This window comes from Ammoniphilus oxalaticus, from assembly GCF_003609605.1.
Classification (GTDB): Bacteria; Bacillota; Bacilli; order Aneurinibacillales; family RAOX-1; genus Ammoniphilus; species Ammoniphilus oxalaticus.
Window position 1 is genome coordinate 1 of the sequence record NZ_MCHY01000001.1, and the last position, 57,671, is coordinate 57,671.

52 protein-coding genes, 6 tRNA genes, 2 riboswitches and 1 other annotated feature are annotated in these 57,671 nt (G+C 44.0%); of the genes, 44 read left to right on the forward strand and 14 right to left on the reverse strand.

From position 1 onward, the window contains the following. Nucleotides 1-81 precede the first annotated feature (81 nt). From BEP19_RS00010 to BEP19_RS00040, 7 genes are all read left to right on the forward strand, one after another. A tRNA-Asn gene (locus BEP19_RS00010) sits at nt 82-156 on the forward strand. 8 nt (nt 157-164) lie between these two features. Next, nucleotides 165-255 (forward strand) — tRNA-Ser (locus BEP19_RS00015). Between the two features lie 29 nt (nt 256-284). Continuing rightward, a tRNA-Met gene (locus BEP19_RS00020) sits at nt 285-361 on the forward strand. Nucleotides 362-365: 4 nt separating this feature from the next. Further along, a tRNA-Met gene (locus BEP19_RS00025) sits at nt 366-441 on the forward strand. A 4-nt stretch (nt 442-445) separates the two neighbouring features. Next, nucleotides 446-519 (forward strand) — tRNA-Trp (locus BEP19_RS00030). 54 nt (nt 520-573) lie between these two features. After that, nucleotides 574-662, forward strand: a tRNA-Ser gene (locus BEP19_RS00035). Between the two features lie 175 nt (nt 663-837). Next, the gene (locus BEP19_RS00040) at nt 838-3,225 is read left to right on the forward strand and encodes a DNA translocase FtsK (RefSeq protein WP_245983156.1); all 2,388 of its coding nucleotides are present in this window, start codon (nt 838-840) and stop codon (nt 3,223-3,225) included. Between the two features lie 41 nt (nt 3,226-3,266). Here BEP19_RS00040 and BEP19_RS00045 read toward each other — a convergent pair whose 3' ends face one another. Beyond that, on the reverse strand, nt 3,267-3,731 hold the full coding sequence (locus BEP19_RS00045; RefSeq protein WP_120187822.1) for a L,D-transpeptidase: 465 nt from the start codon (nt 3,729-3,731) through the stop codon (nt 3,267-3,269). 83 nt (nt 3,732-3,814) lie between these two features. Between BEP19_RS00045 and BEP19_RS00050 the strand changes: the two genes are divergently transcribed. The 8 genes from BEP19_RS00050 (at nt 3,815) to BEP19_RS17425 (ending at nt 9,824) form a co-directional block, all read left to right on the forward strand. Continuing rightward, the gene (locus BEP19_RS00050; RefSeq protein ID WP_245983161.1) at nt 3,815-4,834 is read left to right on the forward strand and encodes a TAXI family TRAP transporter solute-binding subunit; all 1,020 of its coding nucleotides are present in this window, start codon (nt 3,815-3,817) and stop codon (nt 4,832-4,834) included. A 40-nt stretch (nt 4,835-4,874) separates the two neighbouring features. Then, nucleotides 4,875-5,381, forward strand: a complete 507-nt coding sequence (locus BEP19_RS00055) for a DUF1850 domain-containing protein (protein WP_120187824.1) — start codon at nt 4,875-4,877, stop codon at nt 5,379-5,381. Between the two features lie 7 nt (nt 5,382-5,388). Continuing rightward, nucleotides 5,389-7,359: a TRAP transporter permease gene (locus tag BEP19_RS00060; protein WP_120187825.1), complete on the forward strand. Its 1,971-nt coding sequence runs from the start codon at nt 5,389-5,391 to the stop codon at nt 7,357-7,359. A 196-nt stretch (nt 7,360-7,555) separates the two neighbouring features. After that, a complete protein-coding gene (gene moaC, locus BEP19_RS00065) occupies nt 7,556-8,044 on the forward strand; it encodes a cyclic pyranopterin monophosphate synthase MoaC (protein ID WP_120187826.1) in 489 nt (162 codons plus the stop codon). A gap of 21 nt (nt 8,045-8,065) precedes the next feature. Continuing rightward, nucleotides 8,066-8,566 carry a molybdopterin adenylyltransferase gene (gene mog, locus BEP19_RS00070; RefSeq protein WP_120187827.1) on the forward strand — a complete coding sequence of 167 codons (501 nt, stop codon included), beginning with the start codon at nt 8,066-8,068 and terminating at the stop codon, nt 8,564-8,566. Further along, a complete protein-coding gene (locus BEP19_RS00075) occupies nt 8,563-8,934 on the forward strand; it encodes a molybdopterin-binding protein (protein WP_120187828.1) in 372 nt (123 codons plus the stop codon). Before mog ends, BEP19_RS00075 begins: the two co-directional genes overlap by 4 nt. 276 nt (nt 8,935-9,210) lie before the next feature. Then, nucleotides 9,211-9,621, forward strand: coding sequence for a (deoxy)nucleoside triphosphate pyrophosphohydrolase (locus tag BEP19_RS00080; RefSeq protein ID WP_120187829.1), 411 nt, complete (start codon nt 9,211-9,213; stop codon nt 9,619-9,621). 50 nt (nt 9,622-9,671) lie between these two features. Continuing rightward, complete coding sequence (locus BEP19_RS17425) at nt 9,672-9,824, forward strand: hypothetical protein (protein WP_170145191.1); 153 nt, start codon at nt 9,672-9,674, stop codon at nt 9,822-9,824. Between the two features lie 52 nt (nt 9,825-9,876). Here BEP19_RS17425 and BEP19_RS00085 read toward each other — a convergent pair whose 3' ends face one another. Continuing rightward, the gene (locus BEP19_RS00085; protein ID WP_120187830.1) at nt 9,877-10,593 is read right to left on the reverse strand and encodes a S1C family serine protease; all 717 of its coding nucleotides are present in this window, start codon (nt 10,591-10,593) and stop codon (nt 9,877-9,879) included. A gap of 230 nt (nt 10,594-10,823) precedes the next feature. Here BEP19_RS00085 and BEP19_RS00090 point away from each other — a divergent pair, with 230 nt between their 5' ends. After that, the gene (locus tag BEP19_RS00090; protein WP_120187831.1) at nt 10,824-11,774 is read left to right on the forward strand and encodes a carbamate kinase family protein; all 951 of its coding nucleotides are present in this window, start codon (nt 10,824-10,826) and stop codon (nt 11,772-11,774) included. A gap of 81 nt (nt 11,775-11,855) precedes the next feature. On the opposite strand, the gene BEP19_RS00095 is transcribed toward BEP19_RS00090, so the two are convergent. Next, nucleotides 11,856-12,554, reverse strand: coding sequence for a TerC family protein (locus BEP19_RS00095; RefSeq protein WP_120187832.1), 699 nt, complete (start codon nt 12,552-12,554; stop codon nt 11,856-11,858). 19 nt (nt 12,555-12,573) lie between these two features. Further along, nucleotides 12,574-12,756, reverse strand: a riboswitch (yybP-ykoY riboswitch). Between the two features lie 139 nt (nt 12,757-12,895). Between BEP19_RS00095 and BEP19_RS00100 the strand changes: the two genes are divergently transcribed. The 7 genes from BEP19_RS00100 (at nt 12,896) to BEP19_RS00130 (ending at nt 20,496) form a co-directional block, all read left to right on the forward strand. Next, complete coding sequence (locus BEP19_RS00100; RefSeq protein WP_120187833.1) at nt 12,896-13,126, forward strand: hypothetical protein; 231 nt, start codon at nt 12,896-12,898, stop codon at nt 13,124-13,126. A gap of 336 nt (nt 13,127-13,462) precedes the next feature. After that, nucleotides 13,463-15,094 (forward strand): peptide-binding protein, encoded by a 1,632-nt coding sequence (locus tag BEP19_RS00105; RefSeq protein WP_120187834.1) that lies wholly within the window; start codon nt 13,463-13,465, stop codon nt 15,092-15,094. A gap of 102 nt (nt 15,095-15,196) precedes the next feature. Next, nucleotides 15,197-16,150 carry an ABC transporter permease gene (locus BEP19_RS00110; protein ID WP_120187835.1) on the forward strand — a complete coding sequence of 318 codons (954 nt, stop codon included), beginning with the start codon at nt 15,197-15,199 and terminating at the stop codon, nt 16,148-16,150. Nucleotides 16,151-16,187: 37 nt separating this feature from the next. Next, the gene (gene opp4C, locus BEP19_RS00115; protein ID WP_120187836.1) at nt 16,188-17,096 is read left to right on the forward strand and encodes an oligopeptide ABC transporter permease; all 909 of its coding nucleotides are present in this window, start codon (nt 16,188-16,190) and stop codon (nt 17,094-17,096) included. Between the two features lie 214 nt (nt 17,097-17,310). Next, a complete protein-coding gene (locus BEP19_RS00120; protein ID WP_120187837.1) occupies nt 17,311-18,390 on the forward strand; it encodes a bifunctional 3-deoxy-7-phosphoheptulonate synthase/chorismate mutase in 1,080 nt (359 codons plus the stop codon). Nucleotides 18,391-18,760: 370 nt separating this feature from the next. After that, nucleotides 18,761-19,774: a catabolite control protein A gene (ccpA, locus tag BEP19_RS00125; protein ID WP_120187838.1), complete on the forward strand. Its 1,014-nt coding sequence runs from the start codon at nt 18,761-18,763 to the stop codon at nt 19,772-19,774. 32 nt (nt 19,775-19,806) lie between these two features. Beyond that, nucleotides 19,807-20,496: a 5'-methylthioadenosine/adenosylhomocysteine nucleosidase gene (locus BEP19_RS00130; RefSeq protein WP_120187839.1), complete on the forward strand. Its 690-nt coding sequence runs from the start codon at nt 19,807-19,809 to the stop codon at nt 20,494-20,496. Nucleotides 20,497-21,046: 550 nt separating this feature from the next. Here BEP19_RS00130 and BEP19_RS00135 read toward each other — a convergent pair. Beyond that, nucleotides 21,047-22,201 (reverse strand): acetoin utilization protein AcuC, encoded by a 1,155-nt coding sequence (locus BEP19_RS00135; RefSeq protein ID WP_120187840.1) that lies wholly within the window; start codon nt 22,199-22,201, stop codon nt 21,047-21,049. A 2-nt stretch (nt 22,202-22,203) separates the two neighbouring features. Then, nucleotides 22,204-22,854, reverse strand: coding sequence for a CBS and ACT domain-containing protein (locus BEP19_RS00140; RefSeq protein WP_120187841.1), 651 nt, complete (start codon nt 22,852-22,854; stop codon nt 22,204-22,206). 229 nt (nt 22,855-23,083) lie between these two features. Between BEP19_RS00140 and acsA the strand changes: the two genes are divergently transcribed. Continuing rightward, nucleotides 23,084-24,799 (forward strand): acetate--CoA ligase, encoded by a 1,716-nt coding sequence (gene acsA / locus BEP19_RS00145; protein ID WP_120187842.1) that lies wholly within the window; start codon nt 23,084-23,086, stop codon nt 24,797-24,799. Nucleotides 24,800-24,893: 94 nt separating this feature from the next. Here acsA and BEP19_RS00150 read toward each other — a convergent pair whose 3' ends face one another. Further along, complete coding sequence (locus BEP19_RS00150; protein ID WP_120187843.1) at nt 24,894-27,731, reverse strand: transglycosylase domain-containing protein; 2,838 nt, start codon at nt 27,729-27,731, stop codon at nt 24,894-24,896. Nucleotides 27,732-28,090: 359 nt separating this feature from the next. Here BEP19_RS00150 and tyrS point away from each other — a divergent pair, with 359 nt between their 5' ends. Both tyrS and BEP19_RS00160 read left to right on the forward strand, forming a co-directional pair. Continuing rightward, nucleotides 28,091-29,359, forward strand: coding sequence for a tyrosine--tRNA ligase (gene tyrS / locus BEP19_RS00155; RefSeq protein ID WP_120187844.1), 1,269 nt, complete (start codon nt 28,091-28,093; stop codon nt 29,357-29,359). Nucleotides 29,360-29,612: 253 nt separating this feature from the next. Then, nucleotides 29,613-30,665, forward strand: coding sequence for a TDT family transporter (locus BEP19_RS00160; RefSeq protein WP_120187845.1), 1,053 nt, complete (start codon nt 29,613-29,615; stop codon nt 30,663-30,665). Between the two features lie 82 nt (nt 30,666-30,747). Here the strand turns inward: BEP19_RS00160 and rpsD are convergent, their stop codons facing one another. Next, nucleotides 30,748-31,344 (reverse strand): 30S ribosomal protein S4, encoded by a 597-nt coding sequence (gene rpsD / locus BEP19_RS00165; RefSeq protein ID WP_120187846.1) that lies wholly within the window; start codon nt 31,342-31,344, stop codon nt 30,748-30,750. A gap of 337 nt (nt 31,345-31,681) precedes the next feature. On the opposite strand from rpsD, the gene BEP19_RS00170 reads away from it, so the two are divergent. From BEP19_RS00170 to BEP19_RS00195, 6 genes are all read left to right on the forward strand, one after another. Beyond that, a complete protein-coding gene (locus BEP19_RS00170) occupies nt 31,682-32,302 on the forward strand; it encodes a histidine phosphatase family protein (RefSeq protein ID WP_170145192.1) in 621 nt (206 codons plus the stop codon). Nucleotides 32,303-32,407: 105 nt separating this feature from the next. After that, nucleotides 32,408-33,034, forward strand: a complete 627-nt coding sequence (gene refZ / locus BEP19_RS00175) for a forespore capture DNA-binding protein RefZ (RefSeq protein ID WP_170145193.1) — start codon at nt 32,408-32,410, stop codon at nt 33,032-33,034. 302 nt (nt 33,035-33,336) lie between these two features. Then, complete coding sequence (locus BEP19_RS00180) at nt 33,337-35,562, forward strand: septation ring formation regulator EzrA (RefSeq protein WP_120187849.1); 2,226 nt, start codon at nt 33,337-33,339, stop codon at nt 35,560-35,562. Nucleotides 35,563-35,726: 164 nt separating this feature from the next. Next, complete coding sequence (locus tag BEP19_RS00185) at nt 35,727-36,200, forward strand: HPP family protein (protein WP_170145194.1); 474 nt, start codon at nt 35,727-35,729, stop codon at nt 36,198-36,200. Between the two features lie 90 nt (nt 36,201-36,290). Then, nucleotides 36,291-36,839: an RNA polymerase sigma factor gene (locus tag BEP19_RS00190; protein ID WP_120187851.1), complete on the forward strand. Its 549-nt coding sequence runs from the start codon at nt 36,291-36,293 to the stop codon at nt 36,837-36,839. Then, nucleotides 36,832-38,115, forward strand: coding sequence for a DUF4179 domain-containing protein (locus BEP19_RS00195; RefSeq protein WP_120187852.1), 1,284 nt, complete (start codon nt 36,832-36,834; stop codon nt 38,113-38,115). The genes BEP19_RS00190 and BEP19_RS00195 overlap by 8 nt, the downstream gene beginning before the upstream one ends. 427 nt (nt 38,116-38,542) lie before the next feature. On the opposite strand, the gene BEP19_RS00200 is transcribed toward BEP19_RS00195, so the two are convergent. Both BEP19_RS00200 and oxlT read right to left on the reverse strand, forming a co-directional pair. After that, nucleotides 38,543-39,223, reverse strand: coding sequence for a TerC family protein (locus BEP19_RS00200; protein WP_120187853.1), 681 nt, complete (start codon nt 39,221-39,223; stop codon nt 38,543-38,545). Between the two features lie 93 nt (nt 39,224-39,316). After that, a complete protein-coding gene (gene oxlT, locus BEP19_RS00205) occupies nt 39,317-40,576 on the reverse strand; it encodes an oxalate/formate MFS antiporter (protein ID WP_120187854.1) in 1,260 nt (419 codons plus the stop codon). Nucleotides 40,577-40,736: 160 nt separating this feature from the next. On the opposite strand from oxlT, the gene BEP19_RS00210 reads away from it, so the two are divergent. From BEP19_RS00210 to BEP19_RS00220, 3 genes are all read left to right on the forward strand, one after another. After that, on the forward strand, nt 40,737-40,922 hold the full coding sequence (locus BEP19_RS00210; RefSeq protein ID WP_245983163.1) for an H-type small acid-soluble spore protein: 186 nt from the start codon (nt 40,737-40,739) through the stop codon (nt 40,920-40,922). Nucleotides 40,923-41,059: 137 nt separating this feature from the next. Further along, on the forward strand, nt 41,060-41,269 hold the full coding sequence (locus tag BEP19_RS00215; protein ID WP_120187855.1) for a DUF1540 domain-containing protein: 210 nt from the start codon (nt 41,060-41,062) through the stop codon (nt 41,267-41,269). Between the two features lie 170 nt (nt 41,270-41,439). Continuing rightward, on the forward strand, nt 41,440-42,555 hold the full coding sequence (locus BEP19_RS00220) for a site-2 protease family protein (protein ID WP_120187856.1): 1,116 nt from the start codon (nt 41,440-41,442) through the stop codon (nt 42,553-42,555). A 276-nt stretch (nt 42,556-42,831) separates the two neighbouring features. Here the strand turns inward: BEP19_RS00220 and BEP19_RS00230 are convergent, their stop codons facing one another. Beyond that, complete coding sequence (locus BEP19_RS00230) at nt 42,832-43,062, reverse strand: hypothetical protein (RefSeq protein ID WP_120187858.1); 231 nt, start codon at nt 43,060-43,062, stop codon at nt 42,832-42,834. An 87-nt stretch (nt 43,063-43,149) separates the two neighbouring features. Then, nucleotides 43,150-44,028 (reverse strand): CapA family protein, encoded by an 879-nt coding sequence (locus tag BEP19_RS00235; protein ID WP_120187859.1) that lies wholly within the window; start codon nt 44,026-44,028, stop codon nt 43,150-43,152. 215 nt (nt 44,029-44,243) lie between these two features. On the opposite strand from BEP19_RS00235, the gene BEP19_RS00240 reads away from it, so the two are divergent. From BEP19_RS00240 to thiI, 4 genes are all read left to right on the forward strand, one after another. Then, nucleotides 44,244-45,656 carry an FAD-binding oxidoreductase gene (locus tag BEP19_RS00240; RefSeq protein WP_120187860.1) on the forward strand — a complete coding sequence of 471 codons (1,413 nt, stop codon included), beginning with the start codon at nt 44,244-44,246 and terminating at the stop codon, nt 45,654-45,656. After that, nucleotides 45,656-47,002: a (Fe-S)-binding protein gene (locus BEP19_RS00245; RefSeq protein WP_425452691.1), complete on the forward strand. Its 1,347-nt coding sequence runs from the start codon at nt 45,656-45,658 to the stop codon at nt 47,000-47,002. Before BEP19_RS00240 ends, BEP19_RS00245 begins: the two co-directional genes overlap by 1 nt. Nucleotides 47,003-47,139: 137 nt before the next feature. Continuing rightward, entirely contained in the window at nt 47,140-48,288 is a 1,149-nt protein-coding gene (locus BEP19_RS00250; RefSeq protein WP_120187861.1) for a cysteine desulfurase family protein, read from the forward strand. 5 nt (nt 48,289-48,293) lie between these two features. Beyond that, entirely contained in the window at nt 48,294-49,499 is a 1,206-nt protein-coding gene (gene thiI, locus BEP19_RS00255; RefSeq protein ID WP_120187950.1) for a tRNA uracil 4-sulfurtransferase ThiI, read from the forward strand. A gap of 55 nt (nt 49,500-49,554) precedes the next feature. Here thiI and BEP19_RS00260 read toward each other — a convergent pair whose 3' ends face one another. Then, nucleotides 49,555-50,388 carry a metal ABC transporter permease gene (locus BEP19_RS00260; RefSeq protein ID WP_120187862.1) on the reverse strand — a complete coding sequence of 278 codons (834 nt, stop codon included), beginning with the start codon at nt 50,386-50,388 and terminating at the stop codon, nt 49,555-49,557. A 17-nt stretch (nt 50,389-50,405) separates the two neighbouring features. Then, on the reverse strand, nt 50,406-51,158 hold the full coding sequence (locus BEP19_RS00265) for a metal ABC transporter ATP-binding protein (protein ID WP_120187863.1): 753 nt from the start codon (nt 51,156-51,158) through the stop codon (nt 50,406-50,408). A gap of 262 nt (nt 51,159-51,420) precedes the next feature. Here BEP19_RS00265 and BEP19_RS00270 point away from each other — a divergent pair, with 262 nt between their 5' ends. After that, nucleotides 51,421-52,563, forward strand: a complete 1,143-nt coding sequence (locus BEP19_RS00270) for a sensor histidine kinase (protein WP_120187864.1) — start codon at nt 51,421-51,423, stop codon at nt 52,561-52,563. A 45-nt stretch (nt 52,564-52,608) separates the two neighbouring features. Here the strand turns inward: BEP19_RS00270 and BEP19_RS00275 are convergent, their stop codons facing one another. Further along, a complete protein-coding gene (locus tag BEP19_RS00275; RefSeq protein WP_120187865.1) occupies nt 52,609-53,784 on the reverse strand; it encodes a hypothetical protein in 1,176 nt (391 codons plus the stop codon). A gap of 95 nt (nt 53,785-53,879) precedes the next feature. On the opposite strand from BEP19_RS00275, the gene BEP19_RS00280 reads away from it, so the two are divergent. From BEP19_RS00280 to BEP19_RS00295, 4 genes are all read left to right on the forward strand, one after another. Next, nucleotides 53,880-54,452 (forward strand): TVP38/TMEM64 family protein, encoded by a 573-nt coding sequence (locus BEP19_RS00280; protein ID WP_120187866.1) that lies wholly within the window; start codon nt 53,880-53,882, stop codon nt 54,450-54,452. Between the two features lie 69 nt (nt 54,453-54,521). Further along, nucleotides 54,522-54,650, forward strand: a riboswitch (SAM riboswitch). Nucleotides 54,651-54,749: 99 nt separating this feature from the next. Next, entirely contained in the window at nt 54,750-55,871 is a 1,122-nt protein-coding gene (locus tag BEP19_RS00285) for an aminotransferase class I/II-fold pyridoxal phosphate-dependent enzyme (RefSeq protein WP_120187867.1), read from the forward strand. 62 nt (nt 55,872-55,933) lie between these two features. Next, nucleotides 55,934-56,169 (forward strand) — a binding site (T-box leader). 77 nt (nt 56,170-56,246) lie between these two features. Further along, a complete protein-coding gene (trpS, locus tag BEP19_RS00290) occupies nt 56,247-57,248 on the forward strand; it encodes a tryptophan--tRNA ligase (RefSeq protein WP_120187868.1) in 1,002 nt (333 codons plus the stop codon). 81 nt (nt 57,249-57,329) lie between these two features. After that, entirely contained in the window at nt 57,330-57,662 is a 333-nt protein-coding gene (locus BEP19_RS00295; RefSeq protein WP_120187869.1) for a DUF3905 domain-containing protein, read from the forward strand. Nucleotides 57,663-57,671 lie beyond the last annotated feature (9 nt).

Consider the following 57,671-nt stretch of genomic DNA (forward strand, 5'->3'; position numbering starts at 1 on the left):
CTTTAGCTCAGCTGGGAGAGCGCTACACTGGCAGTGTAGAGGTCAGCGGTTCGATCCCGCTAAGCTCCACCAATTTAATATTCCTCAGTAGCTCAATGGTGGAGCAACCGGCTGTTAACCGGTAGGTTGGCGGTTCGAGTCCGTCCTGAGGAGCCAGTTTATTTGGAGAGTTACCCAAGAGGCTGAAGGGGACGGTTTGCTAAACCGTTAGAGTGGGCAACTGCTGCGAGGGTTCAAATCCCTCACTCTCCGCCACCAGTATTAAACGTATAATTAAAGGAAATGGCGGTGTAGCTCAGCTGGCTAGAGCGTACGGTTCATACCCGTAAAGTCGGGGGTTCAAGTCCCTCCGCCGCTACCATGAACGCGGGATGGAGCAGTTGGCAGCTCGTCGGGCTCATAATCCGAAGGTCGCAGGTTCAAGTCCTGCTCCCGCAACCAATTTAGGGACATAGTTTAACGGTAGAACAGAGGTCTCCAAAACCTCTAGTGTGGGTTCGATTCCTACTGTCCCTGCCATGATTCTTTAATAATGCGCATGAGTCACACTTTAGAGAGTAGTCTTCTTGCTTGGGAGGGATACCGAAGTGGTCATAACGGGGCGGTCTTGAAAACCGTTAGGGCGCAAGCCCACGGGGGTTCGAATCCCTCTCCCTCCGCCATACATATTTTAAACAAAATCGCCTAGAGCGATTTTTTTTATTTTATTTATTAATTTTCGAAAGGTTCGCTAAATCTAGTTTCTGTATTTACAAACGTTTGCTATCATAGGTAGATAGGGAAGCGTTGGTTTTAGCCCATAGTTGGTTTATTGATTCTTAAAGGAAGTGAGTGAACGTGAGAACGATATTTCAAAAGTTGGTGAACTTACTGCTAGGTTCAGATAAATCCTCGGATTTAGTTGAACAAAGTAAAATTGAGGAGTTCGATTACATAACTCGTACTGAACCGAGGACAGAGGCGGAAGTTAGAACCAAGACGATTTATCCTAGAGTGAAAGATGATGCGGTTGAATTTAGATTTCCCCTTATTCCTGATGAAAGAGAGACGCGTCCGCAGACGTGGGAAACGATTCATGTTAATACGACTCCAGATAAACATAAGCAGCAGTTACGTCGCGAACAGCGGTTGACTGAAGTAAGTCATCATCAACAAGATGAAGACGCTACGAGTTTCGTTAAGAATGATCAAAAAGAGCCGTTCAGGCCATCTAAATTCTTTTCGCCCGTGTATGGGGCAAACCGTCCTGAAACTGAACTAAGGGGGATATCAGAACAACAACAAAGGGACGATGTTTTACCTAATCAAATATTAACGGATGTAAAGGAACGGCGCCCTGTAACTGATGAGATCCAGGTGGATTCAACTGAATCTTCGCAACAAGCGTGGGGACCCTTATTAGAACCTTCTTTTGAACCATCTGAAGGAAGGTCCTCTTTATCGATTATGTTCGTTGATGAGCCAGAAACAAAGCCTGTAGAGGAATCGCAGTCCTCATCTATTCCGACTGAATCATTATTCAAAACGGATAAGAACATAGAGGTATCAGCGGATGAATTATCGAATGATTTCGCGGTATTAGAATCATCTGATATTAAATATGAAAAGGCGGTTGAAGAAGAAGTCGTACCATCGGTCACGAAACTTGCGGAAGTTATCACTTTTCCAAAAAAGGAATCAATTGTTCAACAAGATGAGATTTTACAAGATCAGCAAAATGCGATTCAACCGACAAACCCAATTAATAAGGAAGAAACAAACAATAGGCAAGCAACTGCGATTTCAAAATGGAATCCAGATTCTATTGAGCGAACGCCTTATGAATATCCGAGCTTTGATTTTTTAAATATGGAACCGATTCAACTAGACGATGATCAAGAGTATCTTGATGACCAAATTGAAAAATTGACCGTTGCCCTGGAAAGTTTCAATGTTAATGCTCAAGTCGTTGGAGTAGCCAAAGGTCCAACAGTGACGCGTTTTGAACTTCAACCTGGCTTAGGTGTGAAAGTAAACAAATTTACAAATTTAATTGACGATATTAAGCTAGCTTTAGCAGCCAAAGATATCCGTATGGAAGCTCCGATTCCAGGACGATCAGCAATTGGTATAGAAGTGCCAAATGAACAGAGCTCGCCTGTATTTATTCGTTCGTTTTTAGAATCTGAGGAATTTCAGAGTCATGAATCACCCTTAGCGGTTGCATTAGGTCGTGATATCGGCGGAAAAGCAATTATTGGTGATTTACGAAAGATGCCGCACGGGTTGATTGCTGGTTCAACGGGATCAGGTAAAAGTGTTTGTATTAACTCGATACTCGTCAGTCTGCTTTATAAGGCGAATCCTTCCGACGTTCGTTTAATTCTGATTGATCCAAAGGTCGTGGAACTCGCGCCGTATAATCATATCCCTCATTTGCTAACCCCAGTCGTTACGGATCCCAAACAAGCGACGGCTGCATTAAAGTGGGCAGTGGAAGAAATGGAACAAAGATATGAAAAATTTGCAGAAGCGGGAGCTCGCGATATTGCTCGTTATAATGTTCAAGCGGAGCAACAGCAACGGGAGAAAATGCCTTATATTTTGATCGTGATCGATGAGTTAGCCGATTTGATGATGGTTTCGCCCCATGATGTTGAAGAAGCGATTTGTCGAATTGCCCAAAAGGCGCGCGCTTGCGGGATTCACTTACTGGTTGCGACACAACGTCCTTCTGTAGACGTGATTACAGGTTTAATCAAGGCAAATATTCCAACACGTATTGCTTTCGCCGTCTCTTCCCAAGCCGATTCAAGAACAATCTTGGACATGGGTGGAGCGGAGCGATTGTTAGGTAAGGGGGATATGCTATATTATCCAAGTGGGCAAGCAAAACCGATCCGCTTACAAGGAAACTTCGTTTCTGATGAAGAAATAGAACAGGTTGTTGATCATGTGAAATCAACGCATCAAGTGAACTATTTAATCGATAAGGAAGAACTTAATCGCAGCGCGAACAGTGTCGAAGATTTTGAAGACGAACTGTTTGAGGAAGCGTTGTTGTTTACGATTGAACAAGGTCAAGCATCGTCTTCCTCTTTGCAACGAAGATTCCGGATTGGCTACAATCGAGCCGCCAGATTAATTGACCTTATGGAAGCAGAAGGTTTTGTCAGCGGACAATCAGGCAGCAGACCACGCGATGTTTTGATTACGATGGAACAATATGAACAAGTATTTACCTAAAGTATTGTTGTTTCAATTCAATGAATGGAATGAATGAGCGCTTAAGGCTGGATGACCACTTTTGTGCCGATGGGTATGTGTCGGAATAGCCATTCAACGTCCTCATTTTGCATCCTAACGCATCCTTGACTCACACTTTGACCGATTGATTCGGGATTGTTTGTGCCATGGATCCCATATTTGTAGCCATCTGTATTTGGAACATCGATCCCGATCCATCGCGAACCGAGCGGGTTGTTTGGATCGCCCCCTGGAATATCTTTCGGAAGATACCAGGGGTTTTTTACTTTTTTAATAATGGAATAAACTCCCTCTGGCGTTTTTTCTGGAGTCGCTCCCGTCGCGACTTCAAAAGAGTAGACAGGATGATTATTCAGCATAATTTCTAATGTATGTTTAGATTTTGAAACAACAATGTGGACTTGATCTTCGGTAGCTTGGGAGCCGTTTACAAAGGAAAACAAAGTAATTACGAGTAAGATAAGGTTAATTAATTTCCATCTCATACAGTTCCCTCCGTGATTGATTAAAGTTTCAAAGTATAGTAAAATTCTACTGATTACTAAAAAAAGAAGCAGGGGGTATGAAAGTGAATAAGCGCAAAAAAAGTTTAGTTACAATGTTAGTATTAACAATTGTCTTCTCTTTATTTGCAGTAGCTTGCGGTGGAGGCGGAAATAATGCGGGTCAACCGTCAGGTGAAACAAATGATGGAGCAGGAGAGAAACTAGAATCCTTAATTATTGCGACTGGAGGAAGTTCTGGTACATATTACCCATTGGGTGGCAGTATGGCTCAACTTTTTCAAGATCATGTGATCCCGGCATCCGCTCAAGTAACAGCAGCGTCTGTTGCTAATATGCGTTTACTTAAAGATGGGGAAGTCGATCTGGCTTTTACACAAGGGGATATTGCTGATTACGCTACCAAAGGAACAATCATGTTCGAAGAAGGCGGAGCAATAGATAATATCCAAGCGATTGCTTCTTTATATAACGAAACGGTACAAATTATTGTCCCTGAAAATAGCTCCATTCAAACGGTTGCAGACTTAAAAGGTAAGCACGTTTCCGTTGGTGAGCCAGGCAGTGGAACAGAAGCAAATGCTGAGCAATTATTAGAAGTTTATGGTCTTACGTTTGATGATCTGGGCAAAGCGGAACGGTTAAGCTTTGGCGAATCAACCAGTCATATCCAAGATGGAACGGTGGAGGCGGCTTTTGTTACGGCTGGAACACCAACAGCTGCTGTAAATGAGCTTGCCGCGACAAAAGGGGTTCGTGTAATCGGTTTAGACGATGAACACATCGCGGAGTTAATCGAAAAATATCCATATTACACTGAACAAGCGATAGCAGCTGGGACTTACTCTGGATTTGATCAGGATATCAAAACCGTGGCTGTAAAAGCTCAACTTGTTGTTCGAGCGGAACTTGATGAGGCGTTGGTCTATGATTTGACGAAAACTCTTTTTGACAATTTAGATGCGTATAAGCAAGGAAACCACCAAAAGGCTGAGGAAATTACCCTTGAGCAAGCCCTAGAAGGTGTGAGTTTAGATGTTCATCCTGGCGCGGCCAAGTATTTTGAGGAAAAAGGGATTAAGTAGTGAAAGGGTGGGGAGGTAAACGCCTCCCCGCATTTTTATAATGAAGCATAAATATAAACTGATTTTTCCTATTGTAATTTTGTTTATTGTTGCTATTGCAGTGACTGTTTGGCCGAATCAAGTCGCGTTGACAGTTACAGATGGTAAGACAGGAAGATTAATCTATGTATCACCCATTGAAATAGAGGAGCGTTTTGCGATTCAATTTATCCATTCGATTCATAAGACACCTGTCTATGAAGAATATTATATCGATAGCGAGCTGCATATGGTTCTTGATCAGGTCACTTATGAATCACTTGGAGTGGGGAATCCATCCGCGGCTGAACCAGGACAAACCTTTATGATAGAGGATGGAAAGTACAAAATTAGCAATATTAATCGAAAGCTACCCCATCTTGATTTAGCGATAGCTCCAGGTGTCGCAAATCATCAATTGGGGATTAGGGATAATTGGATTCCGATGACGAGGCTAAACCCACCTGGGAATTGGGCGCGCCTTGAAACAAAAAAAGTATCCTTTTTGACGCTATGGAAGGGGGCATAATGCTTAAATGACAGACGAAAAAAAGATCATCAGTGAAAAAAGCATGCCTGATGAGCAAGTAAGAGAGCTGTTATCCAAATACGACAAGGAATCAGCTTATCGCGATTTAAAAGGGAAAATGGGCTGGTTTGTCGCTCTCCTTGCCGTCGCTTTTTCAATTTACCAGTTATATGCATCTATACTTCCTCCGCCTCCTGCCCAAATCCATCGTACGATTCACCTGGCATTTGCATTAGGTCTCATTTACTTATTATACCCCGCAACAGGTAGAGGACATCGCTCCAAAATCGCTTGGTATGACGGTTTATTAGCGCTAATTGCGGTGTCTAGCAGTTTATATTGGGTATTTAATTTTGATCAATTAATTACCCGAACAGGAAATTATAATCAGACGGATATTTTCTTTGGCGGTTTGGTAATTGTGTTAGTTTTGGAAGCAACGAGAAGAGTTGTTGGGGTTCCGATTGTGATTATAGCGACTCTGTTTATGCTGTATGCTTTGTACGGGAACCATATGCCTGGTTTTCTGCACCACCGTGGCGTTTCTTTGAAGAGACTGATCAGTCATATGTATTTCTCACTTGAAGGAATTCTGGGGACACCACTCAGTGTTTCCGCGACGTTTATTTTCTTGTTCTTGTTATTCGGGGCGTTTCTTGAACGAACGGGCGTCGGCGCTTATTTTAATGATTTAGCTTTGACGCTGGCGGGAAAAAGAATTGGCGGACCTGCGAAAGTAGCTGTTTTCTCGAGCGCGTTGCAAGGGACGATCAGCGGAAGTTCTGTCGCAAACGTCGTTACTTCAGGGTCGTTTACGATCCCAATGATGAGGCGACTCGGTTATCGACCCGAATTTGCCGGCGCGGTTGAAGCGGCAGCTTCGACAGGCGGACAGATTATGCCGCCAATCATGGGAGCCGCTGCTTTCTTAATGGCGGAATTTACAGGGGTGCCTTATTGGGAAATTGCGAAGGCAGCCGCGATTCCCGCTATTCTTTACTTTACCGGTATTTGGATCATGGTCCATTTTGAGGCGAAGCGAATTGGTTTGCGCGGGTTGACAGAAGAGGAGATGCCTGATCGGAAAAATGTTTGGAAACATTCCTATTTGTTGTTGCCAATCATCGCTATTATTACTTTTCTAATGCTGGGTGACTCGCCCATGCGCGCCGCTTTAAAAGGAATTGTGATGACGATCATTGTCAGCATGTTCCGTAAAGAGACGCGGATGACCCTTCCAGGTGTTTTCCGCGCCCTAGAGGCTGGAGCGAGAGCTGCGCTCGGTGTTGCCGCGGCGACAGCGACAGCGGGCATGATTGTCGGCGTTGTTACGTTGACAGGGGTTGGACTAAAATTTGCTAACGGTTTGATTGGATTTGCTGGAGGAGTTCCCTTACTCATGTTATTTTTCACGATGATTTCATCGATTTTACTTGGGATGGGGACCCCGACAACAGCCAACTATATTATTACATCGACGATCGCAGCTCCAGCGATTATTGCCATGGGAGCGCCCGTATTGTCGGCTCACATGTTTACGTTCTATTTTGGGATCGTGGCCGATATTACGCCGCCCGTTGCATTAGCGGCATTTGCGGCTTCCGGAATCGCTGGGGGCGCAGCGATGAAAACGGGAGTGAATTCAACCAAATTAGCAATTGCCGCTTTTATTATTCCTTACATTTTCGTCTTGTCACCGCAAATCTTGCTGATTGACGCGACGTTCTTTGAAGCGAGTTTTGTTATCTTGACAGCGATCATCGGAATGCTAGGAATCAGCGCAGGGTTAATTGGTTATTGGTTAGCCCCCGTTTATTGGTGGGAACGAATTTGGGCTGCTGGCGCGGGACTGCTATTAATTATCCCGGGTTGGACATCTGACACGATTGGCATGGGTTCACTTGCGATTATTTTTGTTTTGCAGGTGATCCGCGCTAGAAATAATAACAAGCCATTAGATACGCCTTTAATTGATTAAAAGTTTACAAGATAGCATTAAGAAAAAAGTGGCTCGTCAGCTAACCTTGGCGCGCCACTTTTTTAATGGTGATTTTCCGACCTTCAATGATCATTAAGAGCTTGCTTGATATGGATAAAATCAACAGTATTTTTTCATGCTTAAGACTTATATTTGTTATACTAGTAACAGAACCTATTGAGCTGGAGGAAAAGCAATGGATGAACAATTAACGCATTTTAATGAACAAAATAGAGCGAAAATGGTCGACGTATCTGAAAAAGCGGTGACCAAGCGTGAAGCGGTCGCTTTTAGTAAGGTTGTAATGAGCAAAGAGACGATGAGTCGCATTAAAGAAGGTAAAATTAGCAAGGGGGACGTATTATCTGTCGCTCAGGTGGCCGGAATTATGGCGGCTAAGAAGACGGCGGAAATCATCCCGATGTGTCATCCGATTCCGATCACAGGTGTTGACATTCAATTTGATGATTCTTCTGAAGATACCGTGTTGATAGAGGCGACGGTTAAAACAACGGGGGTGACCGGTGTAGAGATGGAGGCCTTAACGGCTGCAAGCGCCGTTGCTCTAACGATTTATGATATGTGCAAGGCGATGGATAAAGCGATGGTGATCGGACCGACTTATCTCGTTACGAAAACAGGCGGTAAAAGTGGCGATTTCTCTCGTGAATCAATGGAATCGTAAGTAGAGCGGAGGTGGAATGGAGTGGAGTGGAAAGTAGGCGTTTTAACGATCAGCGACAAAGGGAGTCGAGGGGAACGCGAGGATCAAAGTGGAGTAGTTCTTCAGGAGCTTGTTCAGGGAATTAACGGACAAATTACTGCGTATGAGATTATTCCAGATGAACAGCCACTGATTGAACAAAAGATGATCGAACTTAGCGATCAGCGTCACTGTGAGTTGATTCTCACGACAGGCGGGACAGGCTTTGCCGCGCGCGACGTAACCCCTGAAGCGACGAAAGCAGTGATCGATAAGGAAGCCCCAGGCTTAGCGGAACGAATGCGGGCAGCTACGCTCGTCCATACGAAATTCGCCATCTTATCGCGGGCGACTTCCGGTATTCGCGGCAATACACTGATCATCAATTTGCCCGGTAGTCCGAAAGGTGTTCGGGAATGTTTTGAATCGATACAAGATGTGTTGCCCCATGCTTTACAAATTTTAAGAGGCAATACGGAGCACGAAGGAGGCGTAACTAAATGAGTCACTGGCAATTGCAGATTGAAACGGTTGATGGACAAGCCTTATCCGTTTCATATGATGATCTGGAGCGTTGGAAAGATGCGACCATTCCTGTAGAGGAATATGTTCCAGGCAAACAGGCGGAAGCGGTTTATGTAAAAGATATTTTACGCCAGCATGCTCTGTTAGAAGGATTTTCACGGGCAGTATTTACTGCGGAAGATGGTTTTAAACAAAAGGCAAGCAAGGAAGAACTGGACCAAGCGTTTTTTGTGTTTAAACAGAATGGAGAACCGATGAATGCCGGGGCTCGTCTGTACGTGCCTGATGGCAGAAGTGACTGCCTCAATGTGAAATCCGTCATCCAAATTCAATTGGAACAGGCATAAGGATGCAAATGGCAAGGAAGAGGAGACCGAAATCGGCTCCTCTGTTTTTTATGTTAGTGTTATTAATCAAAAAAACCGCCACTATATTCATCATCTTGAAAAAAGAATAGGATCAATAACACGACGATGGCGACGATGATCCAACCGCTATAGTCTTCAAAAAAACTCATGTCAATCTCCCTTCCTTCGATACTACGCTTATAGTAGCCTATTCTTGGAAGGGGTAATTGGGAACCAAAACAGCCTTGTCAATGATGAATGAAGGGAGGAGTCGACTTGAAGGAAATAGAAGTTGTCGCCGCGGTCATTTATGAGCGAGAACGAGGTTTTCTTTGCGCCTTACGGGGACCAAAGATGTCATTAGCTGGGTTATGGGAGTTCCCAGGGGGAAAGGTAGAGCCAGGCGAAGATCATAAACAAGCTTTAAAAAGGGAGATCAAGGAAGAACTAGGTTGTGTGATCGACGTGGGCGAACCGATCGTTTCAATCACGCATGACTATGAAGATGTCCGAGTGCGTCTTCATACGTATTGGGTTACGCAGTTTGATCGAGCGCCGATCGCCAAGGAACATGAGCAACTCGATTGGGTTTCCCTCGACAATCTGCTCAAATTAGATTGGGCCCCCGCTGATATTCCCACAGTACAAAAAGTTTTAGCGAGTAAGCAACATAATTCGTTGTCATAATTGAGAAACTAATCTTGAAAAGCATCAATAAACGGGAGGGAAGTGTAGTTATGTCGAAATACAATTATCTTGATGAAGTCCCTTTAGCCGATTTAACATCAGAACAATTGAGTATTGTTCAACAGGCAGAAGCGAGCCTCAGCAATAAGGATGTGGATGATCCTGTTTATTTGATTGCTTTTCGAAAAGCCCACGATGAGTAAGCATCTTCTCATTACAGAGTAAAAAACTGCTGGCTATGTTGTCAGCAGTTTTTTACTTTCCTAAAAACTTCCCGACTCGCTGTTTAATACTGTCAATGCCTACGGCAAACCCTAAACCTTGATTATTTTTTATAATAAAGGCATTCATACCAACTACTTCACCGTTTAAGTTGATGAGCGGTCCTCCGCTATTTCCAGGATTGATCGCGCAATCGGTTTGGATAATGTCTTCGTATAATTTGCTTGAGATGCGCACGGGCCGATTTTTGGCGCTAATGATTCCTTTCGTAACAGAGTGTTCAAGTCCCATTGGATTGCCGACGGAAATGACAAACTCGCCAACTTTGCTTTCTTCTGAGCTACCAATAGGCAAAGGTGGTAAAGGACGTCGGGTAGGGATTTGTAAAACAGCGAGGTCTCTTTTTGGATCCGACCAAACAATTTTTGCGGTACGTTGTTCGCCGCTATATAATTTCACCATAATTTCTTTCGCTTGACTCACCACGTGCTCGCTTGTCAGGATGTAGCCGTTTGGATGGGTAATAAATCCTGTTCCAAAACTTCTCGTCGCGCTCGTGTTTTGATCGCTGTTCGGTAATAAAAAAGAGAACAAAAATTCACTTTGTCTATTCGTTGCCTTATCTTTCGTTTCGATGGAAATCACACTATGTTTTGCTTTTTCCACGATGGGAACGAAGTAATTTCCTGGGTGATTACAAGCGGCTGTTTTTGATCGAAATCGAGTGGAATATACGGGTTTCCGTCTCACCTGATGAACCCTCCTTCATCTTCGGTTGGTTACGTGACGACAGGTTCTTAACTCAATATATGAATAACATGAACGGTTGCCTTATAAAAGCGATAATATCCGCGAATGTACCGAGCGGAAAGTTGAGGTTTGATTTATTTTCTGGAAATTACACAATAAGCTGTTGAAGGTTTGGAGAAAGTAAGCGAAAATATAAGGAGATCATTTAGAAATAAGAGTGGGGATATGACATGGGAAAGCTAGCCGTTGTGGCAATAGGCGGGAACTCGTTAGTAAAGGATAATAACTTTTCTGTTCAGGCTCAATATGAAGCGGTATGTATCATTGCCTCGAATATAGCGGATATGGTTCAAGAGGGTTGTGAGGTGGTCGTTACTTATGGAAACGGGCCGCAAGTCGGCTTTGCTTTGCGACGATCGGAAATTGCTCATGATGTCGCGGGTTTGTCCGTTTCGCCCCTTGTCAATTGTGTTGCAGACACGCAAGGCGGGATTGGGTACCAAATCCAACAGGCATTAATGAATGAATTTATTCACAGAGGCGTTAACAAAAAAGTTGTTACAGTGATTACGCAAGTGGAAGTGTGCAGCAATGATCCAGGGTTTCAAAATCCAACGAAGCCGGTCGGGTCTTTTTATACAAAGCAACAAGCGGAGCAACTAATGGAGGATTACCCAGAATGGACGATGATTGAAGATTCGGGCCGTGGGTATAGAAGGGTGGTGCCTTCCCCGAAACCGATTCGCATTTTAGAGAAAGATGCGATTAAATCATTAATCCATGACGGATATGTGGTGATCGCGGTCGGCGGCGGCGGGATTCCAGTCGTTAAATCAGACGCCAACACGTATGCGGGAATTGACGCGGTAATAGATAAAGATTATGCGACGAGTTTGCTCGCGGAAAAAATTGAAGCGGATATTTTAATTATGACGACAGGGGTTCCAAAAGTATGCATTAATTTTGGAAAGCCGAATCAAATGTCGTTGGATCGGATTACAGTGGAAGAAACGAAACGATACTTAATGGAGAGACATTTTTTAAATGGGAGCATGTTGCCTAAAATTGAGGCGAGTTTAAACTTTTTGAAGAAAAGTGGCACGAAAGTGATTATTACGAACCCGCAAAGTTTAAAAAACGCGGTTAATGAGTTAGCGGGGACCCATATCGTTAAATTATAGCTGAACGCGCGTAGTCTATCACAACGGGGTGTCAAACATGACAGCCCCGTTGCGCTGATTTAGACAACGTTAATCGAGTGACTAGACAACATTTTGAACATCAGGTTTTATTTGGGCTCGTTTTGCCCTTTGTTGAAAAAAAATGAATAATAATACGAGACCAAGCGTGAATGCGTGAATCACCCAAGACAACCAGCCCCACTGGGCAAGCGCAAGTTCCCCGACCATTTGATCGTGAACAATCATTGTCCCCGAAGTCCAAGCTAAAATGAGAGCTCCAATCTGGACGATCACCGGAAAACGGTCCATCAGTGTGACAATCCATTTACTGCCCCAGACAACAATTGGAATACTAATTGCTAAACCGATCACGACAAGCAACATATTACCTTGAGAAGCCCCGGCAATTGCCAGCACGTTATCGACACCCATAATGATGTCAGCAATAATAATTGTCCGAATCGCCTGCATCAAACCCGTTTCTGCTTTAATATTTTCGGAATCATCGCCACTTTTTAATAATTTAATCGCAACAATGAGCAATAGCAATCCACCGATCGCTTGGAGAAATGGAATCCGTAATAGCCAAACTGCGCCAAGTGTCATTAAAATTCGCACAATGATTGCCCCGAACGTTCCCCATAAAATTGCTTTATTCCGCTGTTGGAGCGGAAGATTGCGACTCGCTAAGGCAATCACGACCGCGTTATCCCCAGCCAACACGATATCAATCATAATAATCGTTGCTAGGCTCATCCAAAATTCTGCTTCAAAAATCATTTTTTTCCCTCCCTTTTTCAATGCTTGTTGCTGTTAAAAAACAAAAAAGACCCCTGCCCTTATCAAAGATAAGAAGGCAAAGGTCTTGCTAAGCACGTCATTCATATGTACCAACAAAGCCGGTGGAAGAAAACCACGTAATGACGACTTTGTTTCAGGGTGTTTTTAAAATCCCTGACAGCTACTCCCCTTTGTGAGGGTATTGATTTGTTAGATAAATATTATACTACCATGAACGAAACGTCAAGTAGAATCATATGTATCTATTTTTAGAAAATTGGTTTAGTTTAGAGACCTCTTGGAAATAATGGGAACAGCAACAGAAACAGGAGGGTTTAAAGATGGAACAAGTGAATCAAATTGGGGATGAAGAGACTCCTATTTTTCAAATTTCGATCGGACAAACGTTTAAACCTTACGCATGGAGAGCAAGTCATCACATGGATTTTCAGTTTGAATGTTTATATTGCGATTCCGAATCGTTAAAAGGATACCAAGTCGAAGACCAGTATGGAAATATGGGGAAAATTGCGACTTGTCCAGACTGTGAGCGTGTCAACGCAAAATATTAATCGAACTTTTATAGAAGATCTCGCGGGTGATGGGAAGGCCGCTGAGATCTTTTTAAATTTTGTGACAAATAAACGACACTTCCCATTGAATACTGTACTTGATTGTTCTAGCTGTGTTTTAATCTAATTAATGTTAAAAACAGGGGGAGGGTTTTTAATGGGGTCTCAAACGATTACGATGTTTGGTTTGATTGCATCGATGGCAATTCCGATTGTTTTGTTAACTACCGTTTTTATAAAATCGCGTAAGAGGACAAACGAACAAAACTGACCTGAAAGGGTTAGTTTTGTTTTTTTATATTAAGGGCAAAATGGGGGCAGGGAGGTTGAAATGAGATGAAACAAATTCGAATCCTGCTTCCAACGACATTTTTCATTGTATTTTTGTTTGTTTTGGTTCAAGTCAGCGTGGGGCAAAAATTTTTGACAAGCTCAACTAAGGAAACTAAAAATCACTTGATTATTGGAACGATTGGGTCACCGACTTTATTTAATCCGTATTTTTCAGCGGATTCATCTAGCGGACAGGTGGAAGCGTTGTTGTTTAACGGCTTGATTACTTACGACGACCAATTACAACCGATTCCAGATCTTGCGGAGCGTTGGGAAGTGTCAGAGGACGGTTATAGTTGGACTTTTCATTTGAAAAAAGGGGTCCAATTTCACGATGGACAAGAAGTGACCGCCCGTGATGTCGTTTTTTCATACAATATACCACGCTCTCAAAAGTATGCGGGGCCACGGGCTTCTGACTTTGAGAAGATTCAATCGATTCGCGCCGTGGATCGTCACACCGTTCAATTTGTATTAAGCGAGCCGTACGCCCCTTTTTTAAGTGTATGTTCGTTCGCGATTTTACCCGCCCACCAATTGGAACAAGTCCCTGTCGAACAATTGGCTGAACATCCGTTTAACACGAAACAGCCGATCGGAACCGGTCCTTATCGTTTTGTCGAGTGGAAAGACGGACAATATATTCAGCTGCAAGCGAACCCTAATTTTTTCAAGGCAGCGCCAAGCATCGAGTACCTTTATTTTCGGATTGTTCCCGACCAAAATGCGCAATTGATTCAATTACAATCGGGGGCGATCGACTGGATGGGCATTCCCGCTACCGATTTGACGGTCGGCCGTTTATTTGAAAAACAGGGGAAAACGAAGTTGCATTCAGCGCCATCCCTATCCTATACATACATTGGCTATAATTTGAACCGATCTCAGTTTCAGGATGTTCGTGTTAGACAAGCTTTAACGTATGCGATTGATCGGCAAAAAATAGTGGACGTTGTCTTAGAAGGAGAAGGACAAGTCGCTCATACGCATGGTTCTCCGCTTAGCTGGGCGTACAACGACGACATTTCCACTTTTGAGTATGATCCTGAAAAGGCGAAGAAATTATTAAAAGAAGCGGGATGGATCGATACAGATGGTGATGGCATTTTAGAAAAAGACGGGGAGAAACTTACTTTCGTTTTGCTGACGAACCAAGGCAATAAGATTCGTGAGATGACTGCTCAGATCGTCCAACAACAGTGGGCAGAAATTGGCGTGAATGTGACTCTGCAATTTATGGAATGGAGCGCTTTTATCCACAATTATGTGGATACTAAAAAGTTTGACGCCGTTTTATTAGGATGGTCGTTAGGGGTCGATCCTGATCCGACCGCGATTTGGCATAGCGCGGAAAGTGAACGCGGTTTGAATTATATTAGTTACGATAATTCTGAAGTGGATCGCTTGTTAGAGGCGAATACACGGGCATTGGATCCACAAGAACGGAAACAAATTTTAAATCAGTTTCAACAAATTATCGCGAAGGAACAACCATACACGTTTCTATATTATTCAAACGGGATTACCGCTTTTCCCCCGCAATTACAAGGGTTTATTCCGCATCCCGCCGCTTCGTTTTACAATATTCATCACTGGCGATTTTCCAGACCATCGGAAGAGGAGTCTCAATCATGAGGCTTCTCTTTTTTCGTCCGCGATGAACCCGCTTCTAAACTTGTCCAACCGATCATAGACATAAAAAGGGACAAGTAATGTGGTGAAGGAGTCGTGGGAAAATTGCTAGCCTATCTTTTTAGACGGTTGTTGCAAGCGATCCCGCTATTATTTGGGATTAGTTTGATCTCGTTTTTTATGATGCATCTTGCTCCTGGCGGCCCAACGGACGTGATGATGGACCCGCAAGTAAAACCCGAGGATCGCGAACGAATGATGAAAGATCTCGGTTTAGATCAGCCGCCTTGGCTGCAATATGTACATTGGGTGACACGGTTTGCCCAGGGAGATTGGGGCGTGTCATTTATTCGCAAGCAACCTGTTTTGGAGTTGATCTTGGAACGTTTGCCGCAAACGATGTTGTTGATGGGGAGTTCGTTTTTATTTGCGGCGGCTTTTTCAATTCCGATTGGGATTTTAGCGGCCAAACGCAAAAATACGTGGATTGATTATACGTCGTCTTTCGTCGCTTTTTTAGGACTGGCTACACCGAACTTTTGGCTTGGGATGATGTTAATGATGGTTTTTTCCGTATATTTAAATCTACTTCCCGCGGGTGGCATGGTTGGCATGATCGAGGGACAAGGACATATTTTGGACTTCATTAAACATCTGATCCTGCCCGCGATCACGCTAGGAACGGCGGATATGGCGGCCTTAACTCGATATACGCGGTCGAGCATGCTTGAAGTGTTCGGACAGAATTACATGGTCACGGCGCGAGCGAAAGGGTTGCGGGAATGGGTCGTTATTTATAAGCACGGTTTACGCAATGGGCTCATTCCGATTGTGACCATCTTCGGGCTAAGCTTGCCTTCTTTTTTCGGAGGAGCGGTCATCGTCGAAAAAATCTTTGCGTATCCGGGAATTGGATTGTTGTTTTTGGATGCTGTCTTTCAGCGAGACTATCCGATTATCATGGCAATCACGATGATTTCTGCTTGCCTTGTTGTGCTTGGAAATCTATTAGCTGATATCTTGTATGCCGCCCTAGACCCGAGGATTGAATATAAATAGAAGAATGGGGATAGCCAGGAAACAGAGGAGGATCCAGATGAAGCGAAGCTCAATCAAACAATTTATGGATGATGGTAATCGCCCCGGCTATACTGCCGAAGGAATGAGTCGCCAAATTTGGAAGCGGTTTAAACGAAACAGATTAGCGACGTTCGGGCTATTTATTTTAATCGTTATCTTTGTTTTGGCCCTGTTTGCCCCTTCGTTGGTGACACATGATCCCGCCCAACAAAACTTAATGAACCGATTTTCCGCTCCGTCAAGCGCGCATTGGTTGGGGACCGATGAATACGGACGAGATGTGTTTAGTCGGCTATTATATGGCGCGCGCGTTTCATTGGCGGTGGCCTTTACGGCAGTGCTTGGTTCTTTAACGATTGGGGCGATTATCGGGGCAACCGCTGGTTATTATGGGGGATGGATCGACAATCTGTTGATGCGGATCGTAGATATATTCAATGCGTTCCCATCTATATTTCTATTAATTACAATCGTTGCTTTATTAGAGCCTAGTCTGACAAACATCATTTTTGTGTTTATTTTACTTGGCTGGACAGGTACCGCGCGGCTCGTTCGTGGGGAGTTTCTTTCTTTAAAAGAACGGGAATTTATTTGGGCGGCAAAAAGTATCGGGGTCTCAGACGCAAGAATCATGTTTATGCATATACTGCCGAATGCGGCGGGACCGATGATCGTCTCCGCAACGTTAGGGGTTGGCGGTGTCATCCTAGCCGAATCGGGATTAAGTTTTTTGGGATTAGGGATTCAACCGCCATTAGCGAGTTGGGGAAATATGTTACAGAGCGCTCAAAGTTTGTCTGTGATGGTGTTAGCCCCTTGGTACCCACTCTTTCCGGGCATGCTAATCTTGGTTACTGTCTTATGTTTTAATTTTATTGGCGACGGAATGAGGGATGCATTCGATCCAAAAGACTACCGCCAATAAACAAAGTAATTTCAATCTTTGTCATGCTTATATATAATGTGCTCAAACCCCTTTACTAACACGCTTTAAAGTGTTAGAGTAATAATTGGAGAATAAGGAAAGACAAAAAGCCAATACAGATTGGTCTCTATTTTGACTTTCATGATATAATAGTCGAAAACATGTGAAACAAGGCGAATGATCATAATTATATGAGTTGGGTGGGGTAACCAAGATGAGTAACGATAATATTGAGCAAAAGAGACAGGAACTCGATCAATTAAACTTAGAAATATTGAAATTAATAAACCAAAGAGCGGCGCTATCGAAGGAAATCGGACAATTGAAACTGGCCCAGGGAACAAATAAGTTTGATCCTGAGCGTGAGCGCCATATGTTGAATCAGATTGCGGAACATAACCAAGGACCGTTTGAGGATAGTACGGTGCAACATTTGTTTAAGCAAATTTTCAAAGCTTCTCTTGATTTGCAAAAGGTTTCCAGTCAGAAAACGTTGTTAGTCAGTCGCAAGCAAAAAAGTGAAGACACGGTCGTGCAAATTGACGATGTTAAAATTGGCGCGGCAGGTCATCCGCAAATGTTCGTCGGACCTTGCTCGGTTGAAAGTTTAGATCAAGTTCGTCAAGTAGCGGCGGCGGTTAAGGAACAAGGTCTCTTCATCTTACGAGGCGGAGCATTTAAACCGCGGACATCTCCTTACGACTTCCAAGGTCTTGGTGTGGAAGGGCTGAAGATTCTTCGTCAAGCAGGGGATGAATTCGGTTTGAAAGTCATCAGTGAAATTGTAACGCCTGGCGATATCGAGGTAGCGGTTGAGTACCTGGATATGATCCAGATCGGGGCCAGAAACATGCAAAACTTCGAATTGTTAAAAGCTGCGGGAAAGGTCGATAAGCCTGTTCTGTTGAAAAGAGGACTGTCAGCGACGATAGAAGAGTTTATCTATGCGGCTGAATACATTTTAGCCAATGGAAATACGAATGTTATTTTATGTGAGCGTGGGATCCGCACGTACGAACGCGCCACGCGAAATACACTAGATATTTCCGCAGTGCCGATCTTAAAACAAGAAACGCACTTACCTGTCATTGTGGACGTGACTCATTCCACTGGTCGTCGCGACCTGTTATTGCCAACAGCGCGCGCGGCCCTTGCAATTGGAGCGGACGGTGTGATGGTTGAAGTGCATCCAGACCCGGAAACAGCGTTGAGCGACGCGAAACAACAGATCAATATCCCACAATTCCGCGAGTTTATGTCCGAGTTAAAAGGAACAAAAATAGCATCGGTTTAGTCCGATTGAAAAGGATTGCCTCAATTCATGCAGGTAATCCTTTTCTTTATGAGCTAAATTTGCTTGCTTTTAATATTAAATCTCCCTATTTTTATCTAGTCCGTAATAATAAATTGCGAGTTGTCTTAATATGTCGTATCATACAATTAAAATGTGAAATGATGAAACGATGAGAACAAATGTAGTAAAAGCCTGCGGCGGACGCATACTAGCTTTCAAGAAGACCGTAGCGCGTGGAGAGGGTTCACTCTTTGGCGAAGGTGATCTGATGGCAATGCAGTCCCTGACATCTTCTTTTGGAGGATACTTAAAGGATTTTTAGACAACGGATTCGTCGCGGTGTAATTTATAAATAGAGGAGCTGACGACCATGACGGTTACAATCTATGATGTGGCGCGAGAAGCGGGAGTATCCATGGCTACAGTTTCACGTGTGGTCAACGGAAATCCGAACGTAAAACCAACAACAAGAAAAAAAGTGCTAGCTGCGATTGAATTGCTAGGCTATCGTCCGAATGCGGTTGCCCGCGGGCTCGCTAGTAAACGGACGACGACAGTCGGCGTAATCATTCCCGATATTTCAAGCGCGTTCTTTGCTGAATTAGCGAGGGGAATCGATGATATTGCTAGCATGTACAAGTATAATATTATTTTGTGCGATTCGGACAGCCGTTTGGATAAAGAGGTTCAATTGATTAATACGCTTTTGGAGAAGCAAGTGGATGGGATTGTGTACATGGGTCGGGAAATTACAGAAGACCATATGCGCGTGTTCAATACGTCCAATGTGCCAATTGTGCTCGCGGGGACGAAGGAAAAATCATCTGAACTTCCATCTGTCAATATCGACCATTTTCAAGCGGGGTATGACGCAACGATTCGTTTAATTGAGGGCGGGCACAAACGAATTGCGATTGTGACAGGTCCATTCCAAGATCCGCTCGCGGGAGTGGAGCGATTTGAAGGCTATCGAAAAGCGTTAGAGGAACACAATATTGATTTCCGTCAAAACTATGTGATCAGCGATAAGTTAACGTATCGGGCGGGGATGGCCGCGGCAAAATCGTTTATGTCATTGGAAGAAACGCCAACGGCTATTTTTGCGGCAAGTGATGAAACCGCTGTCGGTGTGATCCACGGCTTGCAAGATATGGGGAAACGAGTCCCACAGGATATTGAGGTCATCGGTTTCGATAATATTCGTTTATCAGAAATGGTGCGTCCAAAATTATCCACCGTCGTGCAGCCGATGTACGATATTGGGGCGGTTGCGATGCGCCTTTTAACAAAATACATGAATAATGAAGATGTGGACGACCATATTGTTGTGTTGCCGCATCGGATTGAGGAGCGCCAGTCAACAACTCTTTTGAGAGACGAATAACTAGTGGCATTTGCAAAGGAGGTCGTCGCGGGATGATCGGCATCATCGGAGCAATGGATGAAGAAATCCACCTTTTTAAAAAAGGGATGGAACATACGGAAGAAAAGGTGAAAGCTGGGATCACCTATTATGTCGGTGAATTCCAAGGGAAGCCAATCGCGTTGTGCAAATCAGGAGTGGGTAAAGTCAACGCGAGTGTTTGTTCGCAAATTTTGATTGATCGCTTCGGGGTTTCAGGTGTCATCTTTACAGGGGTGGCCGGGGCGTTGGACCCCACACTTGAAATCGGAGACATCGTTATTTCCGAGGACTGTCAATATCACGATTTGGATGCTTCCGCGCTCGGCTTTGAAAAAGGCGAAATTCCGTTTGCTCAAAAGTCGGTCTTTGCAGCCGATTCAAAATTGATTGAGATAGCGATGGAAGCGAGTCAAGAAATCACCGAAGGAAAAACGATGACGGGCCGTATCATTTCCGGTGATCAATTTGTCGCGGATCGGACTACGGTAACGGAGTTACATCATCAATTCAACGCGGCATGCGTCGAGATGGAGGGAGCGGCGATTGCCCATGTGTGCGACATGAACGATGTTCCATTTGTAATTGTCCGCTCTATGTCAGATAAAGCAGATGGTTCAGCAGACGTTAATTTTTTGGAATTTACTAAACTCGCTTCGAACCGTTCTTATGAGATTGTCGCCCGCATGTTGAAAAAGATGTAGCTATGAGGATACTCGTTTGCGCGGATTTGAAGGCGGGATCTGATGGTGGGCGATCGCTGACTATAATGATAGGTGACGGAAAAGTATGATGGAACAAAGGGATGTCCCTGAAAGTCAGAAAAAACTGACGCCCTGTGGCAGCCCTTTTTATTTTGGGGATGGATAGGCACAGTTGGGGGAGAAGGAGTGGCGTGTAAAGGTCACAACTCCCGCTACAGTCTCTGAAATCTTCGTTTCCCGTCTGTAGCGGTCAAATTTCCCGTTACAGCGGCTGAAGCGGAGGAATTCGACTCAACCTCTTGTGTAGAAGTCACAACTCCCGTTACAGTCTCTGGAATCTTCACTTCCCATTTGCAGCGGTCAAATCTCCCGTTACAGTTATAAGTGGACTTTCGACAACTAACTCGTTCAGATATGCGATCGCCGGTGTTCATAGTTGGACTTTTGTCCACTACGCTTCACCCTCACGCCGCGGCCAGAATTCCGCTCCTCCCACACATAACAAAAAAGCAGGCAAAGAATGATCTTTACCTGCTTCCCTCGACGCATTTTATTTTGGAGCGTGTAACAACGCCTTTTCAATATATAGTTTGTTTTTGCTTGTGATCTCCGGCCTGCGTGGGATGTCGGGCAAAACATCTTCCGCTTCAAACATGAATGGAGGAAGTTGAACGGGGCTGTCTGCCTGCCAGCGGTCAATCCACTCTGACGGAATCGCGGGATTGTCCGAAAATCCTTGGTCCGACAATTCAGCCCATAACAGGGTCCAAGCTCTTGGCACAACACGCCAAATATCATATCCGCCGCCGCCCGTTGCGATTAAACGACCATCGCACAATTCGTGCGCTAAACGATGCGCCAATTTAGGAATTTGGCGGTAAATCTCCATCGAACAAGACAGATGCGTAAGTGGATCGAGGAAATGGCTGTCACATCCATTTTGCGTGACGATCACATCTGGTTTGAAGCCGCGGGCCGCTTCGGACAACACTTGTTCATATACATCTAGCCAGGATTCATCCTCTGTAAACGGTTCAAACGGCACATTGATTGAGTAGCCAAATCCTTGGCCGTCGCCCCGCTCAAAAATTTTGCCCGTGCCGGGAAATAGGTATTTCCCTGTTTCATGAAAGGAGACCGTTAGCACATGAGGATCATCATAAAACGCCCACTGTACTCCATCGCCATGGTGCGCGTCTGTATCAATATAAAGCACTTTCGCATCGTAATGTTTGCGTAAGTAAGCGATCACGACAGAACAATCATTGTAAACGCAAAATCCAGAGGCGCGTCCGCGAAAACCGTGGTGTAGGCCACCGGCTAAATTAACCGCGTGATCACATTCCCCCGACATCACAAGTTCCGCCGCGCGCAGTGTGCCGCCAACGATTAAAGACGTCGCTTCGTGCATCCCCGGAAAAGCGGGTGTATCTTCTGTGCCAAGCCCGTAACTGGCGGCGATGATCGGAAGTTTCTCACTTTCACCGCATTTTTTTACCGCTTCAATGTAGTTAGGGTCATGAATCAATTCCAATTCTTCCGTTGTTGCGTAGCGCGGTTCAACAAATTGATTCGGTTTAATAAGTTCATATTTTTGCATCAAGTCAAGCGTTAAATCAAGCCTTTTCTGATTGAATGGGTGTTCATCATTAAATTTATACTGCTTGTATGCCTCGCTATGAACAAAGTAGCAAGCCGGTCTCATGTTTATTTCTCAGGCTCCTTTGGCCAGATCACATCAAACCCGCTCTCCTGAAGCGATTGAACTAATCTGCGCGTATCGACGGCTTGAACACGAAACATAAGATTTTTTTTGCCCTGATGTTTACCAGGGAAAGTTAGCACGCTATTCACGTTGTAATTTGCCTTTTTGAAAACAGCGCTAATGTCAGCTAACATCCCAGGCAGATCATCGACTTGAATTTCTACATGGGAACTTGGCGTGTGAACACCCATCAACTCCACCAAGGTATAAAGAATATCTGTGTCCGTAATAATCCCTTTAAGATTATCTCCATCAACGACAGGAAGACAACCAATTTTGTTCTCGTATAATGCGTAGGCCGCTTCTTCCACGAAGTCTAAAGGATGAGCGGTGATTACATTTTTATTCATGAGATCTTGAATTTTTCGATTGAAAATGTCTTCATTCTGTTCACTATCCGATTCATTATCAAAACGAGAGGGACCTGCATCCCGCAGATCACGATCGGATACAATACCGACTAATTTATCCGTGTCGTCTACGACAGGCAGGTGGCGAATGCGGTGTTGCGCTGTCAATAACATGGCCAGACGGATGGTTTCATACGGTTTGATCGTGACTAAATTTCGATTCATAATATCTTCGACTAGCACGAGAACTCCCCCTTTTCAAAGTTGGTAAAAATAGCGTGTTACCTATACTAAAATTATACATAATCCACCTATATATACAATTGAAAGTTTATACATTGTCACGAATTTGCAATAAGATGTCTCTTATCTTTATGTAACAAATATTAAAATTGAGAAAATTGGATTTTACGTGTTATAATGAACCCATTATTCAGATATACAAACAAGAGTGGGGAGTTGAAACATAAAGATGCAACCGATAGCGCTTCCGATCGTGGAAGGAAAATATAATCTTAAAAATTATGAAGAAGCCTATAAAACATTCGATTGGTCTGAAGTGGAGAAAGAATTTACTTGGTATGAGACTGGAAAAGTAAATATGGCTTATGAAGCGATCGATAAGCACTGTGAAACCCACAGAAAAAATAAAGTAGCATTATATTATAGCGATGCGAATCGCGACGAACAATACACGTTCCTTGATCTAAAGAGACTCTCCAATAAATTCGCTAACATTTTAAAGGAATTAGGAATTGTCAAGGGCGATCGTGTTTTTATTTTTATGCCTCGTTCACCTGAACTGTATACAGCCGCGCTCGGTACGATTAAGACGGGCGCTATTCTTGGACCTCTATTTGAAGCATTTATGCGAGAAGCTGTAAAGGATCGCTTAGCGGATAGCGAAGCGGTGGCGATTGTAACTACGCCCGAGTTACTGGCGAGGATTCCAATTTCAGAATTGCCAACTCTTAAGCATATAATTCTCGTTGGAGACGCGGATGAAAACGATCAAGGGCACATCTCTTACCAGGATGAGATGAGTCGAGCGAGTGATCAATTTGAAATTGAATGGGTAGACCGTGAAGACGGTCTGGTCCTTCATTATACATCAGGTTCTACCGGAAAGCCAAAAGGTGTACTGCATGTTCATAACGCGATGATTCAACAATACCAAACAGCAAAATGGGTACTGGACCTGCAAGAGGAAGATGTTTATTGGTGCACGGCGGATCCAGGTTGGGTGACGGGCACTGCGGCCGGGATGTTTGGTCCGTGGTTGAATGGCGCTTCTAATGTCGTGCGCGGGGGACGCTTTAGTCCGGATGATTGGTACCAAACGATTGAGAAGTTTAATGTAACGATTTGGTATAGCGCGCCAACTGCTTTTCGGATGTTAATGGGTGCTGGCGATGAGAGTGTAAAGAAATACAATTTGTCGACATTACGCCATGTTTTGAGCGTTGGCGAACCGTTAAATCCCGAGGTTGTGCACTGGGGATTGAGGGTGTTTGAAAAGCGAATCCATGATACATGGTGGATGACGGAAACAGGGGCCCAAACGATCTGTAATTATCCATGTATGGAAATTAAACCTGGTTCGATGGGGAAACCCGTGCCAGGGATCATTGCCGCGATTGTGGATGACGAAGGCAATGAGTTGCCGCCAAATCGGATGGGGAACTTAGCGATTAAACAAGGTTGGCCGTCGATGATGAGGCAAATCTGGAACAGTCCCGAAAAGTATGATGAATACTTCCAAACGAAAGGCTGGTACGTGTCAGGCGATTCCGCTTTTATGGATGAGGATGGCTATTTTTGGTTCCAAGGTCGTATTGATGATGTGATTATGACCGCGGGTGAGCGAGTCGGCCCATTTGAAATTGAGAGTAAGCTGATTGAACATCCAGCCATAGCGGAAGCGGGGGTAATTGGAAAACCGGATGCGGCGCGCGGTGAAATTATAAAAGCTTTTATTGCGTTGCGAAACGGTTATGATGCCACCGACGATCTGTTAGAAGAAATCCGCAATTTTGTAAAAACGGGTTTAGCGGCGCATGCTGCTCCGCGAGAAATTGAAGTGAAAGAGAAACTTCCGAAGACGCGTTCAGGTAAAATTATGCGTCGCGTGCTAAAAGCGTGGGAATTAGGTTTGGCTACGGGCGACCTCTCCACATTGGAAGACTAACGTTTATTTTACCGGGTGGTAGGCATTTGAGGCGAGACTTTCAAATAGAACAAAGGGTGGGTTAGAAAATGAATCTTTTCTATCCCACCTTTTTTTATTCAAAATCAGGTAAAAGCAGATCTGGGATCTCTTTAACCTCCTCATTTGCTGGCTTCTTTTCAAGTTTCTTTTTTTGGTCCTTTTTAGGGCGAGTAAGTTCCGTTGAATCAAGAGGCGCGCGTTGGTCATTGTCATCGATTGTTTGATCGTTTGCGATTGTTTCAGATGCTTCCGACTCGTTGCCAGCTACATCGACAGCGGTCACATAATATAATCCGTCTTTTTTTACTGAGAATGCGCTCTGTTTTGCTTGTTGAGTCACGCCGACTTTAGCAAACGGTTCTCCCATTTGTGAATGATAAATACGGTATCCGACAACATCCGCCTCCGTGTTCGCCCTCCACTCTAATTTTCCTTGTGGCTGAATGACAACATTTTGCGGCGGGGTCGGAGGCTTCCCGTCATCGACTCGCGGATCCTGTTTTTGCGGCAGACGGTCTTCCCAATCGAGTGGTTGAAAAGACATGCGATAGCGTTCTGGATTTTTTGGAAATTGAATGGGTTCAGGAGATTGGACGCCAACCTTTTCTTGGACCATATCATCTGGCGTTTCATCCTTCGCTAAATATGTTTTTCCATCGTGAATGACAACGCGCGCCGTACGATGTTTATCGTCAATTTTTGTCGGCGCGTATTTTTCATTGAAAATTTCGGTGACAACCTTGCCAGTTTTGCGACAAAGCGGGGAGGCAAGCATCCCTGTATTGCTGCAGATGGAAAGACGCTTGATCCCAGACGGTTGCTTGAATGTGGAGTCGACAGGATAGCTTTGCGGATCAAGCTCAAAAAGACCGTTCATCACCTGACTCCAAATTTTTGTTGAACGGGCCGAGCTTGCTTGGGGAAGACGATATGGGATGTCGTATCCGATCCAGACCCCTAACGTTAGTTCAGGCGTGTACCCTACAAACCATGAATCGTGATTATCGTTCGTCGTGCCTGTTTTCCCCGCGATGTCTCGCTTCCCTTTGACTGAACGTTGAATTGCCGCGCCCGTCCCTTCTTGGACAACCGTTCTCATCATATCGGTCATTAAATAGGCGGTTTGTTTGCTAAAAATGGGCTTGGAGTTTGGTCGGTGTTTAAAAATGGTTTCCCCGTTAGCGTCCACAATTTTATCGATCAAGTACGCATCCTGGAAGACACCCTGATTGGCAAAAACTGAATAGGCATTAGTAATCTCTTCGACCGTCAAGCCTTGCGTGAGTCCGCCTAACACCCCTGTTTTGGCTTGGAAATCGTTCGTCTTCGGATTATCTTCGGGACTGATGATTGTTGTGACGCCCATTTGTTCAACGAATTCCAGCGCTTTCGGGATGCCAACTTTTAAATACGTTTTAATCGCGGGAATATTGTAGGACCATTTAAACGCTTCTCGCGCGGTAATTAACCCCTGGAATTTATTGTTCCAGTTTGCGGGATAGTGTGGCGCCTTGTTTGTTCCGTTGTCCAATGGCAGCGGCGCGTCATCGATTGCAGAACCGGGTTGCAGCAATCCGAGTTCAAAGGCGGGGGCATAGGCGGCGATGGGTTTCATCGCTGAACCGGGTTGACGCGGTCGGGTTGTATGATTGACCTGCTGGACGCTAAAGTCGCGTCCGCCAATAAACCCTAAGATCGCGCCGCTTTTATTTTCAATCAACGTTGCGCCAACTTCCTCTAAAGCGTCTTTAATTTGTTTCGGTTCAGAACCATAATTTACTTTATAATTGCGGTTAGGTCCAAAATTGGCTGGATTCTTGCTAATTCGATTCATCATTTCATAAATGTCGCGATCGATTGTTGTATAAATGTGATAGCCGCCTCGCAAAACTTCTTGTCGTTTATCATCGACTAATTCGCGATATTGTTGGCGTGAGAGATCCGCTTTCGTTCTATTTGGATCCTTTTCAAGTTCCTGATCAACGAGAACCCGCGCTGCTCGCTCTTCAATTTCCATCATTAAAAATGGATACCGAGCGTACGCTTTCGGGGCGTTTTTCGCCAAGTTCACTTGGATATCATAGTCGAGCGCGTTTTTCATTTCCTTTGCGGTGATATAGCCGTTCTCATGCATTCTCTTTAATACGATCTTTTGCCGTTTCAAACCGGCTTTCAGTCCTTTTTCCTCAAATGGAATATAACGAGACGGCGCTTGCAACATGCCCGCGATATAGGCGGCTTGCGGGATGTTTAACTGTTTTGCATCGACCCCAAAAATGCCTCTTGCCGCGGCTTGAACGCCGTATATATTCGTATTGTTGACGCTGCGTCCGAAATACATTTCGTTCATGTAAGCCTCTAGAATTTCTTCTTTAGAAAACATTCTTTCCAAGCGAAGCGCCAGCAAGATTTCCTTCGCTTTCCTTTCATGGCTAACGGTTGGTGAAAGGATCGTCTGCTTAATTAATTGCTGGGTTAAAGAACTTCCGCCTGTTTGAATCGAACTGCCGCGTAACCCCTCTAATGTCGCCCGACTTGTCCCGATTGGATCAATCCCAGGGTGTTTATAAAAATATTTATCTTCAGTGGCAATAATGGCATCAATTAAATATTTAGAGACCTCTTCCCTTTTTACAAGGCGACGATCTTGCTCCGCGCGCAATTGTCCAATCGCCTCTTGATCGCGAAAATAAGCAAACCCTGTTAGGTGATTGGTAAGGATGTCTCGGCTCATTTCATCATACGAACGAATCAGATCATCTTTGACTAAAGAAGCGATGTAGCCAGTTGCAGTTGTTACCGAGAAACAGAGGATCATTGCCAGGAACAGTAACGACCACTTGGCGACATTCCAGAGAACTTGTCCAGGCGAGGGTTGGCGCTTTGCTTTGTTAGGTTGATCGGTATGCATAGTTGTCAACTCATTCCTCCTACACGCTAGAGCGCAAATCTGATGAAAAGAAAACAATATGAATGGATTAATTGCTTTTTGATTATGTTTATGATATGCATATTATAGAGAATTTAACAGAGTAGCGAAGAAGGGATTCAAGTATTTTCTATGATCATGGCTGAAGAGAGTCGGTGGGTGGTGTGAACCGATCCAGATATAGGAAAGAAATACAACCTGGAGTTACGTGTATGAGTGGAAGAATGGAGCAATCTATTCTTTAATTAGGGTGGTACCGCGAGACAACACCTCGTCCCTAAGTGGATGAGGTGTTTTTTGTTTCCTTTTTTTACTTAAAATATATCTGGAAGGTGAGAATCATGTCGTCAAGGCTGACTGAAAAAGTACAATTGACAGCAGAACAAGAGCAAGAAGTGGAAAGACAATTAGCGATTATCCGCAGAGGTGTCGCGGAGATCGTGCCAGAGGACGAGCTCGCCGCAAAAGTGGTCCGATCGGTGGCGACAGGCAAACCATTAAAGATCAAATTGGGCTTGGACCCGAGCGCGCCAGACTTACATGTGGGTCATACGGTTGTGCTTCATAAATTACGCCAATTCCAAGAATTGGGTCACACCATTCAATTGCTGATCGGAGATTTTACGGGTCAAATCGGTGATCCGTCAGGTCGTTCTGAGACACGTAAGCCGTTAACGGAAGAAGATGTGAAACGAAATGCGCAAACGTATGTGGACCAATTCGCAAAAGTAATGGATGTCAGCAAATTGGAAGTGTATTACAATAGCGCCTGGCTAGCCTCGTTGAATTTTGCCGATGTTGTTCGTCTCGCTGCGAAATCGACCGTTGCTCGCATGTTAGAGCGTGATGACTTTTCCAAACGTTACCAGACGAACCAGCCGATCAGCATCCATGAATTTTTCTATCCTTTAATGCAAGGCTACGATTCCGTCGCGTTAGAAAGCGATATTGAGTTGGGCGGAACAGATCAAAAATTCAACTTGTTGATGGGGCGTCAACTACAACGTGAATATGGAAAAGAGGAACAGGTCGCGATCATGATGCCATTGTTAGAGGGGTTGGATGGCGTTCAAAAAATGAGCAAGAGCTTAGGCAACTACATCGGGATCGCTGAACAGCCGCAAGAAATCTACGGCAAGACGATGTCCGTGCCTGACGAGTTAATGGTCAAGTATTATGAATTAGTGACAGATTTGACGAATGAAGAAATTGCTACCTTGCGTCAAGGGATTGAGGATGGCTCGGTTCACCCGAGAGACGCGAAAATGAACTTAGCGAAGCGATTCGTCGATATGTTTTACGGGGAACAAGAGGCCCAAGCAGCGGAAGAACAATTCAAACGTGTTTTCCAGCAAAGGGCATTGCCGACGGACATTCCAACAGTGAACATTGCCACGGCTGACTTAGAAAACAATCAGATTTGGGTTGTGAAGTTGTTGCAAGACTTGTCTCTCACTGCATCTTCTGGGGAAGCAAGACGGATGATTCAACAAGGAGCAGTCCGAATTAACGAACAACGGATCGAAGATGTACAGGAGCAAGTTACTGTTGAACAAGATATGGTCGTGCAAGTGGGTAGAAGGAAGTTCGCGAAAGTTTCTTTAGAATAAGGGAAAGAGGCCGCATGTTATAGAACTACGCGATCTGATGTGTAATGCAATTCCAAGGAGATGACTCTCAACGTTGAGTGTCATCTTTTTCATTTATAATACGCCATCTAATTCTTCGCCACTTCAATCGCTCATATATCGCATACTCAATATTTTTTAGGGGGATCCCTATGGTCAGAACTTATCAATCGGCTTATACTGAAGATTAAGCTTAACTTTTAAAAAAACGGATTTGGACAGGGTGTGTTTACTCGTGTTAATCAAAGGGAGTTTCAAAAGAATTGAGCCAACAGCCGCCGCGATTATTATGGCAAACGGGATTTTCTTAATCGGCGCGATTGAAGCCTTTCCATTTTTGAACGATCGGTTAGGAAAAATTTTAGCGTTTCTTTTATTGATTTCCTGGATTGTCATCTATATCAGATTATCTGTCCAGTTTTTCCATCATCAATTCTTAATTCCATTTTTGAAAAATCCAATTCATTCGTTTGCAATGGGGACATGGATTGCGGGTGTATCCGTTTTATGTAATGTATTTCTTAAATATTATCCGAGCATGATCATAGTCACGCAAGCGATGGCTCTTATCAATACATTGTTATGGGTGTTCTTTTTAACGATGTGCTTTTATAATTTTAAACAAATCTTGTTCAACGATCAAAAATATCCCGTTCATGGCATATTATTGCTATCCACGGTGGGAACGCAATCCATCATCGTTTTATTAAACAATGTTTTCTTTCAGTTGCCGATGATGGTGTCTAGCTTGATTATTACATTAGGGTTCCTCTTTTACCTGATTGGAGCTAGCTTGATTGTAAATAGGTATGCGTTGAAACGAGGATGGACACTTGTTGATGATTGGGCAAATACGAATTGTATTCTTCATGGCGCCCTATCAATTACAGGATTAGCGATTGTATCATCAAATACTTTTACATCCGCGTTTGTTGCTGTTTTGTGGGTCGTTATATTTATTTTGTTAGTGATTGTTGAAACAATCGAAATCTTTCGAGCGGTCCTTCGGGTTAAGCGGTATGGATGGAATAAAGGATTGTTTAATTACCATATTACACAATGGTCGCGGAACTTTACCTTTGGTATGTTCTATGCATTTACATTATTTGTACACAAAAACCCGTCTTACGTTATTCCTGTCCCATTACAAGCTTTTCAAGTTCAATTTTTGTCGTTTTGGTCGGTGATCGTCTTACTGACTCTGTTAGGACAAATCGGCGTGTATCTCAAATACCGCCTTGAAAAACGAGCTTTATGGGCAAAGATGTCTCGTTCAATCTCGGGTTAGTGAGCGTAAAATAAGAAAAGCCCCAAACCTTTTTTAATAAAAGGTTTGGGGCTTTGTTCATCGCTAATGAATCATCTAGCTATTAACGCGAGTAGAACTCGACGATAAACGTTTCGTTGATTTCCGCTGAAAGCTCTTCGCGTTCAGGAAGACGAATATATGTGCCTTCTACTTTGTTCTCATCGTAGCTTAAATAGCTAGGCAAGAACACACGAGCGGCTAGCGCGTCTTTCACAACGTCAAGGTTACGGCTTCTTTCGCGAAGACCGATTACATCGCCAGGTTGCACACGGTAAGAAGGAATATCTACTTTCTTTCCGTTAACAAGCACATGACCGTGAGCGACTAATTGACGAGCAGCTGGACGGCTTGATCCGAATCCGATGCGGTAGACAAGGTTGTCCAAACGGGATTCTAGCATGATCATAAAGTTAGTACCAGCAACGCCAGGCATTTTGGAAGCTTGCGTGAACAATTTACGGAAAGGTTTTTCAGTCATTCCGTACATGTGACGAAGCTTTTGCTTTTCTTGTAGCTGAAGTCCGTACTCACTCAATTTACGACGGTTTTGTCCATGTTGTCCAGGAGGATAGTTACGTTTAATGTCTTTTCCTGTGCCATCTAAAGAAATACCCAGACGACGAGCTAATTTGTGTTTTGGTCCTGTATAACGAGCCATTTTTTCATTACTCCTTTATTATAGATTTTCAGGTGTTCACTTCCAGTAAGTTAGTTTACTCTTTATCTCATGTACGTCAGACGGTAGCGTTTCCGCAACATGTACCATAGCATTGTGCAGCCGCAGACACTATGGGAATAAACTAAAGAGGGTCCCTTACTGTTTTTACCTAAAATCATTGCTACCCTAAAAAATGCACATAAGATATATTATATATTTTCATTCGGTAAAGTCAAGGTTTGTCCGATCAATCTTGCCGCGAAGTGGTGAAACTAAACGTTTCATCGCATATAATAGGGTTATTAACATCGGAGAGATAATAAAGGGGTAGATGAAGGTGACGCATTTTTATTTGATTCGGCACGGGGAAACAGACTGGAACCATCTGAAAAAACTGCAAGGACATACCGATATCCCATTGAATGAAAGCGGGATAAAGCAGGCCAAACGGATCGCAAAACGGTTGGCGACAACACCGATCGATCACTTTTATTCAAGCGATTTAAAACGGGCAAAGCGGACTGCGCAAGAAATTGTAAGATATCACGATTTGAAGCCTGTGTTGCAAGCTGAAGAATTTCGAGAGCGTTGTTACGGAGAATGGGAAGGGTTGCATTGGGACCAAATACCAAAACTATATCCAGGTTACGGCGGCGGACGACCGCTTGGCGGCGAATTTGGAATTGAAACATACGAAGCGATGCAACAAAGAGGGATGTCCAAGTTGACGGAATTGATCGGGGCGCATCCGAATCAACATATTGCGATTATTAGTCACGGCGGATTTATTAATTCCATTTTACATTTAATTAGCGACGGGGAAGTGGGGACGGGGAAGACAAAAATATTGAACACTTCCTTAAATCATATCTCTTATGAAGCGGGAAAATGGGACATTCATACGATTAATGATTGCGCTCATCTTGAGTTCGGGGAGAAGAAAAACGACGGCTTGTAGTTTCTACAGCCGCTTTTTTTTACGCATTGCCACACGCCCCGTGATAGAATAGAAGGAAGTAATTTCTATCCTTTTGTAGTGAGCATGATTAGGAGGGATTGGATCGTGAGGAAGCCTGTCAATCGCACAAAAGTACATATTGCGCAAGCGGCTATCGAACTTTTTTCTAGACAAGGCTTTGGGAGTACATCGATTCGAGAAATTGCCCAAAAGGCAAACGTCAATTCAGCCTTGATTAGTTACCACTTTAAAAATAAACAGGGTGTTTTGGAAATGATTATGATTGAATATTTCGAAAACCTCTTTGAACGATTTGCTGTCCAGCGAATCGAACGGACAACAGAGGCGTTCAATTATTTTGACGAACTGATGAAGATAGTTCAACTACTAATCCGTTATCAGTGTGAACACATAAAGGTGACGCGGATGATTCAGCGGGAACTGAGTGTGGATTCCACGCTCGTGCGCGAAGTAATGAGCACCTATATCGCGAAACTGAAAGCCTTGTTTACTTCACTTGCAGATGAAGGGATTTCAGCTGGACAATTTCGCGCGGATCTAAACCAAGACATGAAGTTGATTCACGTCTTAAGTAGCATTTTCTTTCCTTATTTTAATCCGCAAATCATCCGCGAGGTTTTCTATGTGGATCCGATGTCGGAGGAGTATATTGAAACGTATATTCAGTATTTAGCCAATATTTGGCGAAGTCAGTTTGTTCGAGAGAATTAAATTCCCTTTCCTAAAATTGGTGAAAGTGTGGTTGCTCGCGTTTTTAGGACTGTTTTTAGCGAGTTAGCTCGAAGAACTGGACCGTTTTAGGGTTGCGGAATGAAATAATGACGAATTTTGTTGAAAAAGTTTCTGTTTAAGCAGGAACTTTTTTTACTTTTCAAGAACTATTACTAGTAGGAGACATTTTACTTTTAAAATACGATTGTAAAAAACTATATTTGTTCTGCCTATGAAGGTTCTGATAAAATGAGTTTGCTAGAATAGACAATACACTTGACTGGAATGAGGAGAATTAGTTGATGATTGCGAGATTCCGAAAGTCGTTTATGATAATATATGCAAGTTTATGGCTCTGTAGCAGTGTGGTTGGCGCGGAGAGTTTCCCTCCACAGACAGAGGGCATCGTCCAGGATGAAGAACAAGTGATGGATCCTTCACAAGTGAAGCAGTTGGGTGAGATCATCAAGAAACTACCTGAAAAATACAAAGTTGTGATCATTCCTTCGACAGAGGAATTAACAACTCAACAATATACGGATGAATTATTTGTCGAATACGGTTTGGCCCGAGATCACGTGTTGTTCGTTTTCAATTTGGATAAGGCGGAGTTGGGGGTTAAAATTGGCGCGGGATTGCAGGCTAAAGGATTAACAGATGAAATTGTACAACAAACCGTTGATCATTTCTTTAGCCCTCATTCGAAACAAAAATCGTACATGAGCGGGATTTCAACGACGGCTCAAGGATTGAGTGACGTCATTCAGAAAGGTCCATCCGCGGCAACCGCTGCTCAAGGGCAAGGTTCAGTTGACCCCGTTCCACCGGGGAATAGTGAAGGTTCGGGCGGTTGGCTGTATGGCGCGATTGGGTTGATCATTGCGATGATTGCTAGCGGTGTGTATGTTCAAATGCAACGCAAGAAGTGGACGCAGGAAATGGATGATCTTGAAGATTGGCTTGATAAAATTGAGGAAAACTTAAAGCGTCTAGAAGAAGATCCACAAGCGCAAGAAAACAGGAACGATCCGGATCATCCAAATCCTGTTTTACGTTTAATTGAACAAGCCCGCAACGAATCGTTGCCGCAAGCGGAGTTTACGCTATTAGAAGCCGATGCGATGTGTGAGAAATTTCGCTTTCGGAAGACAGAACAATTTGCGCAGGAAACAAAAAGTATCTTGTCCCGTGTCGATCATGAGATTAGTCAAATGCAAAGCAAGTTGTTTCAAGCTAAGGTCGCGGAAGAAGAATGCGAGCGTTTGTTGGCGGAAACAGAACAAGCGTGTGTTGCTCTTGAACGTAAAATGGACGAAATCAGCGCGAAATATGGCGTTTCTTTCAGGGAAATGCGTGACCTGTTAGCCCAGGCAAAAAACTGGTTGGAGACGAATCAGGCGCAGACGGACCTCGATACACCTGCTTTTCTCGATCAGTTAAGGGAACAAAAACAGATGATAATTGAACATCTGAGAGAAGTTGAGCAATTTCCAAATTTAAGGCAGGAAGTCGCGGTCACGCTGGAGAGAGACTTAGCTCAATTACAGGAAGATTTGCAGGAAATGGTGGGCCATGGTTATCAAATTCCAGTTGAATTTTACCAAGATCATACGGCGCAGATGCGAAAAGAAGTTTTAGCTCTGCAACGATCAATCAAGAGCGGACGGATTCAAGGGGTATTAGGTCAAGTAAATGAACTGAAAGACCAGATCGATTCTTTCTACGATTTGATGGAAGAAATCGTGACCAAAAAAGCAAAGATTGTTCATTATCTACAAGAACTTCCTGACATGCTTGCGTCTTTAGAAACGGAAGAAAGACAGTTAACAGCGGAATTAGAAGAGTTGTCGTTACGTTACCGTGTCCAAGAAGGGGCGATCTTCAACTACTATTTAGAATTACAAGTTGCCTGTCAACAAGTTGGCGATCAATTGTTTTTAGTGAAACAAATGGACACAACGAATGACCTTGATTTCATTCAAGCGATCGATTATTTAGAGGCGGCCCAAGAAACAATTGAAAAACTAATGTTGTTGCGCGAGGAAGCCTATGAAGAACTAGAACAATTAAGAAAAGGCGAATTTGAGGCAAAAGACATCGTCGCTCAATTGCATACGGACCTCTTTCGTGTTGAACAACAAATACGGCGAAAAAATCTACCGGGTATTCCGACTCAATTTATAGAGAGAATTCATCTAGGACAGCAATCTTTGTTTGAAGTAGAGGCGGTTTTAAATGAGGCGCCGCTTGACTTGCAAAAAATTAACGCCTTGGTGAAAGATGCGCAAGCGGATGTTGAGAAGATTATAGCCGATACCCAACATATGTTTAGCTTAAGCGAGTCCGTCGAAGAAAAGATTCAAGCAACGAATCGTTATCGAAGCCGATCGCAAGAAGTGAACGATTTGTTGAACGAGGCGGAAGAAGCGTTTCGAAATGCGGAATATGAGCGAGCGGATGAATTGGCGACAGAGGCTTACGAAGTAGCGATGCGTCGCGGTGGCGGTAGATCGAAATTTAAACGATAAAATAAAAAAACGAGCAGGATGGAAGAGATGATTCCAAACTGACTCGTTTTTTTCGTTTACAAAATTTGATTGGATAAAAAATGGTCCCAATGTCCTGAGTCGTATGATACAATTTATGTAGAGAAAAGTGAACCGCTTGATCTGTTTTTATGGGGGCAAGTTATATGAATCAACAACGATTTCTTTTCACGAAAATAACGATTTTTTGCATTTACTTATGCGCGGCTTATTGGATTTCATTGCATTATCCGCCGCTCGGCATGTTGTTCTATCCTTCGCTGGGTTCATTCAGTGTAATCTTGATGGGTCAAGGAAACTACCTCCGAGAGCTCGTCGTAATCGCGTTAGGAGCAACGATCACATCCGCGATTGGCAGCCTATTATATTTTTGGTATCCATCAATCTTCACCATGTTTGTAACCGCTTTCACCACGCTGTGGCTGATGCAAAAATTTTCATGGCGAGCGGCTCCAATCCTCGCTGTCGCTCTAATTCCCTTCTTTTCCCACCCGACTACAATCTGGGTGTTGCCACTTTCTGTTTTGTGTTCAGTGATCTGTCTGCTTCTTCCATTAGGTCTTGTCCAAAGGTTAGAAAAAAGACGGGTCGCGGATATAAAGCGGGGTATTTCTCAGTAGACTGATGCATTTGCATGCGATCGGTCTTTTTTTTGCATTGAAATGAACTTTTTGTTGTTAAGGGGACTCTTATTAAAGAGAGGTGAAGGCATGAATGTTAGGCGCAAGGTGAAAAAGGCAAAAGAGGGAGATAAAGAAGCGTTACTTCAACTGATTTTGGATGAAAAAGACGCATATTATCGGTTGGCGCGGATGTACATGGGCAATTCCCATGACGCAATGGACGCTATGCAAGATATGATTGTGACCGTGTATGAAAAAATTGAACAGTTAAAGAAAGAAAATGCTTTTTATAGTTGGAGCAAAACGATTTTAGTAAATGAGTGTAAAACGATGTTGCGTAAGCGAAATAAAGTGACACCCCTGGACTGGCGAGATTCTGTGGAGGAGAGTTTCGAACGAGCAACGGAGCGAAGCGCCCAACCACAACTTCAAGCGGAACAGCAACTAGAGATCGAAGCTTTGTTGCGTCACGTGAATGAACATCAAAAAGAGGCGATTCAGCTGAGGTACTTTCACGATTTGGATTATGAAACGATCGCGGAGATGATGGATGTCTCATTAGGCACTGTAAAATCAAGGATTCATCAAGGCTTAAAAAAGCTAAGGGATCGGTTCGGGAGGGATGGCGATGCATGACATTGAGAAAAAGTTGTTAGACGAAAAAAAGCGAATAGAAAAAGTAAAGGCCCCGATAGAAATGGAAACGAAGCTAAGAGAAGCTTTAGCGTCGGTGGAACCACAGCGAAACAACAGGGTTGGATTCGGTTGGAAAAGTGGGGGGATCGCCGCCGTCGTCTTATTAACGGTGATGCTTATTGGAAATCAGTATCAGGCGGTCGCTTATTATGGGAAAAAGTTCTTTGGATTTGATGAAGTGACTAATGAAACCTTACAAGCGCTAAATGAGCAGGGACGTGGGCAAGCAATCGATCGAACCATTCAGTTAGAAGATGGTTCCAGGTTAACTGTGAATGGGATAATGGACGACAAGAACCAACTGATCTTGTATTATACGTGGGCGCGCCCAACGGGAAAATTAGATCCCATGGATTCCCCTTTAACGTTTGCGTCACTCAGCGGATTTCTCACAAAATCTAACGGGGTAAGCGAAATATCGATTCCAAACGATCAGCTAAACGAGATAAAAGGTACGAAGACGTTTGAGCCTGTCAGTCCATTTGCTAAACAATTGACGTTACACCTGATGTCAGATCAATCCATCACATTTCCTTACGATCCTTCCCAAGCATTACAAAAGAGAATTAAGCAATCGATTAATAAGACGGTGGCCGTTGATCGGGGCAAGGTTCAGTTTAAGTCGCTTACGGCGACACCGACAATGACGGTCATTGACGGAACGCTACAGGTTGATAACTATGACAGGCTTCCTCTCGGTTTATATGGGATTGAACTGCTGGCAGATGGAACATCTGTCCCAATCATGGGCGGTGGCAGCCGTTCGGCTTTTAGAGGGATGCTTGGGATTAAATTTCAAATCGAATATGACGCGTTGCCGGAACAGATTGATATACTTCAATTAGCGTTTAACCGTTTTATTGGATATCAATCATTAGAACAGAAAATTTCGCTCAATACGGTGGTCGGTGAGCCGATTTTGCTTGTCGATAAACTTCTGCAGATCAAAGGGGTATCCGTTACTCCAGAAGGTGTTGAAATCACGGTCATCACTGACGATGAAATTTTGCTGGATGGGGTTTCGATTGTTGGAGAAAAGGGGGAGACGCCGTTACAGACGACGGTAAAGCATCGGGAACCCGAGTATGTGGAAGAAAACGTTTATAAGGAGCGCGTCCTATTGTTTGATACAAATGAGCGACCTAAGTATTTGTTAATTAAAGGAATGCATTACATTAAGACATATAACCAGGTCATTGACATCCCAATTCGTTAATTTTTTAAAAAATATGATTGTAGGTAGCAACATAAGGCATTGCTTCATAATCATATGACAAGTCCGAGAAAAAAGTATGAATGAATAAGAATAGTAGTCTAACACCCAATTCAAACTTCACAGATGTGGATTATAATAATAAGTTTGGAGATAGCAAGCGAGGAGCTCAAGATGGTTATTTTTTGCGAATAAAACCGAATGAAATTATTCGCCAACTGGAGGGACTACTCTTGCCGATGGGATGTACGAGTGTGACAGATACTTGTAAAACGGAAATCAAAAAAACGAACGCTTGAATTGTTAAGATTGATACAATCAGAATGAGGTTAAGAAGTATGAGAAGCAATTGCCGATTAAGTCAATCAGTGTATAGCGATTAGCATAGGAAAGTGGAGCCAACATGAAGTTGTTGGATCCGCTTTTTTTATCAGGATGCTTTCGGGAGGGCGCGCGTCTGTTTTTGATTCCTCCATTTACCAAATAGCAGCGTTAAAATCACGACGACGATTTTAATCAAAAAATGGTACTTGACTAGAATATGCTGATGGATAAACGGATCGCCTAAAAACATAACAGCGGCAGTATAGGCGATGATGCCTGCTCCAACGTAAACGAGAAACGGGTATTTATTCATTAGTGTAGAAATGAGTTGACTGGCAAATATGATAATTGGGATACTGATCGCTAGTCCGATGAGGATCAATACAAAATTTCCGCGTGAGGCCCCCGCAATCGCTAAAATATTGTCGAGACCCATGATTAAGTCAGCGACGACGATCGTTTTAATTGCCGCGAGCATATTTTGGGGGTTAGCTAACTCACCTTCTTCAGGTGGTTTATCACCGACGATGAGATTGATCGCCACATAAATTAAAAACAGTCCTCCTATCGCCATCAGGAAAGGAATAGAAAGTAGTCGAATCGCAACGAACGTAAGTAAAACGCGGATCACGACGGCAGCTAACGTTCCGTATAGAATCGCTTTTTTTCGTTGGATGGCAGGTAGATTTCGCGAAGCCATACCGATCACAACCGCATTATCACCGGCCAGGGCCAGATCAATTCCGATAATCATTAATAAAGATAACCAGGTCTCGGTAGTAAACACTAGTTCATCCCCTTTGAACCCAAATAAATTGGTATTAAATAATTTAGGAAAAAGCCTGAAACACCATTGTTTCAGGCTTAAAATCCTTAATGGTTATTTTGAAGTTGCTTCAACAACAACGGACTTTCCTTTGGTTGGCTTGCCCATCCTTGGTATGACGAAGGTGGCAAGAGCAAAGGCGATAAACGATGTGGCTGCTGTGATTGTAAAAGCTGCTTGCCAGCCTAACGCTGTTGCTACCGCGGCTCCTACCCCTCCACCAAATATAGCGGCTGTTGCTTTCGCCGCCCAGAAGAAACCATAGTTTTGAGCTGAGTAAGCGGTTCCGAATAAATCCGTATTGATCGATGGGAATAACGCGTAACTCCCACCCCAGGTAAAGAAGGCTAAAGCTAACATCGCAATAAATAACAGGTCATTTATTTTAGCTACAGTGGGGAAAAAGAACAAGACGATCGAGTTAATAAAGAACACAATCGACATCGTTTTGAAACGGCCAATCTTGTCAGATACAGCTCCCCAGACCGGCCGACTTGAGCCGTTCGCAATATTTTGTATGGAAACGGCGATTGTTATCGTCGCAATCGGTATTCCGATGCTTTTCGCGTAAGGAGCGCTGTTCGCAACGAGCAATAAGCCACCGAAGTTTATACTAAAGAAAGCGGCCCAAAGCACCCAAAAATGAGCGGTTTTTAACATTTCTTTGGACGTAAAATCCTTTTCAGTAACCACTTTTTTAACGCCTGGGGCTCCAGCGCTTTGTGGGAAGCGAATGACAAACGCGATCAGGATAATGACAATCCCTTCAATAAATCCGGTAAGCATAAAGGCTGTGCCAACACCTTTGGTCTCCAACACGGAGCTGATGACGGGTAAAAACGGAAGTACGCCCATTCCATAACCAGCAGCCGTGAATCCGGACGCCAATCCTCTTTTATTAGGGAACCATCTTGTCGCGGTGTTAATCGCTGTCCCGTAAACGATACCTACCCCGGCTCCCGCTAATGTGTAAAGCGCGTACAAAGCTGGCACTGAATTGACGCGCCCCATAAAGGACCAACCGAGCAGAACCATCGCGCCCGATAAAATTAACATCATTCTTGGACCAAACTTATCAACGAAATATCCGCCAGTGGGTTGAGAACCCGCTTGAATAACTTGTGAGAGCGTAAAGGCAGTTTGTACAACGGCAAGCGATACGCCAAGTTTATCTTTTAGCGGATTGGAATATAATGTCCAAGAATATTGAACTCCGGAGATCATGGTCATTAATAAAACGGCGCAGATGAGATGAAACCATTTATTTTGCAGCAGTCCGTTAGGGAGCTGTTTTTTTGTAATTGAAGTACTCATATTGATTCTCCCTTCGAAGTGTAGGTCGCTTGTTATTATGGACGCGGAAAGGCTTTAATATTTACATTTGCAAAAGAACAAGCCGATCACAGTATAGAAATTTTAGGAAAGGACGAACCTATACATAGAGAACTGTGTTTACACGAAAGGAGGTTTTAGGATGATGAATGTAAATAGAGCTCAAGAAATTTTGGATTCAAGCAATAAAATCGACGTTCAACATAACGGGACTGCTGTTTGGATCGAAGATGTCGATGCGCAAAGCCAAACGGCAAGGGTGTATCCGGAAGGAAGACCTGAGGATAAACAGACCGTTGCGATCAATGAATTGAAGGAAATTCAATAATGAACTGTTAGAGAGTAGTTAGTAGAAGACAGCCTCTCCCGAATAGGGTCAGAGGCTGTTTTTATTTATTCGCTTTTATTGCCAAGTATGGTTTTGGGGATGCAAGGTAAAGCTAAAAAAAGTGGAGGTGATCATTCATGAAGGTAGAAGTTAAATGTTCCGTCTCAAACTGCTCGTTTTGGGGTCAGGGAAATAATTGTGAAGCGCCATCGATTATGGTTGAGGTGGACCGTCATTCCGAATATGATAGTGAAATGGCAAGTGAACTGGGAATCCAGACTGAACACCAAGATACAGCTCAAGTATCGGCGGAAACGTGCTGCCGCACATTTAAACCTAAAAAGTAAACGTTTGATCATCGCAAAAGCAGGTGAGGATGGAGACATTCTTCACCTGCTTTTTCCATTACGCTTATATACATCATTTCACAAAAAAGAGTGACCTATGCATTAATGGTTGAAACTGATTCAACAGTATAGGAAAATAGCGATTATATAGCAATGAAAAGGAGAAGAGCATGACCACAAAGAAGGAACAAAAAAAAGGTTGGAAGTCGTGGGGCCCGGGTCTTATCGCTTTCTTCGCCTTTTTTGGTAGTAAATTCAAATTTTTGTTACCCCTTTTGAAACTTGGAAAATTCGGAGGAACGATTTGGAGCATGGCTCTTATGGTTTGGGCTTATGCGATTTTTTACCCTTGGTTTTTTGCGATCGGTGTTGTCGTGATGATCTTTATCCATGAGATGGGCCATGTGCTCGCGGCGAAAAGAAAAGGAATCCCTGTTTCGGCGCCCGCTTTTATTCCATTTGTAGGCGCGTTGATCACAATGAGAAAACAGCCGCTCAATGCGGAAGAGGAAGCCTACCTCGCTTTCGGAGGTCCATTAATTGGTACGGTTGGGGCATTGGGCGCTTATGGGCTTGGCGTCGCTTTACAGTCACCCGCTTTATTATCCGTGGCTCAAATTGGCTTCTTTCTAAATTTGATTAACTTAATTCCGATTCATCCGTTAGATGGAGGCAGAATTGTAACCGCAATTTCAAGATGGTTGTGGGTTGTTGGATTGATCGGTGGACTTATCGTTATACTTTATTTAGGTATGTATATTTTCTTAATTTTCTGGGCGATGTTTGCATGGGAGTTGTACAAGAAATATGTGCGCAAGAAAAAGCCGATTGAAGAGGAACAAGAGACGACACTCGTTATTTCCACAGCCGAAGAAAACTTTGTCGCAAACGGCTTACCGATCCCCGCTACATCTCATCGCAGGGAGCTCACTTTTATACAGAGTTGTGATTTGCGAACGCGAACAGAGTTGCTGCATGTTTATTACCCGGGAATTGGAGCTTTGTCGTCAGCGCCCGTAACGTTTGATATCGGGTTGGTTAAACAGGTAACCTTGATTGAGACGAAACATAAGAGTGAATACGGAATTGTTGAGATGAGATTGGCGCTTAGATATCAGCTCTATTCAGAGCAAGTCCCATCTGTATTTCAAGGGGAAGAATATTATCAAGTACCGACTCGAACGCGTTTTATTTATGGCGTGTCCTATTTAGGACTAGCCGCGTTTCTTGCTTGGATGATGCTCGTCACCTTCAACGCGTTTAACTCGCCAGGATTGGTGGGGTAGAAGGAGTGGGGTTAATTGATAAGTATGTTAGAAAACATATACCAGATTTCAGGATTAGCGCTTCTGATTTGCGTAATTTATTATTATTATCACTTCAGGAAAACTAGGAAACAAAGAAAGTTAATCGGAATTGAACATCTTGTTTATATCGTAACGCAAATCGCTATTTTCCTGTGGGCGAGTTCTTCTTTACTCCTACTCCTAGACAAGGGCAATTAATTTCGGGTGTAGTTGTAGAGAGGTTAAAAAGGGCGGCGCTGGCTGCCCTTTTTATTTTCATTGTTGAAAAACAAGCGTGAGAAAGCCCGCGAAAAAGATGGCAATGTTGATTAAGCTAGATCTTTGCGCTGGCTTCTCAATAAATCGATTGAAGTAAACGAAAGCTAGAAACAGAAAAAAGTATGCTAATCCCGATGTTATAAAAATAGAAATAAAAGCTGCTGCCAACAATGTAAATTCAACGATTAAGCTCGCTCTTTTTCTGCTTCTGAACAAATTGGTAAACATTGCGCTCCCCCCCCCCACCTAGTTGTTATACATATATTCTCATAGGACAAGGGTTATCACTGTATTTGTGTACATACACTGACTGACTTACTCGGCAGGCTCAAAAATCCTCTCGCGATTCCACAAACCCTCAATGGATAGCCTTTGTAAACGATCCATAATCACTTCGGTTTGTTGCTCATTAGCTAATCGAACAGTTCCGAGTTCTATCATCATTGGAATGAATTCGGGTATGATTTCCTCCCCCTGCAACTTGATTTGCAAAATCCCAGATTGCCGCGCTTCCTCCACATGGTTGTATACAACAGTCGGATCATATGCGCTCGCCATACCAGGGTGCTTCACTCCCGCATGCCAATCTGCCAGTGGAAAGACCCGACTAAATCCAAAAAACTGAACCGTTTTCCCTTTTGCGGTGAATGTTTTCGAGGCATAGGCCTCATCCTTGTCAACGCCGCCCCCAACATAACTAACGTCAGCTTCTCTTAAATATTGTAATGTGTCTAAAAAAGCGGGTTGTCCGTAATCCAACGCATGGTTGTTGGCAATCGATACGAGATCAACGCCTGCTTTTTTTAAGGCCGCCGCCAATTGAGGATGACTTCGAAACGTATATTGTTTTTGTTGACTTGCGCCTCGGTTACTAATGGTCGTTTTTAAGTTGAGCATGACTAGGTCACTTTCTTTAAAAATCGGGGTTGCATCCTGGAAGGGGAAATCGGCCCCTCGTTCTTCGACAACATCGGCAACCCGCCCTGCCATCATCGTATCACCGGCAAACGAGAGGCGAATCGCTGGTTCGTTTGCTAGAGGATCGGGTTCAAGCAGTGAAAATCTCGGCTCCTTGGTTGGCCCAATGTCACCTGAATGGACAGGCGTGGAATCATTCTCATTTATTGAAATTTGCGGTTGGCAGGCAACCAAGAAAAAACTATATAGGAACATGAAGCGAATTACTTGAAACATAAAGCTCCTCTTTTCTATCAAAATCGTTATGTTCACATTATGAACAATTAGCGGGAAGAAATAAACAATAATTGTAAAAAGGGGTGACGCTAACGTATTCTCACAAACCCATTTGCGTACGCCCTGCTGCCCAAAAGCGGGTAAATATGATAGAGTTAAAGGCAAAAAGTTGGACGAATCACATAGATAGAATACGGAGAAGGAGAGGTGGCGTGATGATCACGCAAGAATTGAAAGATCAATTGGTTTCGATTGTGGGAACCCGATTTTATTTGGATAGCAACAATGAACGTTATGCCTATTCTTATGATGCCACGCCGCTTTACCAGTCTATGCCTGACGCGGTGATCGTTCCGGGAACGACGGAAGAGGTCGCGCAAATTTTGAAGCTGGCTAACGAATATCGCATTCCGATTATTCCGCGCGGGTCAGGCACAAATTTGGCGGGAGGAACGGTGCCTGTCGAGGGCGGGATTGTGTTACATTTGAGTCGATTCAATCAAATCTATGAAATTGACAGGGAGAATTTCACAGCGACGCTCGGTCCAGGAGTGGTCACGTCTGAATTGCATCAGGCCGTCGAGGCGCAAGGGCTGTTTTATCCGCCTGATCCGGGCAGTATGCACATTTCAACGATGGGCGGAAATATGGCGCAGTGCGCGGGCGGGATGCGGGGATTGAAGTATGGGGTGACGAAAGATTACATCATGGGCCTCGAGTATGTCTTGCCTTCGGGAGAAATCTTGCGTTGCGGCGGTAAAAACGTGAAAGACGTCGCTGGCTACGATATGACACGGTTGATGGTTGGTTCAGAGGGAACGCTTGGCATCATCACCGAAATGACAGTGAAATTGTTGCCGTTGCCTGAAACAAAACGAACCTTGATCGCTTACTATAGCAACCTGTTAGACGCGGCTCGAACAGTTGAAAAGACGATTACTTCTAAAATTATTCCGGCGACGATGGAGTTTATGGACCAAGCGACGATGAGGGTGGTTGATGATTTCGTTAAGTTGGGGCTGCCGTTGGAAATGAAGTCGATGTTGTTGATCGAACAGGATGGGACGGAGCAGGAAGTCGACCGCGATATCGAACAGATAGCTGAAATTGCCCGCGCGCAAGGCGCCAAAATTGTAGAAGTGGCCCAAACGCCGCAAGAAGGGGAAAGGCTGATGGTCGCCCGTCGTTCCGCATTAGCGGCTTTATCTCGTCTGCGTCCAACGACCATTTTGGAAGACGCGACAGTGCCGCGTTCCAAATTGGCGGAGATAGTCGAGGAAATCGAAAGGATCGCAGACAAGTATCAATTGCAGATGTGTACGTTTGGCCATGCGGGTGACGGAAACCTGCATCCGACATGCATGACAGATGAACGAGATACGGAAGAGATTAAGCGCGTGGAACAGGCGTTTGAAGAAATCTTTTTGGCCGCGATTCGGATGGGCGGCACCATTACAGGCGAACATGGCGTTGGCATGGCAAAAATGGATTACCTTGGTTTAAAAGTGGGCGAGGCCGGGTTAGATTTAATGAAGCGATTGAAAGCTGCGTTTGATCCGAACGGGATTATGAATCCAGGTAAAATGTTTGCGAACAGTGACCGACGCAGAGTGGTGGTGAAACAGTAATGAACAATCTTCTAAAACCGAACCAAGCAACACCTGTTTGCGATACAGACAAAATGGAACTGGTCAGTAAAGGATCACTGAGCAAATTTGATATGAATGAAATTTTAAACTGCATGCATTGCGGCTTTTGCTTGCCCGCTTGTCCAACTTATCGCCAAATGGGGATGGAGTTTGCCAGTCCGCGCGGACGGATCGCCTTGATGAAAGGGGTCGCCAAAGAGGAGCTAGCCGTCGATGCGGAATTTGAACACCATATGAATCTGTGTCTCGGCTGTCGCGCCTGCGAAACCGCCTGTCCCGCGGGTGTGCCCTATGGCAGTCTAGTTGAAACTGCCCGAGAGATGGTGGAGGATCAAAAACGCGACAGCGCCAAGCCTTCGGTCATGAAGACAGTTGTGTTTGATAAGTTGTTTAAAAATCCGCAACGGTTCAAGCAATTAGGAACGGCGTTGTGGGCGGCCCAATCGGTAGGCTTGCAGACGCTCGCTGACAAAACCGGCTTAATCAAGGTGTTGCCGCGGCCGATGGCTGAAATGCAAAAAGCGGTCGACAAAATCGCCTCGCCAATCGCGCGAAAAAAACGCGAGCCCGTAATGAAATCTGGTCAAGCAAACGCCCTCAAAATCGGCTTTTTTAGTGGATGCATTATGGATGTGATGTTTTTTGAAACGAATCAAGCAACGGCTAGTTTATTGCAAAAAGCGGGCTGCGATGTTCTGTTTGTCCAGGAGCAAGTCTGTTGCGGGGCGTTGCATGCCCATGCTGGCGAGAAGGATGGCGCGATTGAATTAGCGAAAAGAAATATCGAGGCGTTTGAACAGGCGGAGGTCGATTTTATCGTTAATAATGCAGGCGGCTGTGGTTCGGCCCTAAAGGAATACCATCATTGGTTTCATGACCAGCCCGAGTGGCAACAACGCGCGATGAATTTTGTCGCCAAGATGCGGGATGCGAATGAATTGCTGGCTGAATTGCCGCCGCTTACTTTTTCAAAGCGGATCGAGGCAAAAGTGACTTATCAAGATTCATGCCATTTAGCGCATGGGCAAGGGGTGCGGAATCAGCCACGTCAATTGATTCAACGTATCCCAGGGGTTGAGTACATTGAAATGAACGATGCGGATAGTTGTTGTGGTTCCGCTGGTATTTATAACATTACGAATTATGAGATGTCGATGGATATTTTAGACGACAAAATGAAGCAAGTGGAGCAGACGAAAGCGCATTATATTGTGACAACGAATCCGGGCTGTTTATTGCAAATGAAAAATGGGATCATCCGAGCAGGTTTGCAAGGAAAAATGGAAGCGATGCATGTGATGGACCTTTTAGCTCGGGCGTTATAAAATAGGAAGAAAAAAGGATTGATTTGAACGATGCTTTAGATCAATCCTTTTTCGTATGATAAAATATGAATGGTTTTGGCTATGTTATGAACGGACACGGAGATACTACATATAGGTTAGAAAGGAGGCGAGCCTGTTTGATCTATTTTGATAATAGCGCCACAACAGCTCCCTATCCGGAAGTGATTGAAACGATGCGCGAAGTATTGGAGCGTTTTTTTGCGAATCCATCCTCCTTACATACGCTTGGCGCCCAAGCAGAACAGGCGCTGGCTCAATCGCGCCAATTGGCGGCTGACTTATTGGGCGTTCAGACAGCCGAAATTGTTTTTACATCGGGAGCGACGGAAAGCAATAACATGGCCTTAAAAGGGGCGGCATTCGCCTATCGGTCGAGGGGCAATCACATTATTACGTCTGCGATTGAACATCCTGCGGTGTTTGACGTGTGCAAACAACTGGAGTCCTGCGGATTCGAAGTGACTGCGCTTCCTGTTGATGACAAGGGAATGGTCTCTGTGGAGCAATTGAAATCTGCTATAAAAGAGGAGACGATTTTAGTTTCAATTATGCATGTGAATAATGAGGTCGGCAGCATCCAACCGATTCAAGAAATCGGACAATTGTTGAAATCGTATCCCAAAATCCTGTTTCATGTCGATGCCGCCCAATCATTTGGAAAATTAAAGGTGGATCCGAAATCGTTCGGAATCGATCTACTCTCCTTATCGGCTCACAAATTTCATGGTCCAAAAGGAACAGGGCTGTTGTATGTTCGACGGGGTGTCGATCTGATCCCCTTGCTTGCTGGAGGCGGTCAAGAGAACGGACGGCGGGCAGGCACGGAAAATGTAGCGGGCATTGTCGGGATGGTTAAGGCGATGCGAATCACACTGGATCGTTATCAGGAAAACCCGAACCATTTGCAACTGTTGCGGGAAAAGTTGTGGGATGGGGTGGAACAGATCGCTGGATGTGTGATCAATTCACCTCGAAAAGGAGCGCCGCATATTTTAAATTTTTCGACGCCAGGCTTGAAATCCGAAGTGTTACTTCGCTCGTTAGATGAAAAAGGGGCCCGCGTTTCGAGTAAGTCGGCTTGCTCATCAAAGTTGGAGCAACCGAGTCGGGTGTTATTGGCGATGGGCTTTTCAGAGGAACGGGCGAAAAGCGCTTTGCGTGTCAGTTGCTCCGATCAGAATACCGAGGCGGAAGTAGAACAGTTTATTAATCTATTGAATGAAGCAGTAACGGAACTGCAATCGATGTTAAAAGTAAGGAGATAACGATGATCGAATACGATGATATTTTAATACGATATGGTGAGATGGCTTTAAAAGGAAAAAACAGAGGGATGTTTGATCGACAGCTCGTTCAAAATATTAAGCGCAGTATTAAAGATTATCCACGCGCCAAAGTTGAACGAACGTACGGTAGGATGTATATCGCTCTTAATGGTGAACCGTATGAGCAAGTGAAGGAGAAGGTAAAGCATGTTTTTGGCATCACTTCATTGAGCCCGGTCAAACGAGTCGATTCGTTTGAATTGGCAGAGATTGAAGCGGCGGCCTTAGAGGTGATGCGCGATACACATCCGACGCCGCAAACATTTAAAGTGGAAGTGAAGCGAGCGAACAAACAATTTCCGCATCGTTCGATGGAAATGAATCGATTGCTTGGCGGGCATATTTTGAGAAATACGGAAAATTTGCAGGTCGATGTTCACCAACCGGATGTCCAGTTAAAGGTCGAGATCCGTAATGAAGGAACGTCGATTTCTTCTGTTCGGGTGCAAGGACCAGGCGGTTTGCCTGTGGGGACCAGCGGGAAATCCATGTTGCTGTTGTCCGGTGGCCTAGATAGTCCAGTGGCAGGCTGGTTAACGATGAAAAGAGGGGTGTGCCTAGAGGCGATCCATTTCGAGAGTCCCCCTTTTACAAGCGAACGTTCTAGACAAAAAGTGTTGGACCTGGCAAAGATGGTTAGTCAATACGGTACGGGAGAAATGAAAGTTCACATCGTTCCTTTTACCGAAATTCAAACTGAGATTCGCCAAAAGTGCCCAGAAAATTACTTAATTACGTTGATGCGACGTTTCATGATGAGGGTTTCCGTTGAAATTGCGAAAAAGAGAAGAGCGCTCTCGATCGCGACAGGGGAAAGTCTCGGACAAGTTGCCAGTCAGACGATGGAAAGTATGAGTACCATTAATGCGGTGACAAACTTTCCGATCTTACGTCCGCTCGTCTCGATGGACAAGGCAGAAATCATTGAAATTGCTCATCAGATTGGCACCTATGAAACATCGATCCTTCCGTTTGAAGATTGCTGTACAATTTTTGTCCCGCGATCTCCGGTTACGCGTCCAACCGTTGAAAAGGCCGAGCAATTCGAAATGAAGTTGGATATTGAAACATTAGTGCGCAATGCGGTGGAAGGAACTGAAATTGTAGAAGCAACCGCTCCGCGACAAAGCAATCCGCTCAATTTGTTCTAATAGAATGTCCACATACAAAAACAGGTCGCGCCTAGATGGCAACGACCTGTTTTTTTTAAGATGCTTTTCTCTTCTTTACCAAAAGCGTGATGATCAGCATCAGTGCCGAAAATAAGACAATCGTTCCGCCAGAAGCCCAATCGAGATAGAATGCGAGTGTCAATCCGCCGAGCACAGCGGTCTCCGCAAACAAGATTGAGAGCCAAATGGTTTGCTTAAAGCTATTGGCAAGTTGCAAGGCGGTGGCGACTGGCAATGTAATCAGCGATGAAACGAGTAAAATACCGACAATCCTCATTGAAATCGCAATCGTAAAAGCGACTAATAGAATAAAAGTAAAGTTGACACCCTTTCTTTTAATTCCGGAGATTCTTCCATACTCTTCATCGAACGAGAGAGCAAAGAGTTCTTTGTATAAGACGATCGTCGAAATTAACACGATCAAACCGACGGCGATAATCGTCCATAGGTCGCTGCGGCTGACGGCGACAACACTGCCAAACAAATAAGAAAATAGATCGACATTAAACCCATTTGCCATACTAATGAGCACGACGCCTAATCCAATTCCAACGGAAAGGATAATCGGGATCGCTAATTCTTGATAAAAACGGTACACTTTCCGTAGTTGTTCAATGAGCAATGAGCCAACCACAGAAAAAAGCATACCTATGTACATTGGGTTGAGCCATTGCATGGAGGGGAATTTTTTTTGAATTAACAGTCCCGCTGCGATCCCAGACAATGTGATATGAGACAGCGCGTCAGCCATCAGCGACAATCGTCTGACGACGAGAAAGACGCCGATCAAGGGACAAATCAGTCCAACCATGAGCCCGGCAAACAACGCGTTTTGCATAAATTCATAGCGAAAAACGAGTTCTAGCATTCGATTTGTTCCCCCTCCTAGTGATGATGTTCGATCAAATTCATATGCGCGCCATACGCTTTTGCAAGAATCTGATCCTGCTTTTCCTGGAACTCACTAGGCTCACCATGGAAATAAATTCGCTTGTTTAAACAAGCGACTTGGGTGACGTGGCGAGTCATCATTCCAATATCATGGGAGACCATCAGCAACGTCAATTCATATTGTTCGTGGAGTCGGGCGAGTAATTGATAGAACCGATCGACCGACTCGGTATCGACTCCAACGGTCGGTTCATCTAAAATTAACAGGCGAGGTTTGGCAACGATCGCTCTGGCAATAAATGCGCGTTGTTGTTGACCTCCTGATAACTTACCAATATTACGGTCGGTGAACGCGGTCAAACCGACCTGTTCAATCGCCTCCACCACCATTTCTTTATCCGCTTTCGAAGGTCTGCGGAACAAGCCGAGCTTACCGTACAGTCCCATCGAGACGACTTCAAAGACAGTGGCGGGAAAACCGCTATTAAAACTGTTCGCTTTTTGTGAGACATAACCGATCTGGCGCCAATCTTTAAACATTGAAATTGGCTGTCCAAACAAGAACACTTCGCCTTGCTGGGGTTTAATCAACCCGAGAATAATGCTCAGCAGCGTTGACTTGCCCGATCCATTCGGTCCAACTAAACCGACATAATCCCCAGCTTCTACGATAAACGAAATATCTTGCAGGACCTGATTCGGGCCATAGTGGAAATCAACATGTTTACACTCAATAATTGGATTCATGGTTACACCGAGTAGGTGACTCCTCCTCTAAAAAATAATGATTCCGATTTGGGAACTTTGTATCTGTCTAATAATAAATGAACACCGGCGAAGAGTCAAGAGGGTGGAACGACTCCATTAGAAAGATAGTAAAAACAGCCTATTTACGAAATATGGCAGGAGTTTGAATGCAACTCTAGAATAATAATATAGTGAATTAATATTTAGTGTAACGTCTAGTTTGAAATGCAAGTTTAATTTATGATTAAGGGGTTTCAAAGCTATGCTATCAACGGCTCGAGCATTGAGAGGAGAGCTCTTTTGTTTTGCTCATGATTATGTAGAAGAAATATTTAAACATTCGCCTAATTACGAGTTTGTGTTTGATGAAAAGCGAACGGAAATGAAGGAAATGCTTCAGCAAGCATTGATGTTTGTGATGGAAGCGATTGAAGATAAATCAATTGGGATGGAAGGTATTATTGCTTTTGCCCACAGCTATGCGGAACATTATATTATTTATTTTCACGATGCCGAATCATTCATTAGAGATTGCTCCGAGTTGAAACACCGATTTATACATCATATTATCTACCCTAATGTAAAAGGTGAAAAACTAGAGCGGGCGCTTGCAATTATGAATTGTTTTGTAGACGAGTTTCTCATTCGGATCTTGAAAGAAAAGCAATTTGAACTGGAAAGAATGGAAGTTGAGAAGTTCAACGCGATCGGTAACATGGCGTCTGGAATGGCCCATGAATTACGGAACCCAATCACGAGCATTAAAGGTTTTTTGAAATTAATTTACGAATTACATCCGCATCCAGAAGAAATTCACCAATACTATACAATTATTGAGGATGAAGTGAAGCGACTTGACTATATTTTGGAACGCTTCTTATCATTGAGTAAACGAAAAAACGTGCCAATGAAACGAGAATTCGATAAAGTGGATGTTGCCCAGTTAATTGAACGCAGTATTTCGTTATTTGAATTTGAGTTTATTCGTTTAAGCATCGAACAAGATGTCCTAATTGAGCCCCGCGCGCTTGTTTTAGGAAATGGCAAGGAACTTGAACAGACATTTATTAATATTATCAAAAACGCGTGTGAAGAGTTTCAAGTATCACCCGATCAAAAAAACAAAACATTGAAGATTTCTTGTATTGTTAAGCAAGATAGAATCTTTATTCTCTTCTTCAACAATGGGAATCCGATTAAGCCGGAGGCGGCAAAAGATATCTTCAATCCTTTTTTCACAACGAAAGAGAGTGGGACAGGGCTAGGTTTAGCGATTTGCAAACAAATTATTGAAGCGCACGGCGGGAAAATTGTGATTTATCCGGAAGTGGACGGAACGGCAGTTGAAGTCCGCTTGCCAAGATATATCGGGGAATCCGATGAAGAAGAATGGCTAGAATCGTAAAGATTCTCACAAAAAATAACCTTGGCTAAGGCAGCCAAGGTTATTTTACCTTTGGACGAAGGTTAGTCCGATCACCCCGAGCGTCGCGATGATACTTGTTAGAAACAAGATGATCCACAGCCAGATCGAGATGGACAACGTCAACCATTGCATGAGCCCCGCCAAAAACAGAAACAAGATCATTAATACAGAACCGATGGTATAAAGAGAAGCAGACACGCGCAATATTGGAAGTTGTCGATGGCGAAAGACCGCTTCTTTTACAGTCAGATACAATAAAAAACTGCTAACACCACCTAATAACGTAAGGTGGAGATAGGCGATGATCACTTGTCGGTTTGTGTAAACGAGCTGGGCCATGGCAGGCCAGGCCCCGACCATTTCAAAAACAGATTTTACAAGGAAGCTACTGATGAATAACCCGAGCAGTAATTGAAGCGAACGATTCGTTTCTTGGCGTATCGAGCGCAATATATGAAAAGCAAACAAGAGCGTCGCCGCAAATTGACCGATGCCTCCAACGCTCATTCCGATGGTTTCAAGCGCGTTAGGCAACGGCAGCCACATGATTGATATAAAATAAGCAGGGAAAACACTAGCTAATAATAAGTAAAAGACAGTCGTAGACTGCCGATTCATAAATAAGTAACACAAGCCAAAAATAATAAAAGTAAACGAACCGTTATATTGAAAATGGAGATAAAAATATAATAACAGATCAAATAAGTCCGCAGTGTTCTTGCCCATCATTCCAATGGCAGCGATGCCCCAGGGGCCAATCGATGACAGTACATTTAAGAGAATGCCTGTATGAAAAAACAGTTTAACGACGGGCGGAATCGATTGTCGCTGATTTGTAAAGTAAAGATAAGCAAAATAATAGGATATAAAAATATGCAAACTAGAAAATAAGATGGAAAACAGTCCATATCCTTGCAAACAAAAAGAGATGAGCATGCCTGACACGGAAAAGTGGAGCGCGTAATATAGAAAATGAAGTCTTCTGCTGTTCCACATCGAAGCGGTCATTGTATATTGGATTAGAAAGGCAGCTAAAATAAAATAAACCCAACCTAGAAAGGCGACGTGGGAATGGGCATGGACAAGATGCATGAAGGGGATCTTTGGCAGAAACGGCAGGAACATTTTTAGCCGCGCTACAACGCCAATGATTGAAATAAAGATAAAATAGAATAAACCAGATAGAACCCATTTTTTCATATAAACCACCAGATCCTCATTTTTAGTCTAAATTACAGGAAGGACAACCTTTGGTCAACTGACTCAACTATAAAAGGAAGGGTAGCGAGCGCATCATGAATCTTGACGTTGAAGATATTTTACAATGGATTGAAGCTTATCAACGCTTAGGCGTGATCGTGGCCTTTTTATTACCCGTCATCGAAGCCTTTATCCCCGCTCTTCCACTGATCGCAATTGCAACGGGAAGCGCCGCGGCGTTTGGCCTATGGAAAGGATTTTTGTTTACCTGGCTTGGCGCTTGCGCAGGATCGATCCTTGTCTTTTGGCTTGTTAGAAAGTTAAGAGGCACACGAACGCATCTCTTTTTCAGGAAATACCGAACGATCGTGAAAACGACGAGTTGGTTTGAGAACCGTGGTTTTTCCGTGCTTTTTCTGTTACGATGCTTCCCTTTTTCTCCGTCCAGTTTAATCAATGTGCTAGCCGCATTATCGAGATTGCCGTTTCACACGTATTTTTGGGCGACTTTACTTGGCAAAGGAGTCATGATTTTTATTATCTCCTTTATCGGGGCGGATTTGCCCGCGATGTTGCGCGAACCATGGAAACTACTGTTTATCGCTTTGTTAATTGCAGCCTTATGGTTATTCGGTAAAAGGGTGGAAAAACAATACATATCAAGGTGATCAGCTTAGTTTGACATAAAACGGATTGTTACATATAATAACTGTGATCAACAAGTTAACAAGTGAATGCTCTTATCAAGAGAAGGTGGAGGGACTGGCCCGATGATGCCCGGCAACCGACCTAATGAACGCTTCGCAACGTTTGTTATGGCACGGTGCTAATTCCGACAAAATGAAGTTCATTTTGAGAGATAAGGGAACTGCGATGTAAACCCAGCTCCTTTCATCAGATGAAAGGAGCTTTTTAGTTTGTAGTTAAGCAAAATAGCGATAGATGGCATAGGGGGAGGACATAAAGTGGATTTAGAAACGATTTTAGCTCAGATCGGTAATCGCAAAGAAAAGAAAACAGGGGCGATTAGCTTTCCTGTCACTTTTTCAACGGCGTATTTGCACCCAGGATTAGGTGAAAGCACCGGCTTTGATTACATACGCACGAAAAACCCAACGCGCGTTGTTTTGGAAGAGGCGATCGCTGAAATTGAAGGCGGTGATCAAGGGTTTGCGTTTAGTTCGGGAATGGCGGCAATTCAAATTTTGTTTGGCCTATTTAAGCCGGGGGATCATATCATCGCTACGCATGACTTATACGGCGGATCTTACCGTTTGTTTGAACAAGTCTGGCGACGATTTGGAATTACGTGTAGTTACCACGACATTCGCGATGGCGCGGATTTACGCGATCACCTTCGTCCAGAAACGGCTGCCGTGTTTATCGAGACACCGAGCAACCCGATGATGATCACAGTTGATACGGAAAGCATAGCTGCGGTGGCGAAAGAGCATGGGGCATTAACGATTGTGGACAACACGTTTTTGACGCCATATTACCAAAGGCCAATCGAACAAGGGGCGGACATCGTGTTGCACAGCGCCACCAAGTACCTAGGCGGCCATAACGATGTGCTAGCAGGCTTAGTCGTCACAAAAGGCAAGGAGCTATCGGAAGAAATGGCCTTTCAGCAAAACACGAGCGGAGCCGTGTTGTCGCCTATGGATAGTTGGTTGTTAATTCGCGGTATGAAAACGTTGTCGTTACGAATGGAAAAGCATACAGAGAACGCGAAGCAGTTGGTTTCCTTCTTGGAAGGTCATTCGTTCGTCGAAGATGTGCTTTATGCGGGTGTTGGCGGGATGATCTCGTTCCGAGTTAAAGACGCGGCAATGGTTGCCCCGATTTTGAAAAATTTAAAGTTAATTTCTTTTGCGGAAAGTTTAGGCGGGGTTGAAAGTTTGATGACGTACCCTGCGGTACAAACGCATGCGGATATTCCAGAGGAGATTCGCCAAAGAGTCGGTGTGTGTGATCGCTTGCTGCGTATTTCAACGGGAATCGAGAGCGCCCACGATCTTCAGCAAGATTTGGAGCAAGCTTTGCAAGCTGCGTCCCATGTGTTGAAACAGGCGTCTGTCGAATAATCGTTAAAACCGCATGGCTTGCAAAAAGAGGTTAGATTCGCGTAAAATAAAAAAAAGATAAATACACGGCTATGAAGAAGAAGAGTAGGGATCGTTTCTGTTTATAGAGAGTCAGTGGGTGGTGGAAACTGATACAGGGCGTTCCGCGAATGGACTTCTGAGCTCCAAACCGAAACCGCTGCGGAAATAGGCTTTGGCGAGATGATCTTCACGTTATCGAAGAGAACTTAAGATATTTGATTATGGTTTGATATGTAATCAAATAATAAGGGTGGCACCACGGTCCTTCGTCCCTTGCGGATGGAGGATCTTTTTGTTTACTTAACCTTGTTAAATGAGTATTCTTACCCAGGAAATAATGGAGGCGTGAGTCATATGTCTAAAAAGAAAATATTCTCAGGTATTCAGCCGAGCGGGTTGCTCACACTGGGCAACTATATCGGCGCGATGAAACAGTTTGTTGAACTACAAGATGAGGGCGATTGTATTTTTTGCGTAGTCGATTTGCATGCGATTACGGTGCCGCAGGAGCCAGAATTATTGCGACAAAATGTTCGTTCGTTAGCGGCTATGTTTTTAGCGGCGGGCATTGATCCGCAGAAAGCAACGTTAATGGTTCAATCGCATGTAAAAGAGCATGCGGAGTTAGGCTGGTTGATGCAATGTACGGCTTACATGGGTGAGCTGGAGAGGATGACCCAATTTAAAGACAAGTCGGAAGGAAAAGCCGCCGTAAACGCCTCTTTATTTACATATCCAGCGTTGATGGCCGCTGATATTTTACTTTACGACGCGACACATGTTCCGGTTGGAGACGATCAAAAACAGCATTTGGAGTTAACGCGCGATTTGGCTCAGCGGTTTAATGGACGATTTGGCGAGACGTTCACGATCCCAGAGCCGATCATTCCGAAAGTGGGCGGAAGAATCATGTCGTTGGATGACCCCAGTAAAAAGATGAGCAAAAGTAATCCGAATGAAGGTAGCTTTATCTCTTTGTTGGATGAACCAAAGAAAATTGTCCGCAAAGTGAAGCGAGCGGTAACCGATTCGGAAAATCAGATCCGTTTTGATGAACAGGAAAAACCAGCAATTAGTAACTTGCTGACGATTTACGCGCTCGCTTCTAACCAAACAATCGAGCAATTGGAATCGCAATACGACGGTATTGGTTATGGCGCGTTCAAAAGTGATGTCGCTGATGCGGTTGTGTCCCTGCTAGAACCGATGCAACAACGGTATCAAGAATGGATTGAATCAGATGAATTGGATCGTGTTTTGTTAGCCGGCGCTGAAAAAGCTGCAGAATATGCGGAACAGAAAATGATTGAAGTCAAACAAAGGATGGGCTTGATTCCAAGGGAGACCCTAAAATAAGAAAAAGTCTATTTTATCCAGCATTGCGCAGAGTTGCATGGTTCAAACTAAAGGTATCTCTGCCAAGAAGAGGTGATATAGATGAGCAAGCGTCAAAAAGAGCTGGAAAAGAAAAATCCACATCAGATACATGGACCTTCAAAAGACAATGTTCCCGTCGAACAAACAGAACCGTTTGTCAATGAATTCGGTGTCGTGATCGGGGATCATTTTTATGATTCCGCGCATTCCCCGTTAAATAACTGGAATGTGGACGTGGACCCCGCGATTATGGCGGGTGATCAATGGGTTCATCCGACGAACGATATCGGTTGGAACACGGCTGAAAATCAGGAGTTGCTGGAAAACGGTCTTCCGTCGCAAGGGGCTCCTTTCATGCACCCAACCAAAGATGTCGGGTACCGTCGGGATTAGAAACGAGCA

Excerpts from the sequence above, each read along its gene's own strand:
- BEP19_RS00045 (WP_120187822.1), bottom strand. The coding sequence starts at position 3,731 with ATGAGATGGAAATTAATTAACCTTATCTTACTCGTAATTACTTTGTTT.
- BEP19_RS00055 (WP_120187824.1), top strand. The coding sequence starts at position 4,875 with ATGAAGCATAAATATAAACTGATTTTTCCTATTGTAATTTTGTTTATT.
- BEP19_RS00060 (WP_120187825.1), top strand. The coding sequence starts at position 5,389 with ATGACAGACGAAAAAAAGATCATCAGTGAAAAAAGCATGCCTGATGAG.
- moaC (WP_120187826.1), top strand. The coding sequence starts at position 7,556 with ATGGATGAACAATTAACGCATTTTAATGAACAAAATAGAGCGAAAATG.
- BEP19_RS00075 (WP_120187828.1), top strand. The coding sequence starts at position 8,563 with ATGAGTCACTGGCAATTGCAGATTGAAACGGTTGATGGACAAGCCTTA.
- BEP19_RS17425 (WP_170145191.1), top strand. The coding sequence starts at position 9,672 with ATGTCGAAATACAATTATCTTGATGAAGTCCCTTTAGCCGATTTAACA.
- BEP19_RS00090 (WP_120187831.1), top strand. The coding sequence starts at position 10,824 with ATGGGAAAGCTAGCCGTTGTGGCAATAGGCGGGAACTCGTTAGTAAAG.
- BEP19_RS00095 (WP_120187832.1), bottom strand. The coding sequence starts at position 12,554 with ATGATTTTTGAAGCAGAATTTTGGATGAGCCTAGCAACGATTATTATG.
- BEP19_RS00100 (WP_120187833.1), top strand. The coding sequence starts at position 12,896 with ATGGAACAAGTGAATCAAATTGGGGATGAAGAGACTCCTATTTTTCAA.
- BEP19_RS00105 (WP_120187834.1), top strand. The coding sequence starts at position 13,463 with ATGAAACAAATTCGAATCCTGCTTCCAACGACATTTTTCATTGTATTT.
- opp4C (WP_120187836.1), top strand. The coding sequence starts at position 16,188 with ATGAAGCGAAGCTCAATCAAACAATTTATGGATGATGGTAATCGCCCC.
- BEP19_RS00120 (WP_120187837.1), top strand. The coding sequence starts at position 17,311 with ATGAGTAACGATAATATTGAGCAAAAGAGACAGGAACTCGATCAATTA.
- ccpA (WP_120187838.1), top strand. The coding sequence starts at position 18,761 with ATGACGGTTACAATCTATGATGTGGCGCGAGAAGCGGGAGTATCCATG.
- BEP19_RS00130 (WP_120187839.1), top strand. The coding sequence starts at position 19,807 with ATGATCGGCATCATCGGAGCAATGGATGAAGAAATCCACCTTTTTAAA.
- BEP19_RS00135 (WP_120187840.1), bottom strand. The coding sequence starts at position 22,201 with ATGAGACCGGCTTGCTACTTTGTTCATAGCGAGGCATACAAGCAGTAT.
- acsA (WP_120187842.1), top strand. The coding sequence starts at position 23,084 with ATGCAACCGATAGCGCTTCCGATCGTGGAAGGAAAATATAATCTTAAA.
- BEP19_RS00150 (WP_120187843.1), bottom strand. The coding sequence starts at position 27,731 with ATGCATACCGATCAACCTAACAAAGCAAAGCGCCAACCCTCGCCTGGA.
- tyrS (WP_120187844.1), top strand. The coding sequence starts at position 28,091 with ATGTCGTCAAGGCTGACTGAAAAAGTACAATTGACAGCAGAACAAGAG.
- rpsD (WP_120187846.1), bottom strand. The coding sequence starts at position 31,344 with ATGGCTCGTTATACAGGACCAAAACACAAATTAGCTCGTCGTCTGGGT.
- BEP19_RS00180 (WP_120187849.1), top strand. The coding sequence starts at position 33,337 with ATGATTGCGAGATTCCGAAAGTCGTTTATGATAATATATGCAAGTTTA.
- BEP19_RS00185 (WP_170145194.1), top strand. The coding sequence starts at position 35,727 with ATGAATCAACAACGATTTCTTTTCACGAAAATAACGATTTTTTGCATT.
- BEP19_RS00190 (WP_120187851.1), top strand. The coding sequence starts at position 36,291 with ATGAATGTTAGGCGCAAGGTGAAAAAGGCAAAAGAGGGAGATAAAGAA.
- BEP19_RS00195 (WP_120187852.1), top strand. The coding sequence starts at position 36,832 with ATGCATGACATTGAGAAAAAGTTGTTAGACGAAAAAAAGCGAATAGAA.
- oxlT (WP_120187854.1), bottom strand. The coding sequence starts at position 40,576 with ATGAGTACTTCAATTACAAAAAAACAGCTCCCTAACGGACTGCTGCAA.
- BEP19_RS00210 (WP_245983163.1), top strand. The coding sequence starts at position 40,737 with ATGATGAATGTAAATAGAGCTCAAGAAATTTTGGATTCAAGCAATAAA.
- BEP19_RS00215 (WP_120187855.1), top strand. The coding sequence starts at position 41,060 with ATGAAGGTAGAAGTTAAATGTTCCGTCTCAAACTGCTCGTTTTGGGGT.
- BEP19_RS00220 (WP_120187856.1), top strand. The coding sequence starts at position 41,440 with ATGACCACAAAGAAGGAACAAAAAAAAGGTTGGAAGTCGTGGGGCCCG.
- BEP19_RS00230 (WP_120187858.1), bottom strand. The coding sequence starts at position 43,062 with ATGTTTACCAATTTGTTCAGAAGCAGAAAAAGAGCGAGCTTAATCGTT.
- BEP19_RS00235 (WP_120187859.1), bottom strand. The coding sequence starts at position 44,028 with ATGTTTCAAGTAATTCGCTTCATGTTCCTATATAGTTTTTTCTTGGTT.
- BEP19_RS00240 (WP_120187860.1), top strand. The coding sequence starts at position 44,244 with ATGATCACGCAAGAATTGAAAGATCAATTGGTTTCGATTGTGGGAACC.
- BEP19_RS00245 (WP_425452691.1), top strand. The coding sequence starts at position 45,656 with ATGAACAATCTTCTAAAACCGAACCAAGCAACACCTGTTTGCGATACA.
- BEP19_RS00260 (WP_120187862.1), bottom strand. The coding sequence starts at position 50,388 with ATGCTAGAACTCGTTTTTCGCTATGAATTTATGCAAAACGCGTTGTTT.
- BEP19_RS00265 (WP_120187863.1), bottom strand. The coding sequence starts at position 51,158 with ATGAATCCAATTATTGAGTGTAAACATGTTGATTTCCACTATGGCCCG.
- BEP19_RS00270 (WP_120187864.1), top strand. The coding sequence starts at position 51,421 with ATGCTATCAACGGCTCGAGCATTGAGAGGAGAGCTCTTTTGTTTTGCT.
- BEP19_RS00275 (WP_120187865.1), bottom strand. The coding sequence starts at position 53,784 with ATGAAAAAATGGGTTCTATCTGGTTTATTCTATTTTATCTTTATTTCA.
- BEP19_RS00280 (WP_120187866.1), top strand. The coding sequence starts at position 53,880 with ATGAATCTTGACGTTGAAGATATTTTACAATGGATTGAAGCTTATCAA.
- trpS (WP_120187868.1), top strand. The coding sequence starts at position 56,247 with ATGTCTAAAAAGAAAATATTCTCAGGTATTCAGCCGAGCGGGTTGCTC.
- BEP19_RS00295 (WP_120187869.1), top strand. The coding sequence starts at position 57,330 with ATGAGCAAGCGTCAAAAAGAGCTGGAAAAGAAAAATCCACATCAGATA.